The sequence below is a fragment of the Mesorhizobium sp. M0293 genome (assembly GCF_040321735.1).
Taxonomy (GTDB): domain Bacteria; phylum Pseudomonadota; class Alphaproteobacteria; order Rhizobiales; family Rhizobiaceae; genus Mesorhizobium.
On the sequence record NZ_JAMYSA010000058.1, the window covers coordinates 1 to 41,270 of the forward strand.

General features: G+C 62.2%; 41 protein-coding genes and 1 tRNA gene. 17 read left to right on the forward strand and 25 right to left on the reverse strand.

Features of this window, described 5'->3' with window-relative positions; translation table 11 throughout:
* Window positions 1-147 precede the first annotated feature (147 nt).
* Window positions 148-1,041: a sugar phosphate isomerase/epimerase family protein gene (locus NKJ06_RS21240; protein ID WP_352635163.1), complete on the forward strand. Its 894-nt coding sequence runs from the start codon at window positions 148-150 to the stop codon at window positions 1,039-1,041.
* 390 nt (window positions 1,042-1,431) lie between these two features.
* Window positions 1,432-1,785, forward strand: a complete 354-nt coding sequence (locus NKJ06_RS21245; protein ID WP_352635161.1) for a cupin domain-containing protein — start codon at window positions 1,432-1,434, stop codon at window positions 1,783-1,785.
* 78 nt (window positions 1,786-1,863) lie between these two features.
* Here the strand turns inward: NKJ06_RS21245 and NKJ06_RS21250 are convergent, their stop codons facing one another.
* The 4 genes from NKJ06_RS21250 to NKJ06_RS21265 form a co-directional block, all read right to left on the reverse strand.
* Complete coding sequence (locus tag NKJ06_RS21250; RefSeq protein WP_352810535.1) at window positions 1,864-2,103, reverse strand: hypothetical protein; 240 nt, start codon at window positions 2,101-2,103, stop codon at window positions 1,864-1,866.
* Window positions 2,096-2,545, reverse strand: coding sequence for a hypothetical protein (locus NKJ06_RS21255; RefSeq protein WP_352810536.1), 450 nt, complete (start codon window positions 2,543-2,545; stop codon window positions 2,096-2,098). The genes NKJ06_RS21250 and NKJ06_RS21255 overlap by 8 nt, the downstream gene beginning before the upstream one ends.
* 109 nt (window positions 2,546-2,654) lie before the next feature.
* Entirely contained in the window at window positions 2,655-3,089 is a 435-nt protein-coding gene (locus tag NKJ06_RS21260) for a hypothetical protein (protein ID WP_352810537.1), read from the reverse strand.
* A gap of 30 nt (window positions 3,090-3,119) precedes the next feature.
* On the reverse strand, window positions 3,120-3,509 hold the full coding sequence (locus tag NKJ06_RS21265) for a hypothetical protein (protein WP_352810538.1): 390 nt from the start codon (window positions 3,507-3,509) through the stop codon (window positions 3,120-3,122).
* 848 nt (window positions 3,510-4,357) lie between these two features.
* On the opposite strand from NKJ06_RS21265, the gene NKJ06_RS21270 reads away from it, so the two are divergent.
* From NKJ06_RS21270 to gspG, 4 genes are all read left to right on the forward strand, one after another.
* Window positions 4,358-5,350, forward strand: a complete 993-nt coding sequence (locus NKJ06_RS21270) for a transporter substrate-binding domain-containing protein (RefSeq protein ID WP_352810539.1) — start codon at window positions 4,358-4,360, stop codon at window positions 5,348-5,350.
* A gap of 390 nt (window positions 5,351-5,740) precedes the next feature.
* Window positions 5,741-7,864 (forward strand): type II secretion system secretin GspD, encoded by a 2,124-nt coding sequence (gene gspD / locus NKJ06_RS21275; protein WP_352810540.1) that lies wholly within the window; start codon window positions 5,741-5,743, stop codon window positions 7,862-7,864.
* 2 nt (window positions 7,865-7,866) lie between these two features.
* Window positions 7,867-8,358 carry a prepilin peptidase gene (locus NKJ06_RS21280; protein ID WP_352810541.1) on the forward strand — a complete coding sequence of 164 codons (492 nt, stop codon included), beginning with the start codon at window positions 7,867-7,869 and terminating at the stop codon, window positions 8,356-8,358.
* A complete protein-coding gene (gene gspG, locus NKJ06_RS21285; RefSeq protein WP_352810542.1) occupies window positions 8,358-8,810 on the forward strand; it encodes a type II secretion system major pseudopilin GspG in 453 nt (150 codons plus the stop codon). Before NKJ06_RS21280 ends, gspG begins: the two co-directional genes overlap by 1 nt.
* Window positions 8,811-8,820: 10 nt before the next feature.
* Here gspG and NKJ06_RS21290 read toward each other — a convergent pair whose 3' ends face one another.
* The 12 genes from NKJ06_RS21290 to NKJ06_RS21345 all read right to left on the reverse strand — a co-directional run bounded on the left by NKJ06_RS21290 (window position 8,821) and on the right by NKJ06_RS21345 (window position 18,752).
* Window positions 8,821-9,570, reverse strand: coding sequence for a type II secretion system protein GspJ (locus NKJ06_RS21290; RefSeq protein ID WP_352810544.1), 750 nt, complete (start codon window positions 9,568-9,570; stop codon window positions 8,821-8,823).
* Window positions 9,567-9,926, reverse strand: coding sequence for a PulJ/GspJ family protein (locus tag NKJ06_RS21295; protein ID WP_352810545.1), 360 nt, complete (start codon window positions 9,924-9,926; stop codon window positions 9,567-9,569). The genes NKJ06_RS21290 and NKJ06_RS21295 overlap by 4 nt, the downstream gene beginning before the upstream one ends.
* Window positions 9,923-10,396, reverse strand: coding sequence for a GspH/FimT family pseudopilin (locus tag NKJ06_RS21300; RefSeq protein ID WP_352810546.1), 474 nt, complete (start codon window positions 10,394-10,396; stop codon window positions 9,923-9,925). The genes NKJ06_RS21295 and NKJ06_RS21300 overlap by 4 nt, the downstream gene beginning before the upstream one ends.
* Complete coding sequence (locus NKJ06_RS21305) at window positions 10,393-11,610, reverse strand: type II secretion system F family protein (protein WP_352810547.1); 1,218 nt, start codon at window positions 11,608-11,610, stop codon at window positions 10,393-10,395. Before NKJ06_RS21305 ends, NKJ06_RS21300 begins: the two co-directional genes overlap by 4 nt.
* On the reverse strand, window positions 11,610-13,253 hold the full coding sequence (locus NKJ06_RS21310; RefSeq protein ID WP_352810548.1) for a GspE/PulE family protein: 1,644 nt from the start codon (window positions 13,251-13,253) through the stop codon (window positions 11,610-11,612). Before NKJ06_RS21310 ends, NKJ06_RS21305 begins: the two co-directional genes overlap by 1 nt.
* The gene (locus tag NKJ06_RS21315; RefSeq protein WP_352635133.1) at window positions 13,250-14,170 is read right to left on the reverse strand and encodes a hypothetical protein; all 921 of its coding nucleotides are present in this window, start codon (window positions 14,168-14,170) and stop codon (window positions 13,250-13,252) included. The genes NKJ06_RS21310 and NKJ06_RS21315 overlap by 4 nt, the downstream gene beginning before the upstream one ends.
* Window positions 14,167-14,733, reverse strand: a complete 567-nt coding sequence (locus NKJ06_RS21320) for a hypothetical protein (RefSeq protein ID WP_352810549.1) — start codon at window positions 14,731-14,733, stop codon at window positions 14,167-14,169. The genes NKJ06_RS21315 and NKJ06_RS21320 overlap by 4 nt, the downstream gene beginning before the upstream one ends.
* The gene (gene gspM, locus NKJ06_RS21325) at window positions 14,730-15,329 is read right to left on the reverse strand and encodes a type II secretion system protein GspM (RefSeq protein WP_352810550.1); all 600 of its coding nucleotides are present in this window, start codon (window positions 15,327-15,329) and stop codon (window positions 14,730-14,732) included. The genes NKJ06_RS21320 and gspM overlap by 4 nt, the downstream gene beginning before the upstream one ends.
* A 2-nt stretch (window positions 15,330-15,331) precedes the next feature.
* Window positions 15,332-16,381 carry a PilN domain-containing protein gene (locus NKJ06_RS21330; RefSeq protein ID WP_352810551.1) on the reverse strand — a complete coding sequence of 350 codons (1,050 nt, stop codon included), beginning with the start codon at window positions 16,379-16,381 and terminating at the stop codon, window positions 15,332-15,334.
* 319 nt (window positions 16,382-16,700) lie between these two features.
* The gene (locus NKJ06_RS21335) at window positions 16,701-17,342 is read right to left on the reverse strand and encodes a cytochrome b (RefSeq protein ID WP_352810552.1); all 642 of its coding nucleotides are present in this window, start codon (window positions 17,340-17,342) and stop codon (window positions 16,701-16,703) included.
* A gap of 83 nt (window positions 17,343-17,425) precedes the next feature.
* Window positions 17,426-17,502, reverse strand: a tRNA-Arg gene (locus NKJ06_RS21340).
* An 86-nt stretch (window positions 17,503-17,588) separates the two neighbouring features.
* Window positions 17,589-18,752, reverse strand: coding sequence for a M20 aminoacylase family protein (locus NKJ06_RS21345; RefSeq protein ID WP_352810553.1), 1,164 nt, complete (start codon window positions 18,750-18,752; stop codon window positions 17,589-17,591).
* Window positions 18,753-18,968: 216 nt separating this feature from the next.
* Here NKJ06_RS21345 and NKJ06_RS21350 point away from each other — a divergent pair, with 216 nt between their 5' ends.
* Entirely contained in the window at window positions 18,969-20,132 is a 1,164-nt protein-coding gene (locus tag NKJ06_RS21350; RefSeq protein WP_352810554.1) for a D-alanyl-D-alanine carboxypeptidase family protein, read from the forward strand.
* Window positions 20,133-20,200: 68 nt separating this feature from the next.
* Entirely contained in the window at window positions 20,201-21,325 is a 1,125-nt protein-coding gene (locus tag NKJ06_RS21355; protein ID WP_352635119.1) for a CobW family GTP-binding protein, read from the forward strand.
* Between the two features lie 3 nt (window positions 21,326-21,328).
* Here NKJ06_RS21355 and NKJ06_RS21360 read toward each other — a convergent pair whose 3' ends face one another.
* The 5 genes from NKJ06_RS21360 to NKJ06_RS21380 all read right to left on the reverse strand — a co-directional run bounded on the left by NKJ06_RS21360 (window position 21,329) and on the right by NKJ06_RS21380 (window position 25,216).
* Window positions 21,329-21,571 (reverse strand): sulfurtransferase TusA family protein, encoded by a 243-nt coding sequence (locus tag NKJ06_RS21360; RefSeq protein ID WP_352635117.1) that lies wholly within the window; start codon window positions 21,569-21,571, stop codon window positions 21,329-21,331.
* Window positions 21,572-21,580: 9 nt separating this feature from the next.
* Window positions 21,581-22,879 (reverse strand): L,D-transpeptidase family protein, encoded by a 1,299-nt coding sequence (locus NKJ06_RS21365; protein WP_352635115.1) that lies wholly within the window; start codon window positions 22,877-22,879, stop codon window positions 21,581-21,583.
* A 216-nt stretch (window positions 22,880-23,095) separates the two neighbouring features.
* Window positions 23,096-24,046 (reverse strand): acetyl-CoA carboxylase carboxyltransferase subunit alpha, encoded by a 951-nt coding sequence (locus tag NKJ06_RS21370; RefSeq protein WP_352635110.1) that lies wholly within the window; start codon window positions 24,044-24,046, stop codon window positions 23,096-23,098.
* Window positions 24,047-24,145: 99 nt separating this feature from the next.
* Complete coding sequence (locus NKJ06_RS21375) at window positions 24,146-25,063, reverse strand: site-specific tyrosine recombinase XerD (protein ID WP_352635108.1); 918 nt, start codon at window positions 25,061-25,063, stop codon at window positions 24,146-24,148.
* Window positions 25,064-25,216, reverse strand: a complete 153-nt coding sequence (locus NKJ06_RS21380; RefSeq protein ID WP_352635165.1) for a histidine kinase — start codon at window positions 25,214-25,216, stop codon at window positions 25,064-25,066.
* Window positions 25,217-25,426: 210 nt separating this feature from the next.
* Between NKJ06_RS21380 and NKJ06_RS21385 the strand changes: the two genes are divergently transcribed.
* Genes NKJ06_RS21385 through NKJ06_RS21395 form a run of 3 tightly spaced genes read left to right on the forward strand, consistent with a single transcriptional unit; the run spans window position 25,427 to window position 28,091 of the window.
* Window positions 25,427-26,038, forward strand: a complete 612-nt coding sequence (locus NKJ06_RS21385; RefSeq protein WP_352635106.1) for a shikimate kinase — start codon at window positions 25,427-25,429, stop codon at window positions 26,036-26,038.
* Window positions 26,035-27,198: a 3-dehydroquinate synthase gene (gene aroB / locus NKJ06_RS21390; protein ID WP_352635104.1), complete on the forward strand. Its 1,164-nt coding sequence runs from the start codon at window positions 26,035-26,037 to the stop codon at window positions 27,196-27,198. The genes NKJ06_RS21385 and aroB overlap by 4 nt, the downstream gene beginning before the upstream one ends.
* Window positions 27,195-28,091 carry an HlyC/CorC family transporter gene (locus NKJ06_RS21395; RefSeq protein ID WP_352635101.1) on the forward strand — a complete coding sequence of 299 codons (897 nt, stop codon included), beginning with the start codon at window positions 27,195-27,197 and terminating at the stop codon, window positions 28,089-28,091. The genes aroB and NKJ06_RS21395 overlap by 4 nt, the downstream gene beginning before the upstream one ends.
* Window positions 28,092-28,139: 48 nt before the next feature.
* Here the strand turns inward: NKJ06_RS21395 and NKJ06_RS21400 are convergent, their stop codons facing one another.
* From NKJ06_RS21400 to NKJ06_RS21410, 3 genes are read right to left on the reverse strand one after another with little or no spacing between them, the layout of a single operon-like run.
* Window positions 28,140-29,684, reverse strand: a complete 1,545-nt coding sequence (locus tag NKJ06_RS21400; protein ID WP_352635099.1) for a SpoVR family protein — start codon at window positions 29,682-29,684, stop codon at window positions 28,140-28,142.
* Between the two features lie 8 nt (window positions 29,685-29,692).
* Window positions 29,693-31,000, reverse strand: a complete 1,308-nt coding sequence (locus tag NKJ06_RS21405) for a YeaH/YhbH family protein (RefSeq protein ID WP_352635097.1) — start codon at window positions 30,998-31,000, stop codon at window positions 29,693-29,695.
* A gap of 18 nt (window positions 31,001-31,018) precedes the next feature.
* Complete coding sequence (locus NKJ06_RS21410; RefSeq protein ID WP_352635095.1) at window positions 31,019-32,968, reverse strand: PrkA family serine protein kinase; 1,950 nt, start codon at window positions 32,966-32,968, stop codon at window positions 31,019-31,021.
* A gap of 393 nt (window positions 32,969-33,361) precedes the next feature.
* Between NKJ06_RS21410 and NKJ06_RS21415 the strand changes: the two genes are divergently transcribed.
* Both NKJ06_RS21415 and NKJ06_RS21420 read left to right on the forward strand, forming a co-directional pair.
* Window positions 33,362-34,168: an alpha/beta hydrolase gene (locus NKJ06_RS21415; RefSeq protein ID WP_352635093.1), complete on the forward strand. Its 807-nt coding sequence runs from the start codon at window positions 33,362-33,364 to the stop codon at window positions 34,166-34,168.
* A gap of 196 nt (window positions 34,169-34,364) precedes the next feature.
* Window positions 34,365-35,918 carry an acetolactate synthase large subunit gene (locus NKJ06_RS21420; RefSeq protein WP_352810556.1) on the forward strand — a complete coding sequence of 518 codons (1,554 nt, stop codon included), beginning with the start codon at window positions 34,365-34,367 and terminating at the stop codon, window positions 35,916-35,918.
* A 16-nt stretch (window positions 35,919-35,934) separates the two neighbouring features.
* Here NKJ06_RS21420 and NKJ06_RS21425 read toward each other — a convergent pair whose 3' ends face one another.
* Complete coding sequence (locus NKJ06_RS21425; protein ID WP_352635089.1) at window positions 35,935-36,237, reverse strand: BolA family protein; 303 nt, start codon at window positions 36,235-36,237, stop codon at window positions 35,935-35,937.
* A gap of 181 nt (window positions 36,238-36,418) precedes the next feature.
* Here NKJ06_RS21425 and NKJ06_RS21430 point away from each other — a divergent pair, with 181 nt between their 5' ends.
* The 4 genes from NKJ06_RS21430 to NKJ06_RS21445 all read left to right on the forward strand — a co-directional run bounded on the left by NKJ06_RS21430 (window position 36,419) and on the right by NKJ06_RS21445 (window position 41,093).
* Entirely contained in the window at window positions 36,419-37,048 is a 630-nt protein-coding gene (locus NKJ06_RS21430) for a J domain-containing protein (protein ID WP_352635087.1), read from the forward strand.
* A gap of 123 nt (window positions 37,049-37,171) precedes the next feature.
* On the forward strand, window positions 37,172-38,158 hold the full coding sequence (gene cobS, locus NKJ06_RS21435) for a cobaltochelatase subunit CobS (protein ID WP_352635085.1): 987 nt from the start codon (window positions 37,172-37,174) through the stop codon (window positions 38,156-38,158).
* An 11-nt stretch (window positions 38,159-38,169) separates the two neighbouring features.
* Window positions 38,170-40,068, forward strand: a complete 1,899-nt coding sequence (gene cobT, locus NKJ06_RS21440; RefSeq protein WP_352635083.1) for a cobaltochelatase subunit CobT — start codon at window positions 38,170-38,172, stop codon at window positions 40,066-40,068.
* Window positions 40,065-41,093 carry an esterase-like activity of phytase family protein gene (locus tag NKJ06_RS21445; RefSeq protein WP_352635081.1) on the forward strand — a complete coding sequence of 343 codons (1,029 nt, stop codon included), beginning with the start codon at window positions 40,065-40,067 and terminating at the stop codon, window positions 41,091-41,093. Before cobT ends, NKJ06_RS21445 begins: the two co-directional genes overlap by 4 nt.
* Window positions 41,094-41,270 lie beyond the last annotated feature (177 nt).

Consider the following 41,270-nt stretch of genomic DNA (forward strand, 5'->3'; position numbering starts at 1 on the left):
CGTGATAACAACCGCACCCACCCCCCGGCGGGCCCCCCCCCCGCCAACCGCCCCTCCCCGCGGGGCCGGCGTGCAGCCCCCGCCCCCACGTCTTGTCCAGGCATCGGCTCCGCCTCTGGGTCCGATGCGCAGAAGCCGGAGACGATGATGTCGCGTATTGGAATCCATTCTTTCGTCTGGTCGGCGAGTTCGGCACAGGCCGATCTCGAACGGACGCTGGCCAACACCAGGGAGGCCGGCTTCGACCTTATCGAATTCTCCTATCTCGACCCCGCCAATGTCGACATCGGCGGGCTCGCCAGACGCATTGCTGATCTTGGCCTCGGCGTGGCGATCAGCATCGGATTGCCGGTTGATGGCGATATTTCGAGCGCCGACAAGGCGATTGCGGCGCGCGGCGTCGAAATCCTCAACGACACCATCGCGCTGACGCGCGACCTCGGCGGCCGGAAGGTCGCCGGCATTCTCTCGACCAGCCACGGATTGCAGACGCTAGCGCCGACGCGCGATCAATGGCAGCGCAGTGCCGGCACGCTGGCCAAGGTTGCCGAGGCAGCGAAGGCCGCCGGCGTCACGCTCAACCTCGAGATCGTCAACCGCTTCGAAAGCAATCTGCTCAACACCGCCGCGCAAGGGCTGGCCTTCATCGAGGACACCGGCTCGGACAACATCTTCCTGCATCTCGACACCTTCCACATGAACATCGAGGAGGCCGATGTCGGGCTGGCCATCCGTCAAGCCGCGGATAAGATCGGCTATGTCCATATCGGCGAAAGCCATCGCGGCTTCCTCGGCACCGGCAATATCGACTTCGCCGCGATCTTCGATGCGCTCACGGCCATCGGCTACAGCGACGACCTCAGCTTCGAATCCTTCTCTTCGGAAATCGTCGATGAGAACCTGTCGAAGAAGACCGCGATCTGGCGCAATCTGTGGACGGACAACATGGCGCTGGCCAAGCACGCGCGCGCCTTCATCGGGCTCGGGCTGGAGACGGCAAGGCGCAAGGCCGAGCTGGTTTCGGCACGGCACAAACCCTAACCCGCCCGTCGAGAGCCGAAGGACGCAGGCGTGTCGTGCGCCGCATGGCAGGGCTCCGAGCTCAGATTAACAAAAGGCCTCGTGGAAGCCAGTGTTGGCAGCTTTTGTGACGCTGGTTTTTTCGCGATAGGAATTTTTTCTTGACTCCGTGCCCTCAGCTATGGTACATATTCGTCCATGGTGCTGATTTGCGCCGGTAACCCGCCGCACAGGCGGGTTTTTCGTTTGATGCTCCGTCAGCCAACGCGCCGGCGAAAGGCGCCGAAGGAACCCGTTAATGAGTTCGTTGCCCTGCTCCGTATGGCGCCGGCATTGCTCGCGGCAGGTGCATCGGTTATCTGACCGGCCAGGCAAACAACGCCACGCAATGCACCAAACGGAGGCCAGCACATGACACGCAGCACGATCCTCAAATTCGGCGCCGTCGAGAACGCGGAAGCCGGCGACCTGGCTGGCTGGGTCGTCGTCGAGGGCCAGCCGACCATGCAGACCGCCGTCCAGCACACGACTGAGGACGGCAAGGTGTTGTCGGGCACCTGGCGCGCGACGCCCGGCACTTATCACGCCACCTATACCGACTATGAGTTCGTGCACATGATCGCCGGCCGCATCATCATCACGCCGGACGGCGGCACGTCGGTCGAGGTCGGCCCCGGCGATGCCTTCGTGGTGGAAGCGGATTTCAAGGGAACCTGGAAGATTATCGAGCCGGTGACGAAGCATTTTGTCGTCAGGGTCGGCTGAAGCGGGCTAATCGCAGTTGCATCGTGAAAAACCCGTCATGGTTCGCCATGGCGGGTTTTCCATATTGGCGATGGCGTCTTAAGTATTTGATCTTACACGGCGATTCCGACAGGAATCGGTGGCCCCGTTGCTATCCCTGAGGTGCTCCAGGGGAATCACGGCTGGATCATCAGCCAGGGTATCCTCGGTCGAGCCGAGTCCGGCGCGAGCAACGCCACTGGCAAAATCGCTGTCGACACTGCCGTCGTGGCCGTCAGGCTTGATTCTGCTACGGGAGATCAATACCGACTTTCCTTCCTCGATCGCGACATCAGTCATTAATGGCGGTAATCCTGACGGTCTGCTGCTTGCAGGAATTGTCGCTGCAGATGCCGCTGAACCAGACCTCACCGTCGCCAATCATCACGCCCTGCGAATTCGCGAAGAGAGTGCCATAGGTCTGCTTCACGACGGCGGCCTTGACCTTGCCCGTTATGATCTGATCGTAGTCGGCAACGAACTGCTTGGCGTCCCTGATCTTCAGCGCCTTGCCCTTGATGCGGGCCTGGAACGGATAGTCGAACATTGTGGCAACGGTCGCCTTGGCGTCGGAACCGACCGCTTTTTTTAGCTGGTCAAAGAAGGTCTGGTACTGAGCATGATTTCCGAACAGGGTGTCCAGGTTGCTGTTCACGTCCGCGACTGATTGCGCGAGTGCCGATCCGGCACCGATTGCGGAGATGAGCCCCAGTGCAAGGAGAAAAGCGTGTCTTCTGGCCATTGTTCGTATCTCCTGCGCTATTGTGTGAACCCTTGGCGGTCCAGGCAGTCCTTGAACAGTTTCCGCCGATCCATGCCTGAAAGTCATTCGCGACAATCTCCAGCAACCGTCACCGTCTTTCCGTAACTGTCTCGGCAAAACACTTTGCCAGATCTTGCGGCGCTCCGAGCTTCTTAGCCCAGGATACCAGTTCAGGTTTTTCCGATGGAGTGGCATAGCCGCCCCATACTTCACGAAACTGCCTTTTTCCATTGACTGTCTGGAAGAACATCATGCCGTCTTCGGCCACCGGCGTGGAAACATAAACGGCACTCCAGTTCCCACTTTCCAGAATCGCCTGGAATTTCACCTGGGCGGGTTTGACCTTGTCGGTCATCGCCGACGCAACGAGAGGACCAAACTCCTGTTTGCGCGCCGCCGTCACGTCGACCTTTACGCCGTGGCAGTCGCTATTCGCGGCGAAAGCGGACGTCAGCGTCATTCCGAGCCCCGCGAGGCCGATCACAACGATCCTGGCATGTCGATGGCTGTCGAATTCAGACATTATTGGCCTCCTTGTTGGCCGCGAGGCCTATCAATTGGAATCGTCATCGGTCGACGAACTGTCATCGGCCGGCGTATCGACCTCGCAGCCGATGCCGTGGCATCCTTGGTAATTGCCCTGCGTATCGAAATTCGGATTGCCTTGCTTATCGTACTGCGGCCTGTCGTCGATGCTTTGATCGCCATCATCAGGGTCGTCGACCTGGCATCCCAGCCCATGGCAGCCGATGTAGCGGCCACGCGTATCGAAGTTCGAATTGCCGTTCCTGTCGTATTGCGGCCGGTCATCGATCTTCCGATTTTTTTGCTGAGGCCGATCGACCAGGCAGCCATTTCCGCGACAGCCATCGTAGTCATCGGTGGTGCATCCGGCGACCGCCACCAAGGCAGTGGCGATGATCGCGTACACTGTGAATTTCATGGTTCATTCCTCGACTGGCTGGCGGCTGCGGATTGTCCGTCAAATGTGTAGCTCGACGACCAAGGGCAGCCTGGGATGGGAGATGGTCCGCAGCCTCAAAAGAAGAGCGGGCAGGATCGAGCTCACGGGAGGCCGCATCAGCGGATGTCGATTTCCCTTTCCATGCTTAGTGCCCGTCCGCCCAAGCATGCAGCAATCCCGCGGACGCGGATGCTGTTGCCAAAAAGCTGCATCCCAAGTCGGCCTGAAGCAAGGAAAAAGTAGCATAGCGCGGGTCGAATTTTGCAAATGCTTAATAATATGGAAAATAGTCTGGAGTTCTCGATGATGCCTTAGCGGTCACTGAAATGCTGCCTGCGGCAAGTTTTGGCAATACACAAATATAATTTATTTCCGCAACCCGTTTCGCTCTGCAAATATATAACTCCGTTGTTTCAAATTAATACCCGAATGGAAAAGGCGTATCCCTGAATGACTTCTTTTTGGATAGATTATGGCCTGATGTGTTGTAAGGCTTATTTTCGTTCTTTGCCAAGCCGTTGCATGCATCCGAAAGAAAAGCTGCCGGCACGACAGGTTGTTTTCCGAGCTGCCGCATGCCGCAAAACAGCCGATCGGATCGTCCTGCGCCCGGCAACACGGCGCGAGGGCCGGTCGCCGCTCTTCCATGGACGCGCCAGGCTTTCCGGTTTCTGGCGAAACTCCCTTGCCGTCCTCGACCGGGTTGAGATGCCAATAAGGAAAGGATCGCCATGCGGACTTGGTGCAGGCTAGCTGGCTCCTTCATTCTGCTCCTCATGTTGCTGTGGCCGCAAGTTGCAGCCCAGGCGCAACAGCCTTCCGAGCCCTTGAACGTCGGCCTTTTCGTCAACCCTCCCTTCGTCATGAAAGACAAGGGGCAGTTCACCGGCATGGCGGTCGATCTTTGGGAGGGCCTTGCGGCTAAACTCGGCCACCAGTATCGCTACATCCAGTTCGACACCATGCACGATCTGGTTCTGGCGGCCGCTTCCGGCAAAGTCGACGTAGCGGTGACCAATCTGACGATCAATCAATCCCGGGCCGAACTGCTCGACTTCACCCAGCCCTGGTTCGACGGCGGCATGCGGATCATGACCAGCACGGAGCAGGGAAAGGGTTTCGGCAATCTGATCGCGGGTCTTGGCGATGCCGGCTTCCTAAAAGCCTATGCCTGGATAGCCCTGATCATTGTCGCTGCCACGGTCCTGCTCACCTTCTTCGATCGCCAGTTCGACGAGGCTTTCCCCAAGCGGTGGCGCGACGGCTTTGCCGAGAGCTTCTATTCAGTGATGTCGGTCGCGACATCCGGCAAGTCGCCTTCGCGAAAGAACCTGTTCGGCTGGGTCGGCCGTATCTGGCAGGGGCTGTGGCTGGTTTGTGGCATCGCCGTCCTCGCCTATGTCACCTCGTCGGTGACGAGCGTGATGACGACCCTTTCCCTCACAAACAAGATCAATGGCCTCGCCGATCTGACCGACAAGCCGGTCGGTGTGCTGACGGGCACCGTCGAGGAGGATTTTGCCCGGCAACAGGGGCTTCAAACCCTCACCTACGCTGGGCTCGATCGCGCCGTCGACGGTCTCGTGAATGGCGACGTCGCTGCAATCATCGCCGATGCCCCCGTTCTCGAATATCACGCCTACACCCATCCCGATCTACCGGTGAAGGTGGTCGGGCCGCTGTTCGAACCTGACAAGTACGGCTTCGCGCTTCCGCGACAGAGCCTCCTGACTCGCCCACTAACGATAGAATTGCTTGGTGCTCATGATACGGGCGAGATCGATGATCTGCGGACCAAGTATTTTGGGTCGGATAAATGATGTTGGGAGGCAATCGGCAGTAAGCGTTGCCCCCCCCCCCATTTTTGCATGCCGAAACACAGCTGAGCGACGCGCCGCTGTTTCAGTATCGCGAGCATCAGCCCAGAATCTGCCGGAACCTGGTTGGGAATCACCGACAGAATTACGCAAATTACGGTGACAGTGCAATTTTTCCGTGAAACTGCAGCGACCCTGCCCTTTGCCACGTTCGGGCGGTTGCCGTTTTATACGCCGTACGCGCCTAACCGTCCGAATCGCACCCCCTCATCTCCTGCTCCGACCACCTGCCGCCCTCCGCCGCCAACCCTGTGGATAGACCCCCAATACCCCCATCATTCCCGACATCTGCTTGCAAGAAGCCCTAGACTTGGTCTCAGGGGAATCAAGTGTATGGCAATCGGGTCCGGTCATCGCGTCGTGTTGTGCACGTTGCTGGCGATTGCCGGCTGCACCTCCGCGCCGGGCAAGGACTTCTTCACCGAGACAATCGACAGCCTGCATGCCAAGAACTCGCCCTTGCGGGCGGGCTATACCGGTCCTGGCGCCATCACCTCGGCCGCCGGCCAGGCGCAGCGCTTCAATGGCACGCAGTATCAGGGCTCGGGCCAGTTCGTCTCCTCCGGCGCGCCCGTCACCAAGGTGACGACAGACGGTTCGGGCCAGTTCGAGCTCAACCTGATCAATGCGCCGATCACCGAGGCGGCCAAAGCGGTTCTGGGCGATGCGCTGCACCTCAACTACATCGTCGACCCGCGCGTGCAGGGCACAGTGACGCTGCAGACCTCGCAGCCGGTGTCGAAAGACGCGCTTGTCGACATCCTGCAATCGGCGCTCGCGGTGAATTCCGCCGGGATCACCAACCGCGCCGGCACCTATCAGATCGTGCCGCTTTCCGAGATCATGTCCAGCACACCGCCGGTCAGTGTGCCTTCGGTTTCGCCGTCCGGCCCCGGTGTCAAGGTACAGGTGCTGCAGCTGCAGTTCATCGCGGCCGATGAGATGAAGACCATTCTCGAACCGATCACCCGACAGGGGTCGGTGCTGCGGGTCGATTCCGTTCGCAACCTGATCACGGTCGCCGGCAACGACAGCGACCTCAATGCTATCAGAGAAGCTGTCTCGGTGTTCGACGTCGACTGGATGCGCGGCATGTCGGTGGCGCTGCATCCGCTCAAGACCTCCAAGCCGGAGGCGGTTGCCGCCGAACTCGATTCCATCTTCGGCACCAAGGAAGGTCCCGGCGCCAAGCTCATCCAGTTCATCCCCAATGACAGGCTGAATTCGGTGCTGGTGATCACGTCGCGCCCGGCCTATCTCGCCCGTGCCGCGACCTGGATCAACAAGCTCGATCGGCTGGCCGAGACGAACGAAGATCAGCTTTTCGTCTACCAGATCCAGAACCGTCCGGCCAAGGAACTGGCTGCGGTGTTGAGCTCCGTGCTTGGCACCACGGTCAAGACCGAGGGAGATACAGGCGGCTCGAATGTGTCGCCCGACCAGACGCCGATCGCCATGCAATCGGATGGCGTCACGCCGGTGCCACTAACCGGGCCGTCGCCTTCGATGCCGATGCAGGATGGACAGGCGCCCGCCCACGCCACTGTCGTCGCCGATGTCGAAAACAATGCGCTGCTGATCCAGACCACAGCGCGCGACTACGAACGCATCGAGCAGATACTGGCCAAGGTAGACGTGCTGCCGACGCAAGTCATGCTGGAGGCTGTCATCGCCGAAGTGACGCTCAACGACGATTTGAAATACGGACTGCGCTGGTTCTTCGAGAATGGCGGCATGGACATCTCGGTGACCGACGTGGCAAAGGGCGTTGCCGCAGCGGCACTGCCTGGCTTCAACTGGAGCTACGCCACCGACAACATCCAGGTGACGCTGAATGCACTTTCCAGCATCACCGACGTCAATGTCATTTCGGCGCCGACCATCATGGCGCTGAACAACCAGAAGGCGATCTTGCAGGTCGGCGACCAGGTGCCGATCGCCACAAGGCAAGTGGTGGACCAGACGCTCGGCAGTTCGCCGGTCGTCTCGGTCGAGATGAAGGACACCGGCGTCATCCTGACGGTGACGCCACGCATCAACAATGCCGGCAGGGTCATGCTCGATATCCAGCAGGAGGTCAGCAACGTCACCAAGACGACCAGCTCCGGCATCGATTCGCCGACCATCCAGCAGCGCAAGATTCAGACCCGCGTCCTGGTCAATGACGGCGAGAGCCTGGCGCTGGGCGGTCTCATCCAGTCGCGCAACAATGTCGACCGCACGCAAGTGCCCATCCTCGGCGACATCCCGATCATCGGCAATGCGTTCAAGCAGAAGACGGACAGCATCGGACGCACCGAACTGATCATCTTCATCAGGCCGCATGTCGTGCGCGACATCAACGAAGCCCGCGAGGTGACGGACGAATTCCGCGGCAAGATCAGCCTGCAGACGCCGATCCAGAAGCGACGCGGCGGCACCAAGCTGCAACAGGACCTGAAGAGGCTGGCGTATTGACGATGCACTCATCCCTCGCGCTGGCGGCTGCCACGATCGCCCTGGCGGCGGTTCTTGCCGCCATTGCGATCGCCGATTTCCGCCGGCAGATCATCCCGGATGGGCTCAACCTGGCGCTGGCCGGCATTGGCCTTGCCTATCAGACGGCGACGGACGCGGAAGGCCTGCCGGTGCGGCTGCTGTTCGCGGTCGTGACCTTTGCCGCGGCCTGGCTGATCCGGCGCGGTCATTTCCTGATGACCGGCAGGATTGGTCTCGGCCTCGGCGACGTCAAGATGCTGGCCGCCGCTGCATGCTGGATCAGCCCGCTGCTGTTGCCGGTGCTGCTGTTCGTCGCCAGCGCCAGCGCTTTGCTGTTCGTCGGCGGGCTGGTGGTCGCGACAGGGCCGGCGGCGGCCAAAGCCCGTGTCGCCTTCGGTCCGTTTATCGCCATCGGCCTCGGCTGCAGCTGGGCACTGGAGCAATTTGCAGGTTTGGACATGGGACTGCTCTGATGATCACTCCACGCTTTACCGCTGAAAAATCCCGCCGAGAACGCGACGATCGCGAAAGCGGCTTCACCCTGGTCGAGCTTCTGGTCGTGCTCGCCATCATCGCGCTGATTGCCACGCTCGCAGCACCTCAGGTGCTGCGCTATCTCGGCTCGGCCAGGACCAACGCGGCCAAGGCGCAAGTTCGCAACATCGAAAGCGCGCTCGAACTCTACTACGTCGACAATGCGAAATATCCGACCGCGGAGGAGGGGCTCTCGGCCCTGGTCGCGGCGCCCACAGGCGAAGCGCGTTGGAACGGCCCTTACCTCAAGGGAACGACCGGTCTCAAGGATCCGTGGGGGAGGCCTTATTCCTACGAAGTGAAGGCCGATGCGAGCGGCGTGGTCATCCGCAGCCTTGGAAAAGACGGCAAGCCCGATGGAACCGGCGAAGACCAGGATATCAGCAACTGATTTTTCTGTTCTATGGGCGCTGTGTTTCGGAGCGCTGTGTTTCGTTCGTGCCTGGCAGCTGCCGGGCATTGGCCAGGTCGAGGCGGGCAAAACCGCTCGTCGAATAGGCAGCACCATCGCGCAGAACCGAAACGGTGAAGCGCACGGCGGCGGGCAGGCGCCGCGGCGCATTCCAGCTCGGCAACCACGATGAACCAGTCACCGAACCGTCGAGATATTCGAATCTTATGGCGTTCACACCGCCGAGCAGCCGCACCGGCTGGCTCTGCGTCGACGCGCCGGGTCCGCTGCCGCGCCGTGTTTTCTGGACAATGGCCAATGCACTTCCGCCAAGCGAAACGGCAATTTCGCGCAGCGCGGAAGATTTGAAGCCGATCGCCTGAACGGCGTTGAACTCGATCCGGGAACCATCGCCGTCGAGATAAAGCACCTGGTCCGGCGATGACTTCGACAAGGGCAAGGGCTCGGCATGGCTGATCGCCGTTTCCAGAAACCGCGATGCGGCATCGACCTCCATCTGGAATTCCGTTGCTTTTTCGATGCGCAGCATGGTTCGAGCCTGGCTGAGGAAGACCATCATTAGCGATGTGATCACGCCGATCAGGGCCAGACCGACCAACACGTCGATCAGCGCAAATCCCTCGACTGATGCCGATGATCCCCTCGATGATCTGGCGTCGGGCAGGAGGATGCCTGAACGACGCTCCGGCAGGCAGACGGCGCGGATTTTCGAGTGAGTGAGGGAAAACAGGCCGCTCATTGAGCACCGGGCTCCTGCACCGGCACGAAGGTTAGAAACGGCTTGCCTGGAAACGCTCCGCCCGTCTTTTCTATGAGCACAGCCGTCACCTTGGCCTTCGACATTTTTATCGTGTGCGTCTTCAGGGTCCAGCCGTTTGGCGCCGTGGTTTGGGCTTGGGCTTCGTAGTCGGCCAGCATCACACGCACGGTCCTGGCGGCCTCGACCTGGCGCTTGGCCGCAGCGATGCTGCGGCTCGCCAGAACGATCGACTGGCTGGCGATGCCAAGCACAAGCGCCAGGATGGTCATGGCGACAATCATCTCCAGGATCGAAAATCCGTCTTCGGAGGCCGGTTGAGACGATGGCGCCGTCATGGCAGCGCGCGCCAGGTTGAAAGTCCTGTCAGCCAGTTGACGGCGATGCGCGCGGTCCGCCCTTTTCGCTGCAGGGAGATATCCATGCCGGAAGCGCTGCCATCGGGAAGGAAGGTCAAGACTGTCTGCCGGTCGGCGATGACGGTCTCCTGGCCAGTGGTCACGGTCATTTTGACATCGTCCGGCAGCGTGAGCGTGTCCCGCTCGCCAAAACGGAAGGCGCGGGCGCCGAGATCGACGAGAACCTGCTTGGGCCTGGCAGTGGCGATCGCCGATGTACGCGACAGGCGCAGCCGCATGGTGATCTCGCCGGCCAGTGTCTCCAGGTTCTTGGTGCGATAATTGCTGACCAGCCCTGGCGCGGCGATGGCCGCGACGAGGGCCATGATCGCCAGCACGACCAGCATCTCGACCAGGGTAAATCCGGCCGTTGCATGTGCCGGCGCGCCGGCTCTCGACGCAGCTGTCATTGCAGCGCCAGATCGTTGATGCTGAGGATTGTGGTCATCACCGAAATGACCAGGCTTCCGACGAGGAAACCGAGCGAAATCGTCAAAGCCGGGGTCAGCAGCTTCAGCACAGTGTCGATCCGTCGCGTCAGCGTCAGCTGCAGCATTTTCGCCGCCCGATCCAGGACCACCGGAAGGGCGTTGGCCTCTTCGCCGAGCGAGACCAGCGACATCGTCGCATTGTCGAAAATCCCTGCCTTGACGATCGCGCCATGCAGGCGGGCGCCGTTGGCGACGGTTTCTTCGATCGCCGCAAAGCTTGCCGCCAGTGAACTCTGCCTGGAAACATTGGCGGCCAGGCCGAGCGCCTCGGTCATCGCCACGCCATTGCCGAGCAGCAGCGCAAGCGTTTCCAGATAGCGCGCGATCACGGCATCCCTGACCAGCGCGCCGATCAGCGGGATCTTCAATAGCCAATGCGAGAGGCGTTTTCTCGCACCGGTGGATCGGGACAGAAAAAGCCAGGTAAGCAGGCCGAGGACCGCCGCCAGCGGGAAGACGAACGGATAGTCGCGGAACACCGTGCCGAATGCAGAAAGCATGGTCATGGTGAACGGCTTGGGGGCAGATGAGCCTTCGAAAATCGGTTCCAGCGCCGGTACCAGGACCGTCGCCAGAATGACCAGCGCCCCACTCATCACCAGCAGCAGGAAGGCAGGATAGGCCAGAGCCTCGATAATTGCCGAACGGCGTTTGGCCGTTGCCTCATACGTGTCCGCCAGCCGCTGGCATATATAGGCCATCTTGCCGCTGCGCTCGCCGCTGGCGAGCAGGGCGGCAACGTCGGAGGTGATACCCGGCAGCCCGGCAAAGGCCTCGGCGATCGGCCGGCCGCCGGTCGTGAGATCGAGCACCGATTGCAGCTGTTGACGCCGCTGGCCGTTGGCCTCGCCCGAAATGACCGCGCCCAAGGCGCCGTCGACGGTGAAACCGGCATTCAGAAGCACCGAAAGCTCGGAAAACAGACGGCTGAGATCGACCTTGCGGGTCAACGTCAGTGCGCTGCGCCCCGGCAGGCGAAGCTGCTGCTTGTCCCCGCTCACAGGCGCAAGATGGTAGGAACGGCGGCCCTGCTGCGCCAGTTTGCGCGCCGCATCTTGTTTGGTCGACGCATCGAGAACGCCGGTCTCGGTGCTGCCGTCGACGAGATAGGCGCGATAGGCAAAGGCCGGCATCAGCCCCCTCCCGCGAGATCGATGACACGCCGGACTTCGTCCATGGTGGTGACCTGCGATCGGGCAAGTGCGGTTGCGTGCACCGACATCGGTACGAGGTCGTCCTCGGCGGCAATTTTCCCGATCTCTATCTCGCCGGCACCCTGATCGATAAGCTCGGCGATGCGCGGCGACACCTGCAGCATCTCGTAAGTCACCGTGCGCCCGCTGTAGCCGGAGCCGTTGCAGGTGCGGCAGGCCGGGCCGGTTTGTTCGGCGCCATGGCAAGTCGGGCAGATACGGCGCAACAGCCTCTGTGCGATGACGCCCCGGATCGTCGCGCCGAGCAGATAGCCGTCGATGCCCATGTCGCGAAGCCGCGTCAGGGCGCCGGCGGCACTGTTGGTGTGAAGTGTCGAAAACACCAGATGGCCGGTCAGGGCTGCCTGGACCGCGACCTGCGCCGTCTCGCGATCGCGAATTTCACCGAGCAGGATGATATCGGGATCCTGGCGCAGGATCGAACGCAGCGCGGCCGCGAAATCAAGGTCGATCGCCGGATTGACCTGCAGCTGGGTGATGCCCGCCATGCGATATTCGACCGGATCCTCGACGGTGAAGATCTTGACGTCCGGACGTGACCGCTCGGCGAGAATGGAATAGAGCGTCGTCGTCTTGCCGCTGCCGGTCGGCCCGGTGATCAGCACGATGCCGTTGGCGGCTTGCGACATGGAGCGGATCTTGGCTTGAGCGGCACCATCGAAACCGAGTTTCTCCAACTTCAATTCGACGCCGGCGCGGTCGAGAATTCGAAGCACAATGGCTTCGCCGTGAATCGACGGAATGACCGAGACGCGCAGGTCGACGTCGCGGCCGCGCACGGCAATGCGCATGCGTCCATCCTGCGGCAGGCGCCGTTCGGCAATGTTGAGCCGCGACAGGATCTTGATGCGGGTGGAAATGCCGGACAGCATCGCAATCGAGGCGGTGTCGACCGTCGACAGCATGCCGTCATGCCTGAAGCGGATGCGGACGTGATCTTCGAGCGGCTCGATGTGGATGTCGGTGGCCCTTGCATCGACCGCCTTGTGGATGGTCTCGGCGACGAAGCGGACGATCGGCGCCTCACGGGCAAAATCCTTCAATCGTTCGAGGTCGTCGGGGCCGAAATCCAGGAATTCGCCACCGCCGCCGCCATTTGAAACGGCCGCCAGAGCCGATTGCTCGATGCGATCGATGCATTCGGTGATCGTGCGCCTAGGCAGGATGCGCAGTGCCACTGTCCGCTCATAGTGGAAGGCGAGGGCGTCCATGGTTGCCGACGAGAAGGGATCGGCGACGGCGACAACCAGCCGCTCGGCATCCATCTGCAGCGGCAGGATTGCGTTTTCACGCAGGTAGACCAGCGGCACGCTTGCCAGCATTTCGGGGCCGACCTGTTCGGGAATCTCGACCGGCGTCGGTACCTGGAGGTAGCGGCTGAGGCTGTTGGCAAGCTCCTGCTCGCCGATCAGCCCGAGCTCGGTCATCACCGTATCGAACGGGTGTCCTGAGGTTCGCGATGCTCCCAAGGCGCGCTGGGCCGCGTGCGCGGTCAGCACCTTCTCGCCTTCGAGAAACGCCAGAAACGCTTCGATCCCCTGGGGCTGGACGGGAGCATTCATGAGCTCCACCCCTGCAGGAGCTGTGCGGCCTCGGTGCCGAAAAGCACCTCGCAGCCGGCACTGCCGGCGTCTGCCGGCAATGTGCCGGCGTCACGCGCCGGGCTTCGCGAGACGCGCCGGAACGCCGTGTCGCTCACCGGAGATTTCTCGATGATGAACCCGGCCTGACCCGTGATGCCGGATCCGTCGCGTGTGACGGCCACGTCGACCGTGTAGGCCGAAGCCTCGGCAGCCTGAACAAGCGCCGCGCTGGAACCAGTGGCAAGGGCCGCCCGAAGACGGTTCGGTGCACGATCGGCGCTGATCGTGCCGCGCTTCGAGTTGACCGTGAAGGCGGTATGGAGGGCCTGCAGGGGCACTGACGCAAGGGCAGCGAACTCCTGCAGTTCGGACACCGATTCGAACGGCGCCTGCTTGTCTTGCGGCGGCCCGACGGCGCTTCTGGGCCCGGGCTGGCCGGCAAACAGCTTGGCGTTGTCACGAAACCGGAGCGCGGCCTTGGCCAGCGCTTGCGACGCCTGCTGCTCGAAGCCAAGCGATGCGAAACCAAGCGCCAGCAAATAGTCGTCGGCGGCATTGAGATCGATCAGCCCGCCGTGATCCTGGACGCGCACATCGAAACTGAGCGCACCCGACCGGCACGCTGCCGGTGTGGAATCCAGCGGGAATGTCTTCGTTCCCGAGCCGCCGGTCAATTCACTCGCAATAAGATTGCCCAGGCCCTCGGCAAGCAGCGACAGGCGCTCCTGTTCTACCTCGTTGTTGGCGATCATCAGCCGCGTTTTGGCCGTCACGGCGAAGGGCACGACGATTGCCGAGACGATCAGCATGAACACCAGCACGGCGACCAGCGAAAAGCCGCTATTTGGGCTTTCGTTGCCTGCGCTTGCGCCGTCGTGAGGTGTGCGGCCGCTCATAATTCCGGGACCGGGGGTGGCGGAGGGGGCGGTGGTGGTGGCGGGAAGTTCTCCCATGGCGGATAAAGCAGGATGTGCGCCACCTTGCCGTCCCGCTCGAGCACGGCCTGATCTTTGTCGATCGCCGACACCTTCCAGCCATCGACGGTCTCGCCATTGCCATACCAGACAGCAGCATCGCTGCCCGCGACGCGCAGCAGCGCCTTTGCCGCTCCGCCGTTTCTGCTGATGCCCAGCAGCGATGGCGCAACGGCCGGTGCGGCTTCGAGCAGTGACGCCGGCTGCTCGGCCGGTGCGACGGCAATTTCCATCGGCTGCGGCGGGACTGGCGGCGGCACGATTTTCCGGCGCGTCGGTGTGAACAGCGGACGCCGGAATGTCTCGCTGAAATCGCCGGCCTCGGGAAACTGCAGCGATCCCGCCGCTGATGCCAACGCGCCGTCATGCCCTCTCCCGGAGGCGACCGGCGTGATGTCGACCGGCGTGCCGTAGAGCGCGACATTGACCAGGATGAGGCCTGTGATCATGGCCGCAATCGCCAGGCCGGTGACTTTCAGGGTCATGGCTTGGCCCCACTGGCCGCCGATGCGTCTTGCGTTTGCAGCGGGCCGTAAAACAGGATCTCGGCAAAGATCTCGGGGTCGCCGCTGCGCCCGGCGGCCGGTCCGACATCGGTCGTACGCACGGTGGCCTCGCGAATGAACAGCACCGGAAGCGACGTTTCGATGGCGAGGACGGCGTTGTGAATGCCCTCGAGCGGCCCCGAAAGGTTGGCCCGCAGCCCGATGAAATCGACGCCGGCTTCGCTGAGCACCGGTGCATTGCCGGCCGACAGCACGTTCACGCCATTGGCGGCGGCGATCGCGTTCAGGCGGGTCTGCAGCCCGCCGCGAATGATCGCTTCGCTCTCGCCGGTGAGAAATTCGGGATTTGCTGCCACTGCCGGACTGGCGGCGCTATCGAGGCGCATGGCCAGTGCCGCCACGCTCTGCAACTGGCCGAGAAGCTCGCGCTTCTCCTCGATCCCGGCTTGTGCCGAGGCGACACTGTCGAGCGCCGCGAACATCACCCAGGCGAGGACGCCAGCCGATACCGCCGCGATGGCCAGCGCGATCAGCCGGCGAACCAGCGGGCTGGTGTTGAGGATGGCGGAGAGCATCGTCAGAGCGCTCCGATCTTTGCCGTAATGGTGAAGTGTTCGCCCTCCTGGCCGGGAACCTTGACCACGGGCGAGGCGAATTCGGGCGCCGAAAACAACGGCGAGGCGTCGAGCGGCTGGATCAGCTCGGCGGCGGAGGCCGAAAAGCCTGTGATGGTCAGGTCGTCGCCCTTGGCCGAAAGATCGGTCAGCCAGGTCGTGTCGGGAAGCAGGTGCGTCAGCTCGGCCCAGACGCGGACCAGCGACGCTGTGGTCTTCTTTTCTTGACGGATATTTTCGATCTGCTCAATGCCGGCCTGGCGCTTCTGCAGCGAGGTGCGTGCCGCCTTAGCCAGCACCTGCGCATCGGCGATCTGCGCGTCCAGTTCGGCACCCGCCTCCCAGCTGCGCCAATGTGCGTGAGCGAATGTGAAGAGCACGGCTCCGGCCAGCATCGAACAGGCCGCCATCCCTACGGTCCTGCCGCGCCGGTCGCGCGCGGTCAGCGGCCAGATGGCGGCGAGGCTGAGCGGATCGGCCTGCAGCATGCGGTCCGGCTGCGACAGCGACAGGCAGCGGACCGATCCGCCGGCCCGGCGGACAGCTTCCAACACCGCAGCCAGCGTCTTCGCCTTGATGACATGGTAGAAGCAGTCCCGCTCAATTTGCCTGACGAAGACGACATGCACCTGCGCCGGATCGATCGGCGTCGAGGCCAGAAGGTCGAGTTCGGCCATGTCCCGGGCCTGGCGAAGCGGCAGCCGCCGCGCCGCCAATTGCCTGGATAGGAACAGCCCGGGCTCGATGCGGATATCGAAGGTCGGCCGCTTGCGCCGAGGCCCGCCCTGGAGAAGTGCCAGAACCTCGTCGGAAGAAGCTGTGAGCGCCAACGGGATCGATTGAAATTCCGGCGCATTGGCCTCGCGGGCGCGAATGCCGTCATCCGCCAGGCTGACAATCCAGTCGGAGGTGGAAGCTTGCTTTTGCCTGGGAACAATCCGCGTCCAGACCCCTCGCAGCTCATCGAGCCACCAGTCTAGGAAATCCAGAACCTGCGCGTTGAGTGTCGCCACAACCAGCCGCCCGCCACCCCGGCTGATTCTCGGCCGAAGTTTTCAGACGTAAGACTACTACAAAAGCCGATGGCGCAGGCGCGGGAGGCTGACTAGCCACAACTTTTGCTAATTACGGCGAGAGTGCACTATTTTCCGGACTGCCTCGCTGCCCACCGGCCGGTCGATGCTCTCGGCCTTGTGCGTCGAATGTGACGGTCGGGCGACCAAGGTAAAAAGTGCATTGTCACTATGATTCTTCGTCGTCCATCGGTCTAGCGAGCCCACGGCAGGTAGGAAGCCGCCGGCGGCGCGATACGCGGCTGTCATTGCGGGAGGATTATGGGCGATTGCGTGAGCCGCCGGCGTCATCGTCGACAGCAAGCTGCGCTTTCTCTTTGCGCGAAGCGATGTCCGGCCGTCCAAAGAGCATGGTGTACATGATATCATCGCGAAGCAGCGCGAAATGCACAAACGCAGCCAGGATGTGAACGCCGACGAATCCAAGCAGTATCCAGACCAGCTTTGCGTGGATGGACGCGAAAGCCCTTGTCGCGCCGACGGATGGCGCCAACGGGACAGGCAAGTTTCCGAAAAGCCGTGCGGGAGGCATGAAAGGCATTGGCCGGTAGCCCAGCCATCCCGTTATCAGGACGGCGAGAATCGTGACGTAGAGAAGCACATGGAAGAATGAAGTCGCAAACCGCATAAACCGTGAGGTTTGCCTGACAGGGGCCCGGATGAAGATGCGCCAGCAAAGCCTGAGGATGATGACGGCAAGGATCGTCACGCCGATCGACATGTGAAGCGGAAGCCAGCTCATCGTCGCCATACCCGGCCCGTCCATCGGTCCGAAGGCAATGGCGATTTGCGCCGCGAGCGCGATCACGGTTAGCCAATGCAGCAGACGAATGCCGAAATGCCAGCGCAAGCGAGGTTTCTCTCTCACATCTGAGACCCGACGATTGTCAAATGCGCGCATGAGAGCGTGATGGTTTTGCCCTCTCCAACAGACCCAATTTCGCGAAAAAGTACGACGGCTCTTCACTAAGCCATTGAAAAGCATGGTGATCCCGACAGGAATCGAACCTGTGACCTACAGATTAGGAATCTGCCGCTCTATCCTACTGAGCTACGGGACCACGCGGCCCGACACATAGCCGCTTCGGATCGTTTCGCCAAGAGGCTGGCCGAACGCAATTCGGTCAGCCTCTTGGCGTTGAAGGTATCAGGCGGCCAGCGCGGTTTCCGCCAGTTTCACCCAGTAGCTCATGCCGTGCGGGATGACCTCGTCGTTGAAGTCGTAGGCCGGGTTGTGGAGACCGGCGGTGTCGCCATTGCCGATGAAGATGAAGGCGCCGGGGCGGGCTTCGAGCATATAGGAGAAATCCTCGCCGCCCATCACCGGCTGGATGCCGCGGTGGACATGGGCGTCGCCGGCGACACCGATCGCGATATCGCTGGCAAACACCGTTTCTTCCGCGTGGTTGAAGGTCACGGGGTAGTTTGCCTGGTAGTCGACCTCGATCTTGGCGCCGAACGCGATCGCCAGTCCTTCACAGATCGTGCGGATGCGCTCTTCGGACTTCTTGGCGATTTCCTTGCGCAAGGTGCGCACGGTGCCGGCGATTTCCGCCGTTTCCGGAATGATGTTGTAGGCATCACCGGCGTGGAACTTGGTCACCGACACCACCACGGCCTCGACCGGGTCGGTGCTGCGCGAGGCGATCGTCTGCAAGGCGCCGACCAGCTGGCTGGTGATGACGATCGGGTCGATCGTTCCGTGCGGCATAGCCGCATGGCCGCCCTTGCCGCGCACGGTGATGGTGAACTCGGCCGTCGCCGCCATGATCGGACCCGGGCGGATGGCGAACTGCCCGACAGGCAGGCCCGGCATGTTGTGCATGCCGAACACTTTGGAAATGTCGAAACGCTCCATCATGCCGTCCTTGACCATCTCGTTGCCGCCGCCACCGCCTTCCTCGGCCGGCTGGAAGATCACCGCCACCGAGCCGGTGAAGTTGCGCGTCTCGGCGAGATATTTCGCGGCGCCCAGAAGCATCGCCGTGTGGCCGTCATGGCCGCAGGCATGCATCTTGCCGGGAATGGTCGAGGCATAGGGCTTGCCTGATATCTCGTTGAGCGGCAGCGCGTCCATGTCGGCGCGCAGGCCGATGGTGGGGCCTTGGCCCTGGCGGCCGCGGATGATGCCAACCACGCCGGTCTTGCCGAGGCCGGTCACCACGTCGTCGCAACCGAAGGCTTTCAGCTTCTCGGTGACGAAGGCGGCGGTTTTGAAGACGTCGAAGTTGAGTTCTGGCGTCTGGTGCAGATGCTGGCGCCAGCCGGCAACTTCGTCCTGCATTTCGGCGGCACGGTTCAGGATTGGCATGATGGTTCCATCTCGCTGTTGGGACAGGCGGGTATCGGCCGCTGCCTTGCAATTGTGATCGCCAGGCACTTTGCCATCTTGGCGTCACATAGGGTAAATAGCACCGCATCGATGCGGTCCGGTTTTTGAGGGTCGGACCTATCATGCTGGCGATCGCGTAACGAAATCTTACGGAGCCAGGGGCGACTACGGCAAGAGGCGATTTCGGATTTGATCATGCGGCACAGGCATTTCCTCAAACTATTCTCGGCTGGCACAATCGCGCTGTCGGTCCTGGCCGGGCCGGCGCTGGCCAATCCGGTGGTCGTGTTCGACCTCGGCAGCGGCAAGATCCTGCAGCATCAGGATGCATTCAAGCGCTGGTATCCGGCGTCGTTGAGCAAGCTGATGACCGCTTATGTGACCTTTCGAGCGATCGCCGCCGGCGAGGTCCAGCTTGATTCGCCGATCAAGGTGACGAAACACTCCGCTTCCGAGCCGCCAAGCAAGATGGGTTTCAAGCCGGGCTCGGTGATGCGGCTCGACAATGCGCTGAAGATGATGCTGGTCAAATCGGCCAACGACATCGCCATGGCCGTCGGCGAGAATGTCGGCGGTTCGCAGGCAGCCTTCGCCGAACGGATGAATGCCGAAGCGATCCGGCTCGGCATGAACGGCACGCATTTCGTCAATCCGAACGGGCTCTATTCGCCGGACCAGTACACGACGGCGCGCGACCTCGCCGTTCTGGTGATGGCGATCCGCCGTGAATTTCCGCAATATGCGTCGTGGTTTTCGATCGAAGGCCTTGCCGTCGGCAAGAAGGCTATTCCCAACTACAATCTGCTGATCGGCCGCTATCCCGGCGCCGACGGCATGAAGACCGGCTTTGTCTGCCCCTCCGGCTTCAACATGATCGGTTCGGCGACCCGCAACGGGCGCACGCTTGTCGCGGTGGTGCTTGGCGAGAAGTCGGCGGTCACCCGTGCCGAGACGGCCGCGAAACTGCTCGATCAGGGTTTCGACACGCCTGCCGCCGGCTCGGCCACCGTCACTACGCTGGCGCCCTATGGCGACACGGTCTCGCCCAACGACATGCATGACGAGGTCTGCAAGAAGAAGGCGCCGCAGGAACAGTCCGAAGCGCCGCCGGTTGTTGCCAAGGACGTGCCGAAATCGCCCTATCAGAAAAAGCTCGACCATGTGCCGACGCTGGTTGCCGTCGGCCTTGGCGGCGCCACCGGTCCGGCGCCGAAGGCCGTCCTCGACCAAGGCGGACAGGACTATGCCGACGTGCCGATCCCGAGCTGGCGGCCCGATAGGCCGGCACCGGCCGGGACGGGTCCGAAGATTGCCGGCTCCGCCGCGCAGGGCGACCAGCCGGCCAAGGTTGCGAACTAGAGCATGATCCCGAAAAGTGGAGACCGGTTTTCGGAAAAGATCATGCTCGAACAGACAGATAGAACTCAATGAGCGGCTTCCCGATCCCCGTCTCGGTGCTGACCGGTTTCCTCGGCGCCGGCAAGACGACGCTGCTCAACCGGCTGTTGAAGGATCCGGCGCTGGCCGATACGGCGGTCATCATCAACGAGTTCGGCGAGGTGGCGATCGACCATTTGCTGGTCGAGCAGTCCTCCGACGGCATCATCCAGCTTTCCGACGGCTGCCTGTGCTGCACGGTGCGCGGCGAACTGGTCGACACGTTGGCCGACCTGGTCGACCGGCTGCAGACCGGCCGCATCGCCCGGCTCTCCCGTGTCATCGTCGAAACCACGGGGCTGGCCGATCCGGCGCCGGTGCTGCAGTCGATCATGGCGCATCCCGCACTCGTCCAGGCATTCCGGCTCGACGGCGTCATTACTTTGGTCGACGCCGTCAACGGGGAGGCGACGCTCGATGCCCATGTCGAGGCGGTCAAGCAGGTTGCCGTCGCCGACCGTATCGTGCTCAGCAAGGCAGACCTGGTCACCGACCCCAGCGAACTGGAAACGCTGCGGGCGCGACTGCGGCAGATCAATCCGGGCGCCGAGCTGCTCGATGCCGCCGATACCGGGACAGGCGTGGCGGCGCTGTTCGACTGCGGCCTTTACAATCCCGCCACCAAATCCGCTGATGTGCGGCGCTGGCTTGGCGAGGAAGCAGCGCACGATCACGACCACCATCGTGATCACGATCATCAAGATGGGCATGATCACGAACATGGCCATGACCACGGCCATCGCCACGATTCGCGGGTGCGCTCCTATTCGCTGGTGCATGACGGCCCGGTGCCGTTTTCGGCCATCGAGATGTTTCTCGACCTGTTGCGTTCGACGCATGGCGAGCGCCTGCTGCGCATGAAGGGCATCATCGAACTCAGGGAAGACCCGTCGCGGCCGCTGGTGATCCATGGCGTGCAGAAAATCCTGCATCCGCCGGTGCAATTGCCGGCCTGGCCCGATGGCCAGCGTGGCACACGGCTGGTTCTGATCACGCTCGACATGCCGGAAGACTATATCCGCCGGCTGTTCGCCGCCTTCACCAACCGGCCGTCGATCGATACGCCCGACCGCGCGGCGCTGGAAAACAATCCGCTGGCGATTGCCGGACGGTAAGCTCTACGATCGCTGTTCGCCGCGCTCGACCAGGAAGCGATGGCCGCCGACGACAGCCGCCGTTTCGATGAGATTGTGGCCGCTGTCGGAGCAGAATGCCGGAATGTCGATGACGGCGAGCGGATCGGTGGTTTCAAGCCAGAGCCGGCTGCCCGGTTGCATGCCGGCAAGGCGCTTCTTGGCCTTGAGCACGGGCAAGGGGCAGTTCAGTCCCTTGAGGTCATAGACAGCGACGCGATCAGTCACGGGTGAAAATCAGCCGCCGAACATGCCGAGCAGCTTGTTCTTCAGCTTTGTCACCCGGCTCTCGTCGGCACTCGCGGCTTGCGTTTCTGCCACTGGCGCGGCTTCGGAAGGGGCTGCGATGGTCGCGGTGGCGACAGGGGCTTCCTTGGCAGCCTTCTCGGCCTCTTTTTCAGCCAGAGCCTGAGCCTTGGCGGCTTCCTTGGCCTGCTTGGCCGCCTCTATGGCAGCCAGTCTCTGCTCTTCGGCCTTCTGCTTGGCGGCCTTTTCGGCGTCGAGGGCGGCCATCTTGCGGCCGGCAGGCGAATCGATGCGGCCCATGCGCGCCGTCTCGGTGACCGAGCCGTCGTTGTTGAGCGACGGCGGATCGATCGGTACGCGCTCACCGCGGGCGCGGCGCTTGGACCAGTCCGAGACGATGCTGGCTTCCTTGATGCCAGCAATGGTCGGCTTGGGCGCCGGCACGCTGGCCTTGACCGCGCCGTTGAACGCCGCGTCGTAGGTGCTCATATAGGAGTTGTAGGCGCTTTTCAGCGAATCAGGTTGCGTCGTCGCCGGGCAGGCGCCGGTCGGATCGAACGTTTCGCCGTCGGCGGCAGCCTGGTTGAAAACATAGCGCTTTTCGCAGACGTCGACCTTCGGCGGCACTTTGGTGATCTCGAAATTGTCGTAGCCGACCTTCAGCATCTTCCAGAAGTCGTAGTTCGGGTCGTTGCGGTAGCGCGCCATGTTGGCGGCGGTCATGCGGAACGGAAACGCCTGGATCTGGAACTCGGTCTGGCCGCCCTGGAAGGCATCGCGGCCAAAGGCATAGATCTGCTCGATCTGCGCGTCGGTCATCGAATAGCAGCCCGATGACGAACAGGCGCCATGCACCATCAAATTGGAGCCTGTGCGGCCATTGGCGCGATCATAGGCGTTGGGATAGCCGATGTTGAAGGACAGATGGTAGTTCGAGCGCGGATTCATCTGCGCCGGACGCACCGTATAGAAGCCTTCCGGCGCCTGGCGGTCGCCTTCGGTGTATTTAGGCCCGAGTTTGCCCGACCATTTGCAGATGTCGTAGCTGGCGACCATGTCGTAGCGGCCGTTGGTCTTGGCCTTCCAGATTTCGAGCTTGCCCTCTTCCTTGAAGATGCGGGCCATCACCGACGAGGTGCGGACCATGCCCTTGGCCCTCATGTCGGCGAGGATCTTGTCGGGCAGCGGCTTGTTGGCTTCCGGGGCAAAATCCTTCATCGACGAATTGTTGCAGCCGGCCACACCGAGCGCGGCTATCAGCATTCCGGTACGGGCAAGCTTGGCGAACATGGCTACGGATATCGTCTTTTCTCTGGCGCCAGGGCGTTCGCGCCCCGGCTACTGCACTGCACATCGACAGACCCTAAGCCCGTTAACCCTAACAAATTCCTTACCGCAAGTGTCGATGCGTCCCCTGACGGCAGTCCCATTGAGCTGAAAGCAGCGGCATTTTTGTGGCAAAAATGCTCCGTGCCGCCACATTGTGGCGAGCAAGGCTGCCTGCGATCAGAGACTGCGGCCCATTGCCAGGTATTTCTCGCGGCGCTGCTCGCGGAAATCGGTGTTGGCGCCGGCAAAATCCTTCATCGTCCTGGCGATGAGGTCGCCGGTCGCGGCGATCACGGTTTCGGCGCCACGATGCGCGCCGCCGAGCGGCTCGGGAATGATGGCGTCGATGATCTTCAGCTCAAAAAGATCCTGGGCGGTGATCTTCATGTTGGTCGCCGCGTCTTTGGATCGTGTGGTGTCGCGCCACAGGATCGACGCCGCGCCCTCCGGCGAAATCACCGAATATATGGAGTGTTCGAGCATATAGACGCGGTTGGCGGTGGCGATGGCGATGGCGCCGCCCGAGCCGCCTTCGCCGATGACCACCGAGATCGACGGCACCTTGAGGCCAAGGCATGCGGAGGTCGAACGGGCAATGGCTTCGGCCTGGCCGCGCTCCTCGGCGCCGACACCGGGATAGGCGCCGGCGGTGTCGACCAGCGTCAGCAGCGGGATATTGAAGCGGTCGGCGAGTTCCATCAGCCGTACCGCCTTGCGGTAGCCTTCCGGCCGCACCGAGCCGAAATTGTGCTTCAGGCGGCTGGTCGTGTCGGAACCCTTTTCCTGGCCGATGATAGCAACAGGCTCGCCGCGGAAGCGGGCGAAACCGCCGACGATTGCCTGGTCCTCGCCGAAATTGCGGTCGCCGGCCAGCGGCGTGAAATCGTTGAACAGGCCCTTGATGTAATCGACGCAATGCGGCCTGTCGGGATGGCGCGCCACCTGTACCTTCTGCCACGGCGTCAGCGCCTTGTAGGCGTCGCGCAGGGCGTCGCGGGAGCGCTTCTCGAGACGGCTGATCTCGTCGCCGACATCGACCGCCTCGCCATTCTCGGCGAGCTTCTTCAGCTCGAGGATCTTGCCCTCGAGGTCCTGCACCGGCTTTTCGAAATCGAGGTAATTGTACATGCGTGAGCGGACCGATACATCGGAAGGCAATGGCTGACGGAACCCTTGAATCCAAGGCTCCGGGGGGTGAAACGTCGTCCTCACATAGCGATATGAGGCCTAGTCGGCAAGCGGATGATGATCGTTGACCAGCCGCACCAGCCGCTCTTCCAGCACATGGGTGTAAATCTGTGTCGTCGATATGTCGGCATGGCCGAGCAATTGCTGCACGGCCCTGAGATCGGCGCCGTTCTGCAGGAGATGGCTGGCGAAAGCATGGCGCAGCACATGCGGCGAGATCTTCGCCGAGGCGATGCCGGCCCTTGCCGCCAGCCCTTTCAGGTCGCGCGCGAAGACTTGGCGCGAGAGATAGCCGCTGTCCGAGGCGGCCGGAAACAGAAACGGACTGTCGGCAAAGGCTGGAACCTTGGCGCGGGCAGCAAGCCAGGTTTTCATCGCTATGCGCGCCTTGGCCGAGAGCGGCACCATGCGCTCCTTGTCGCCCTTGCCGCGCACCATGAAGAAGCGGTCGTCGCGCTGTGCCACCGTCACCGGCAGGCCGACCAGCTCGGAAACGCGCAGGCCGGTGGCATAAAGCACCTCGACCAGCGCATGCAGGCGCAGCGCCGCCAGCCACTCACCGTCGCCAAGCCCTGAATCGCCGGCCTCAAGTGCTGCGCGGTCGATCAGCCGGCCGGTGTCGGCCTCGCTCATCGTCTTGGGCAGCGGGCGGCCTTTTTTCGGGCTGTCCAACGTGCCGGTCGGATCATCGCCGCGCAGGCCTTCGGCGTAGAGGAATTTGAAGAACTGGCGGATCGCCGACAGTTTGCGCGCCTGCGACGTGGCGGCAAAGCCGCGCGCGGCGACGTCGTCGAGATAGGCGCGGATATCGGCGGCTGCCGCACCGGCGAGCCCGCCATCGATCTCGCCAGAGGCGTCTTCGAGGTCACGGCGGTAGGAGGAAAGCGTGTTTTCGGCGGCACCCCGTTCGGCGCTCATCATTTCCAGGAAGGCTTCGATGCGAGCGGCGCTGTTCATTCAACTTTTCTTGGGATTGAGCTTTTCCGGAGGGATGCGCACGCTCATTTCTCCCTTCTTGGGCTCCACGAACATCACCAGTGCGAACATCGTACCATAGGCAATGCCAGCCAGAATCGCTGCTATCACGACAAAGCGAAACAGTGTCGGCATTAATTTTCGCCCGTCTTCTTGTTCTGCGTTTCCAAACCCTGTCCCCTTATGGGACGCCAATCCGGCCAATTCAAGGAAGAAGCTGAGGCCTGTCAGCAACTTCCGGCGCAGACCTTGCCAGCCCATATCGGGCTCAAGGTGCTTGCCACGCTTGACGCAAACGGGCTTTTCATGTCGATACGCCGGCAAAGAGGGCCCTCGAAACATCCGATGAACGCGCTGCCAGCAAATCCTCCAGACGAGACCCACGCCGCGCTGCTTGGCCGGCTCGGCAGCCGTTCCATCGTTTTTGTCGGGCTGATGGGCGCCGGCAAGACGGCGATCGGCCGCAAGGTGGCGACGATGCTGGCGCTGCCTTTCATCGACAGCGACCAGGAGATCGAGAGCGTCTCGCGCATGACCGTACCGGAGCTGTTCGAGCGTTATGGCGAGACCGAATTCAGGGCGCTAGAGCAGCGCGTCATCCTGCGGGTGCTGGAAAACGGCCCACAAGTGCTGTCGACGGGCGGCGGTGCCTTCATGAACGCGCAGACGCGCGAGGCGATCGCCTCGCACGGCGTGTCGGTGTGGCTGAAGGCCGAGCTCGACCTTCTGATGGATCGCGTCTCCAAGAAGCAGAACCGGCCGCTGTTGAAAAGTGCCGATCCGCGCGCCGTGCTGGAGCGGCTGATGAGCGAGCGCTATCCGGTCTACGCGACATCTGACGTCACCGTGCCGACCCGCGACGACCGCAAGGAGGTCATCGCGACCGAGGTGGTGGATGCGCTGTGCCGGCATTTCGGCATCGATGTGACCGCTGCGACAGGCGAGGTGCGATCATGAGCGCGGATCAGCCAGTCACCGTCGAAGTTGGCCTTGGCGACCGGACCTACGACATCCTGATCGGCTCGGGGCTGCTATCACGCGCCGGTGCGGAGATTTCGCGCCGGCTGCCGGGTACCCGCGCCGCTGTGATCACCGACGCCAATGTCGCTTCAGCGCATCTCGATGCGCTGAAGGCCAGCCTTGAGACGGACGGCATACAGCCCGCCGTGATCACGCTGCCGCCCGGCGAGAAGACCAAGAGCTTTGCTCATCTCGAAGAGGTGGTCGACGGTGTGCTGGCAGCCAGGCTGGAACGCGGCGACATTGTCATCGCTTTTGGCGGCGGCGTTATCGGCGACCTTGCCGGCTTCGCCGCCGGCATCGTGCGGCGCGGCATGAATTTCGTGCAGATCCCGACCTCGCTGCTGGCGCAGGTCGATTCCTCGGTCGGCGGCAAGACCGGCATCAATAGCGCGCGCGGCAAGAACCTTGTCGGCGTCTTCCATCAGCCGAAGCTGGTGCTGGCCGACACCGGAGTGCTCGACACGCTGCCGATCCGCGAATTCCGCGCCGGCTATGCCGAGCTCGCCAAATATGGGCTTATCGACCGGCCGGGATTTTTCGCCTGGCTGGAAGAGAACTGGGGCCAGGTTTTTGCCGGTGGACCGGAGAGGGCGCAGGCCATTGCCGAAGCCTGCCGGGCCAAGGCCGACGTCGTTGCCCGCGACGAGTTCGAGACCGGCGACCGCGCGCTGCTCAATCTCGGCCACACGTTCGGTCACGCGCTGGAAGCCGCCACCCAATATGACGGAACCCGCCTTGTCCATGGCGAAGGCGTCGCTATCGGCATGGCGCTGGCGTACCGGTTCTCGTCGCGGCTCAACCTGGCCAGCCCTGACGACGCGGCGCGCGTCGAGGCGCATCTGCGCGCCGTCGGCCTGCCCTGGCGCATGGCCGATATCCCGGGCGATCTGCCGGGCGCCGAGGCGCTGCTTGCCTTCATCACCCAGGACAAGAAGGTGTCGCGCGGTGCGCTGACCTTCATCCTGACGCGCGGCATCGGCCAGGCCTTCATCGCCAAGGATGTTCCGGCATCGGAAGTGCTGTCGTTCCTGAAAGAGAACCATCCCAGCCAGCAGGAAAGCCGGCTGGGCAAGCAGAAGATGCGGCCGAAATGAACAACGAGACCGGCTGGATCGTCGTCGCTGTCCTTGCCATCCTCATCCTGCTGGTCGTTGCCGTGCGCACGCGCCTGCTTGCCGCTTTTGGTTATGAGCTGTCGCGCATCGAGCCGCAGCGCTCGACCCAGGACGAATTGCGCGGCGCGGTCGACGATTTCCGCCGCGACGGCCAGATAGTGCGCGAGGATCGCGATCGCGTCGGCGGCCTGTTCGATCTCGCCGAGCTTGAAGTCTCCGACATCATGGTCCACCGCACCAACATGCGCTCGGTCAATGCCGACAATGCGCCGGAGGCGGTGGTGCGCGAGATCCTGCAGAGCCCGCATACCCGCATGCCGCTGTGGAAGGGCTCGCTCGACAACATCGTCGGCGTGCTGCACGCCAAGGATCTGCTGCGCGCCTTGAACGAAGTCGGCAACGACTTCTCCAGGATCGACGTGATGAAGATTGCCTCGAAACCTTGGTTCGTGCCCGACACCACGACATTGCAGGAACAGCTCAACGCCTTCCTGCGCCGCAAGGCGCATTTCGCCGTCGTCGTCGACGAATATGGCGAGGTCGAAGGGCTGGTGACGCTGGAGGACATCATCGAGGAAATCGTCGGCGAGATCGCCGACGAGCATGATGTCGACATCCAGGGCGTCAAGCAGGAGGCTGACGGTTCCGTCGTCGTCGACGGCACGGTGCCGATCCGCGACCTGAACCGGGCGCTCGACTGGAACCTGCCGGATGAGGAGGCCACCACCATTGCCGGCCTCGTCATCCACGAGACGCAGTCGATCCCCGAGGAGAAGCAGGCTTTCACGTTCCACGGCAAGCGCTTCACCGTCATGAAGCGCGACAAGAACCGGATTGCCAGGCTGAGGATCAGGCCAGCCGGCGACGCTTAAAACGCTGCGCACTTTTTGGCGCCATGAGACCAGCGCAGCTAAGGAGTCTCATTCTGCGATCTGGCTCGTCGAGCGTTCGTGGATAGCCGCGCCCGTCTCAGCGTCGACGGCCGCCAGGCTGACCTCATAACCCCAAAGCCTGCGGATGTGACGAAGCGTGGCATCGCGGCTGGCATCCTCGAGAAGGATGCCATCATTGACCTTGTGCTGCAGCCTCAAATGCCGGTCGCCGAGCAGATCGACATCCATTACTTGGATGTCCGGTTGGTTCGCGCCGATCTCGTAGCTGTGGGCAAGCGCGGCGCGGATCTTGGCATAGCCGCGTTCGTTGTGGATCGAGGCGACCTGGCAATGCGGTTGTTCGGCAACGTCACCGAGCACAAAGAACCGCCATTTCCGGATCAAGGTCGGACTGAGATACTGGCGGATGAAGGACTCGTCCCGGTGATCCGCCCAGGCATCGAGCAGGACCTCAAGCCAGTTGCCGTGACCGGCGATGTCGGGAAACCATTCCCGGTCTTCCGCCGTCGGCTCGGTCGAGATGCGCTTAATGTCCTGCATCATATCGAGGCCGAGAGCGTAGGGGTTGATGCCGGAAAAGCGCGGATCGTCGTATGCCGGCTGGAAGACCACGTTGGAATGATTCCGCAGGATTTCGAGCATGGCGCCTTCGCTGATCTGGCCGCGATCGAACAGCATGTTCATCAGCGTATAGTGGACGAAAGTGGCGCAGCCCTCGTTCATCACCTGTGTTTGCCGTTGAGGGTAAAAATATTGTGCTATGACACGAACGATCCTGATCACCTCACGCTGCCAAGGCTCCAGGATCAGGCTGTTCTTTTCCAGGAAATAAAGCAGGTTTTCCTCGGGCAGGTTGAGCGATTTCTTCCGCTCCGGCTCGTCGTGTCCCTTGTCGTTGGCCGTTCGCTGCGACGGCGGCAGCGTGCGCCACAAATCATTATAGGAGTGTTCTTCGTATTCGAGGCGCTCGCGAAGCCCTTCGCGCTGCCGCTCCGACGACAGCTTCGGCGGCCGGTGATAGCGGAACACGCCCTGCGCCATCAGCGCGTGGGCGGAATCAAGAACAGCCTCGACGGCGGCGGGGCCGTGCCGCTCCTCGCAACGGACAATGTAGCCCTTGGCGAAGTCCAGGTAGCTGAGGATCGCCCCTGCGTCCGTCCACTGCTTGAACAACTGGTTGTTCTTGAAGAAATGGTTGTGCCCGAGCGCAGCATGGGCCGTCACCAGGGCCTGCAGGGCCATGGTGTTTTCCTCCATCAGATAAACGATGCAGGGATTGGAATTGATGACCAGTTCATAGGCAAGCCCTCGCCCGCCTTTGCGATAGAGCAGGTCCTGATGGAGGAAATGTTTGCCGAAAGACCAGTGACGATACATCAGTGGCATGCCGACCGATGAATAGGCGTCGAGCATCTGTTGGGAAGAGATGATCTCCATCTGCACGGGGTAGGTTTCGAGATGAAGCTCTTCGACCGCGATTGCCTCGATCGCGTCATAGGTTCGTGACAATGTCTTGAAATCCCAGTCGGACCCCGAAAAAAGCAGGCTGGATTTACTGGCTTGTCTGGCCATCGGAGCCCTCATGCACTCTTGAGGGAAGCCGGCTGTCTGCCGAAGAGTTGGCGAAAGACCGGGTAGATATCGGCGGGCGTGGCAATGCGGCTCATCTGGAAGTTCGGCCATCTCAGGTCGATTTCGCTATAGGCTCGCCATAGCGATGTCCCGTTTTCGGTCGTGCCGAAGATATGGGCTTCACGCTCGTCGATGATCTCGACATAGGCAAAATACTGGCACAGCCGCATGAGCTTGCCGTTGAGCAATGTTATGCATTGCTCGGAATCGCCGGCGAAATTGTCGCCGTCCGAGGCTTGGGCGGCGTAGATGTTCCATTCGTGGGCGGGGTAACGTTCGTCAATAATGCGGTGCATTTCCTCCAGCGCGGTGGAAACGACGGTGCCGCCGCTTTGCGTGTTGTAGAAAAATGTTTCCTCATCGACCTCCTGGGCCAGGTGCGTGTGGCGGATGAAGACGATCTCGATGCGCTCGTAGCGCCGTTTCAAGAACAGGTGCAGCAGTACGAAGAAGCGCTTCGCCAGATCCTTTTCGCGCTCACCCATCGAGCCGGATACATCCATCAGACAGAACATGACGGCATTGGCGTTCGGCACAGGCCGGGGATCGAAGCGGTTGAAGCGGATGTCGACCGGATCGACATAGGCAATCCGCCTGCGCCGCCGTTCCAGCCGGTCAAGCTCTTCGCGCAACGCCGCAATGCGCTGACGCGCCGCTGCGCTGGATGGCACCAACTCGAGCGTGGCGATTTCCTGGAGGATCGCGTCCAACTCCTCCTGCTTGGGACGTCTCAGCGCAATGCGGCGGCCATGGCTGTTGCGCATCGTGCGCACAACATTGATGTTGGTCGGTGAGCCGGTGGCGGCGAAGCCAGCCCGGCGCGACTTGAAGGCAAGGATCTCCTTGAGGTTGAGCTTGACCATATCTGGGAGTTCGAGATCCTCGAAAAAAAGATCGAGCACCTCTTCACGCGACAGCACGAAACGAAAGTCGTCTTCAGATGCCGTATTCCCCGGGGCTCCCGCGCCGCCGCCCCCGCCGGGCTTGGGGATCAGGTCCCCAGGGGAGAAATGCCTGTTGCCCGGCAGGATGTGCTGGCGCCTGCCGCTGTTGCGAGCGTTGTTGAAACTCGGCTCGCCCGTGCCTCTTTCGGGCATGGGCACAGCGTGCTCGGCGTCGGCGTCGGCGATCCTGCCGGTGCGGATCTGATCGCGTATGCTCCGCTTCAGTTCCTCGCGCGCACGCCTGAGAAAGCGCTGGCGATTGCCGAGGCTCTTGTCTTTTGGGTTCAGGCGACGGTCGATGAAGATCGGCATGGAACCATCCGGGCTCTCTCAACCCGCCCTGTTCACCCGCATGTACCAGTCCACAAGGCGACGCACCTGCCGCTGGGTGTAGCCACGCTCGACCATCCGTTGCACGAATTCATTATGCCGTTTTTCCGTCACGCTATCCTGCTTGGAGCCGAAGCTGATCACCGGCAGGAGGTCCTCGACCTGGCCGAACATGCGCTTCTCGATGACTTCGCGCAGCTTTTCGTAACTTGTCCACGCCGGGTTGCGGCCGTGATTTCTTGCACGGGCGCGCAAGGTGAACTTCACCACCTCGTTGCGGAAGTCCTTGGGATTGGCGATGCCGGCCGGCTTTTCGACCTGCGACAGCTCATTGTCCAAAACCTCGCGGTTGAGGATCTGGCCGGTGTCGGGATCCTTGTAGTCCTGATCCTCGATCCAGGCATCGGCATAAGCGATGTAGCGATCGAAAAGGTTCTGGCCATACTCGCTGTACGATTCCAGATAGGCCTTCTGGATTTCGTGGCCGATGAACTCGGCATACCGGGCCGCCAGCTCGGACTTGATGAACTCCAGATAGTCCGCTTCCGTCTCCTTCGGAAACTGTTCGCGCTTGATTGCCTCCTCCAGGATGTACATGAGATGTACAGGGTCGGCGGCCACCTCCTCGGTGTCATAGTTGAAGGTCTGCGACAGGATCTTGAAGGCAAAGCGCGTGCTGACGCCGGCCATGCCCTCGTCGACGCCGGCGGCATCGCGATATTCCTGAACCGGTTTCGCCTTGGTGTCGACGTCCTTCAGGTTCTCGCCGTCATAGGCACGCATCTTGGTGTAGAGCGGCGAATTGTCGTGCTTGGCCAAGCGGGTCGAGACGGTAAAGCGGCTGAGGATGTCCAGCACCTCAGGGGCACAGGCACTGGTGGCCAATTCGCTCTCCCGCAGCAGCTTTTCGTAGATATGTCTTTCTTCGGTTGTCCGCAGACAATACGGCACCTTGACCACTAGGATGCGATCGAGAAAAGCCTCGTTGTTCTTGTTGTTCTTGAACTGCTGCCATTCCGATTCGTTGGAATGGGCCACGATGATGCCTTGATAGGGGAAGGCGCCGAAATTCTCGGTGCCGTTGTAGCTGCCCTCCTGGGTCGCGGTCAGCAGCGGATGCAGGACCTTGATGGGCGCCTTGAACATTTCGACGAATTCGAGCAGGCCCTGTGTGGTCCGGTTCAGTCCTCCGCTGTAGGAATAGGCGTCCGGATCGGACTGGCTGAAATTTTCCAATTGCCTGATGTCGACCTTGCCGACCAGGGCCGAGACATCCTGGTTGTTCTCGTCGCCAGGCTCCGTCTTGGTGATGCCGATCTGGCGCAGCCGCGAAGGCTTCAACTCGACCACGCTGAATTTGGAAATGTCGCCGGACAATTCATCAAGCCGCTTGGCCGCCCAAGGCGAGATAAGCCCGTTGAGACGGCGCCGGGCTATCCCGTATTTGTCTTCCAGCAGGTCGCCCATGCGATCGGGATTGAAAAGGCCGAGCGGCGATTCGAAAACCGGACTGATCTGGTTGCCGGCCTTCAGCGTGTAAATCGGGCGTTCCTCCATCAGTCTCTTCAGCCGTTCGGCCAGAGAGGATTTGCCGCCGCCGACAGGGCCGAGGAGGTAGAGGATCTGCTTGCGCTCCTCGAGCCCCTGGGAGGCATAGCGGAAATATCCGGCGATGCGCTCGATCGTATCCTCCATGCCGTAGAAGTCGGAGAAAGAGGGATAGATCTTGACGGTGCGGTTCGAGAAAATGCGGCCGAGTCGCTCATCCTTGCTGGTGTCGACCAGGTTCGGCTCGCCGATTGCCTCGACCATCCGTTCAGGCGCCGAGGCATACATCGATTTGTCCTCTCGGCAGGCAAGAAGGTACTGCTGGAGGCTGATTTCTTCCTGGGCCGCGTTCGCATAAATCTCCGAAAAAAGATCGAAGACGTCGGACTGATTCTCACGCATGATATTCCGCCCTCAAAGCCGTTCTGGCTGCCGGATGGCTCTCAATCTATTCAACTACCGGGGGTGCATTGTGGTTCCCTTCACATGAAGGAGAGAACGTGCGCCTGGCATCGACCCGGGACAGCACCCCATGTGATTAGAATGCGTATCCAATAACTTAGGGGGTGATGGACAGATGAGGCCGTCAAGGACAAATATTGATTTCGTGAACTGAACCGAGAGCGTGCATTTGATGCGGTGAGAGCTGTCGCCCGATGCGGGTTCGATGGGGCAGTTCGATCGCGTTCGGATCGAGGATCGATCGCCGAACCAGATTTTTGGATATTGCCGATCCTTAACTGGACGCTCGTGGCGTGCGCGGGCACTCTTGGCCGACACGGTCGGGAGACCACGATGATCGATCGACGAAGCCTCATTCTGGCTTCCGTGGCGGCGATGCTGCCACTGGGAGCATCGGCTGCGTGGCGGCAACGCCAACCAGCGCCAAAAACTTTCGATTACGGGCCGGCCAAACTCGACATCTATGCCCCCGATGGTGCAACCGGCCTGCCGGTCGTGTTTTTCGTCCATGGCGGCACCTGGCAGTTCGGCAAACGCAGCCAGGTCAACGCCAAACCGGCCTTCCTGCTGGCCAATGGCTTCTGCTTCGTCTCCATCGATTACCGCATGTTGCCTGAGGCCGATGTCGCCACCCAGGCCGGCGACGTCGAAAAGGCCTATGGCTATATCAGGGCCAACATCGCCCGGCATGGCGGCGACCCCAACCGCATTGTGGGCATGGGCCATTCGGCCGGCTGCCATCTGATTGCGCTGACCGGCATGCGCGGTGGACTGCCCGGCGTCGCTGCCCTGCTTCTCGATGATACAAGGGCCTACGACCTTGTAGCGCTTGCCAGGAATGGCGGCATGGTGCGGGCCTATGCGCGGGTCTTTTCCGACCCTACGCAATGGGCGGCACTATCGCCCATCAGCTATGTCGACGGCCGCAAGCATCCGCCGACCTTCATCGCCTATTCGCGGGCGCCTGGCCGTGGCGAAGCCTCCAAGGCCTTTGCCAAGCGCCTGCGCGCCACCGGCACCAGGGTTACGCTGTTCGACGGCAGCGCCTATACGCACATGTCGATCAATCGCGATTTCGGCGACGACGGCGATGCGCTGACCGCTGTCGCGCTGGCATTCTTGAAATCGACGGTCGGCTGATCGAAGCTCGTGCGTTAGCTACTGGATCAGACCAAAAGCACTGGCGGGATATTGCCGTGCGGGCGCCCGCAGGTGCATTGCTCTATCTGTTTGTTTTGGCGCAATTCCCAAGGGAAAGCGCTATGCGCTTTTCCCGGGAAAACAGCTTAACACTTTTCCTGGAATTGCTCCTCGATCGTCAACAGGAGAGAATTGCATGAACGGAGCCGATGTCCTGTGTGACGTGCTTCTGGCCAATGATGTGACGGTCTGCTTCGCCAATCCCGGCACCTCAGAAATGCATTTCGTTGCAGCGCTTGACCGCAAACCGCGGATGCGTTGCGTGCTCGGCCTGTTCGAGGGTGTGGTGACCGGGGCTGCCGATGGCTATGCCCGGATGACCGATCGCCCGGCCGCGACGCTGCTGCATACCGGTCCCGGCCTGGCCAATGGTCTCGCCAACATGCACAATGCGCGGCGTGCGCTCAGCCCGATGATCAACATCGTCGGCGACCATGCCTCCTACCATTTGCCGCTCGATGCTCCGCTCACAAGCGATATCGAAGGCCTTGCTACACCGATGTCGAACTGGGTCTGCCGCATCGGCGGCCCAGACGATGTCGCGCCGGCGACCGAGGCGGCCTTGCGCGCATCGTTGACGCCTCCCAGTGTCGCGACGCTGATCCTGCCGGCTGATGCCGCCTGGGGCGAAGTTGGAGCGGTTTCGGTCGGCAAGGTGAGGCTGGCACCGCCGCCCGCCGTCGACATGGACGCGGTGCGCACGGTCGCCGCGGCGATCCGTGCGGCTCCAGGTCGGGCCGGCATGATCGTACGTGGGAAGGCCGCACGAGCCGATGGGCTTGCCGTCGCCGGGCAGATTTCCACGGGCAGCGATGTCCGTCTTTTCAGCGATGTCCTGATCGCCCGAATGCAACGCGGACGCGGACGTGTCGCGCCGACCCGCATCCCCTATCCGGTCGATGCGGCGACGGTTGTGCTCGGGAATATCGACGTTCTGATCCTGGTCGGCGCGAAGGAACCGGTTGCCTTCTTCGCCTACCCGGGAAAGCCCGGGCGGCTTGTCCGTGAGGGGTGCCAGGTGCTGACGCTGGCCGCCCATGGCAACGATCTGCATGCGGCGCTGGAGGCGCTGCGCGACGAACTCGGCATAAAGCCGGCGCAACAACAGGTGTTCGCGACCGCCTTTCCCGACGAGGCAACGCCGAACGGCAAGCTGACGGAAGATGCCATCGCATTGTCGGTGGCGCGAAAGCTTCCCGTGGATGCGATCGTCTGCGATGAAGCGATCACCTCGGCGCTGCGTTTCTTCGCGCTGTCGGCCTTTGCCGCGCCGCACGACTACATGATGGGCACAGGCGGATCGATCGGCGGAGGCATCCCGATGGCGACGGGGGCGGCGATCGCCTGTCCGGACCGCAAGGTGATCAATCTCGAAGCCGACGGCAGCGGCATGTACTCGGTGCAGGGGCTGTGGACCCAGGCCAGAGAGAATCTCGATGTGGTGACGATCGTGTTTGCCAACCGGACCTATGCGATCCTGCATGGCGAGATGAAGAATGTCGGTGTCGAGGCGATCGGCGAGAACGCCAGGCGCATGCTGGACCTCGACCATCCGCCGCTCGACTGGGTGTCGCTGGCCAAAGGCATGGGCGTGGAGGCGGCCCGCGCCGATACGTGCGAGCGGTTCGACGCGCTGCTGGACAGCGCCTTGTCACGGCGCGGGCCGTTCCTCATCGAAGCGGTGCTCTGAGCGCGGCTTAACCGACCTACCAGCGGGTCTTCTCGCCGGGAGCCGCCGGTTCGATCGCCAGCGCATGCACACCGGCCTTCAACTCGTCGGCAAGCAGTTCGTTGACGGCGCGGTGGCGGTCGATGCGGCTCATGCCGGCAAAGGCGGAAGCGACGACGCGGACGCGAAAATGCGTCTCGCCGGTGCCGTCATAGGTGCCGTGATGGTCGGAGCCGTTGTGGTGATGGCCGGCATGGAGATGGCTCTCGTTGATGATGACCAACCGGTCCGGCGAAAATGCCTTGTTGAGCTTGTCTTCCATGGTCTTCTGTATGGACATCGCCGTCTCCCTTCACCACATATGGCTGGCACATCAGCCTTGAAACCGAAAATCGGTCTTCGAAAAAGCCGCTGCCGCGCAACAAAATCCGCCATTCGCCTGCTTTATGCCGCGATTCAGCGGTTAGGGCGATCATCGCGAAAATGTCAATTCTTGTTTCGCATCTGCGAACGCCCCATAAATGGGTGAAATGAAGCCGTACCCCAAATATTTCGAGAAGATTCGCGTCCGCCCCGACAAGGACGCGGAGCTGAAGTCGCACTCGCCGATCTGCCAGTGGGACGGCTGCAAGGAGGCGGGCACCCATCGCGCGCCGGTCGGGCGCATGAAGGAGGGCGAGTATTTCCGTTTCTGCTTCGACCATGTGCGCGAGTACAACAAGGGCTTCAACTATTTCTCCGGCGTGCCGGACACCGAGGTCGCGCGCTTCCAGAAGGAAGCGATGACCGGCCATCGGCCGACCTGGAAGATGGGCGCCACCGGCCCCTCGACGCGATCGTCGCCCGATATGGCCCAGATGCGCTCCGGCCGTGCCGGCTACTACAACCGCATGCGCGACCCGTTCGACCTGTTCAAAGGGCCAAAGGATCCGCGCGAGGCGCGCGAGCGCAAGGCCAAGCCGCTTGAGGCCAAGGCGCTGGAAACGCTTGGCCTTGATACAAAGGCGACTGGCAAGGAGATCAAGGCGCGCTATAAGGAACTGGTGAAACTCCACCATCCGGATGCGAATGGTGGCGACAGAGGTTCGGAAGACCGGTTCCGCGATGTGCTGCAGGCCTATCGCGTGCTCAAACAGGCGGGCCTGTGCTGAGCGACCTTTCGGTCGGGGCATTTTTCCAACTTTCATAAGATTGGAAAAGGCTCTAAGACCGCCCCCGAACAAAATCGATTGCCGGCGAAATCAGGCTTTTCGCCCGTGGAGACGTTGAGAGATATGAACAAGGTCGATCGCGACATCGCCAACCTGCCCGACACGACGGTGTCGGTGAAGGAGAAATTCGGTTTCGACTCCAAGATGGTGGTGCCGGCCTATTCGGTAACATCAGAGCATGTGCCCGACATCGATCCGGACTATCTGTTCGACAAGAACACGACGATGGCGATCCTGGCAGGCTTTGCCTACAACCGCCGCGTCATGGTGTCGGGCTATCACGGCACCGGCAAATCGACCCATATCGAACAGGTTGCCGCCCGCCTCAATTGGCCCTGTGTGCGCGTCAACCTCGACAGCCATGTCAGCCGTATCGATCTCGTCGGCAAGGATGCGATCGTCGTCAAGGACGGCTTGCAGATCACCGAATTTCGCGACGGCATCCTGCCCTGGGCCTACCAGCACAATGTCGCGCTGTGCTTCGACGAGTATGATGCCGGCCGTCCGGACGTGATGTTCGTCATCCAGCGCGTGCTGGAATCGTCGGGCCGGCTGACGCTGCTCGACCAGAGCCGTGTCATTCGCCCGCATCCGGCGTTCCGGCTGTTCTCGACCGCCAACACGGTTGGCTTGGGTGATACCACCGGTCTCTATCACGGCACGCAGCAGATCAACCAGGCGCAGATGGACCGTTGGTCGATCGTCACCACGCTGAACTACCTGCCGCACGACAACGAAGTCGCCATCGTGCTGGCCAAGGCCAAGCACTATCGCGACGCCAAGGGCAAAGAGATCGTCAACAAGATGGTGCGTGTCGCCGACATGACGCGTTCGGCCTTCATCAATGGCGATTTGTCGACCGTGATGAGCCCGCGCACTGTCATCACCTGGGCCGAGAATGCCGAGATCTTCGGCAATATAGGCATGGCGTTCCGGCTGACCTTCCTCAACAAATGCGACGAGCTCGAGCGCTCGCTGGTGGCCGAGTTCTACCAGCGCGCCTTCGGCGAGGATCTGCCCGAGAGCGCCGCCAACGTGGTGCTGGGGTAAGCAGAGCCTCGATGGCGGGTCCGGGCGACAACACGCGCAACAAGTCGAAGACGGGGTCTGAAGCCGACAGCTTCAAGCGCGCCGTCACCGTCTGCATGCGCGCCATCGCCGGCGACAAGGAACTCGAGGTCGGTTTCGTCAAAGATAGGCCCGCACTTGCGGGCAGCCGCGCGCGCTTGCCCGAACTGCCGAAGAAGGCGTCGAAGACCGACATTGCCATCACCCGCGGGCTTGGCGATTCCATGGCGCTGAAGCGCGCCTGCCACGACGTGCGCATCCACACCAAGCTGGCACCGGAGGGCAAGGCGGCCCGCGCCATCTATGACGCGGTCGAGCAGGCCCGCGTCGAGGCGATCGGCTCACGCGCCATGCAAGGCGTCGCCGACAATATCGGCTCGATGCTTGAGGACAAATACGCCAAGGCCAACCTCGTCGACGTCAAGGACAAGGCCGACGCGCCGATCGAGGAAGCTCTTGCCCTGATGGTGCGCGAGAAGCTGACCGGCCGGCCGATCCCGAAAAGCGGCGAGCGGCTGGTCGAACTCTGGCGGCCCTGGGTCGAGGAAAAGGCCAAGGCCGACCTCGACGGATTGTCGGCAAAGCTCGGTGACCAGCAGGCCTTCGCCCGCGTCGTGCGCGAGATGCTCGCCTCCATGGAAATGGCCGAGGAACTCGGCGATGACCAGGAGACGGAAGACTCCGAGGACAATGACGAAAACCAGCCGCAAGGCGAGGAGCAGAGCGAGGAGGGCGGCGAAGAGGATTCCGGTTCCGAGCAGTCGCAATCCGAAGATGCCGAGGCGTCGGCCGATGACGAGCAGTCGGCCGAGACCGAAGCCTCCGACGCCACAGCCGACGACCTGTCCGACGATGACGATGCGGACGCCGAGACACCCGGCGAGGCGCGCCGCAACGACAATCCCTTCACCAATCTGCCGAAGGAAATCGACTACAAGGTCTTCACCACCGCCTTCGACGAGACGGTCGGCGCCGAGGAGCTTTGCGAAGAGGAAGAACTCGACCGGCTGCGCGCCTTCCTCGACAAGCAGCTTGCCAATCTGTCCGGCGTCGTCGGCCGCCTGGCCAACCGACTGCAGCGCCGGCTGATGGCGCAGCAGAACCGCTCCTGGGATTTCGACCTGGAAGAGGGTTACCTCGACCCGGCACGGCTGGTGCGCGTCGTCATCGATCCGATGCAGCCGCTGTCGTTCAAGCAGGAGCGCGACACCAAATTCCGCGACACGGTGGTGACGCTGGTGCTCGACAATTCGGGCTCGATGCGCGGCCGGCCGATCACGGTCGCCGCCACCTGCGCCGACATATTGGCGCGCACGCTGGAGCGTTGCGGCGTCTCGGTCGAGATCCTCGGCTTCACCACGCGGGCGTGGAAGGGCGGGCAGGCGCGCGAGAAGTGGCTGAAGGACGGCAAGCCGCCGAATCCCGGCCGGCTCAACGATCTGCGCCACATCATCTACAAATCGGCCGACCACCCATGGCGGCGGGCACGGCGCAATCTCGGCCTGATGATGCGCGAAGGCCTGCTCAAGGAAAACATCGACGGCGAGGCGTTGCTATGGGCGCACAACCGGCTGATTGCCCGGCCCGAACAGCGCAAGATCCTGATGATGATCTCGGACGGCGCGCCGGTCGACGATTCGACGCTGTCGGTCAATCCTGGCAACTATCTCGAGCGTCATCTGCGCGCGGTCATCGAACTGATCGAGACGCGCTCGCCGGTGGAGCTGCTGGCCATCGGCATCGGCCATGACGTCACGCGCTACTACCGCCGTGCCGTCACCATCGTCGATGCCGAGGAACTGGCCGGCGCGATGACCGAGCAGCTGGCTTCGCTGTTCGCCGAGGAGAGCGCGAAGGATACGCGGCGCGGCGGTATGCGGCGCGCCGGATGATCTTTTCGCGCCGCGGCTTTCAGCAGACGCTTTTCGCCGCCATCGCCCTGTTCGCCGGCGCGGCTTCAGCTGCAGCTGGTTCGGCTGATTCCACCTCGGTCGAACCGGTCGAAGTCTCGGCCCGCCCGATTGCCGAATTTCAGATTGGCCATGCCGACAAGCAGTTCGGTACGCTCGAATTCGTCGGCGGGCTGGAGATGACCTCACCAACGCGCGATTTCGGCGCGCTGTCGGCGTTCCGGTTCCTGAAAGCCGGCGGCGAGTTCATCGGCGTTGCCGATACCGGGTTCTGGTTCTTCGGCACGGTGGTTCGCGACGCTGACAAGCGGCCGTCCGGCATTCAGAATTTTCGCATGCAGCAGATGGTCGACGAGACCGGTCGGCCGATCGACAAGAAATGGGAGGTCGATGCGGAAGGTCTCGCGGTCAAAGACGGTGTTGCCACCGTCGGCTTCGAGCGCAACCACCGCGTCGCCCAGTTCAGGATCGACCCCACCGGCATGAAGGCGCCGTTCAGCCAGCTGGATTTCGTGGTTCCGGCCCAGGAATTGCGCCAGAATCGCGGCTTCGAGACCGTCACCCATGCCAATGCCAACGGCCAGCATGAGGGCGGGCTGGTCGTGGTCTCCGAGAAGAGCCTCGACAAGGCCGGCAACATCTATGCCGCCATCATCGAAGGGCCGCGCAAGGGCGTCTTCACCGTCAAGCGCAACGGCGATTTCGACATCACCGACGGTGCCTTCCTGCCGGATGGCGACCTGCTGCTTCTGGAACGCAGTTTTTCGATGGCCAGAGGCGTCAAGATGCGGCTGCGGCGCATCTATGGCGAGAGCGTCGAGAAGGGCGCCGTCGCCGACGGGCCGGTGCTGCTGGAAGCCGACATGGGCTACCAGATCGATAACATGGAAGGGCTCGACGTCTGGACCCGCGACGACGGTGCGCTGATGGTGTCGCTGATTTCCGACGACAACCACTCGATGCTGCAGCGTAACCTCTATCTGGAATTTATTCTGCACCAGGATTGAGTGGTACTCCAGTGCGAACGTGAAGTTGAAGGTCTCAACGGCAGGTTCGATTTGGCGCGGGTTCGATTTGGCCGGACGCCTTCCCCCACACCGACGCGGGGCCAGCCCGGGCCGCCGGGGGGGGCCCGGTGGTCCACGCGGGGTTGTGGGGCGCCCCCCCGACAAGGGGCCCCCGCC

Coding starts and splice junctions, on each gene's coding strand:
- NKJ06_RS21240 (WP_352635163.1), top strand. CDS start 148: ATGTCGCGTATTGGAATCCATTCTTTCGTCTGGTCGGCGAGTTCGGCA.
- NKJ06_RS21245 (WP_352635161.1), top strand. CDS start 1,432: ATGACACGCAGCACGATCCTCAAATTCGGCGCCGTCGAGAACGCGGAA.
- NKJ06_RS21250 (WP_352810535.1), bottom strand. CDS start 2,103: ATGACTGATGTCGCGATCGAGGAAGGAAAGTCGGTATTGATCTCCCGT.
- NKJ06_RS21255 (WP_352810536.1), bottom strand. CDS start 2,545: ATGGCCAGAAGACACGCTTTTCTCCTTGCACTGGGGCTCATCTCCGCA.
- NKJ06_RS21260 (WP_352810537.1), bottom strand. CDS start 3,089: ATGTCTGAATTCGACAGCCATCGACATGCCAGGATCGTTGTGATCGGC.
- NKJ06_RS21265 (WP_352810538.1), bottom strand. CDS start 3,509: ATGAAATTCACAGTGTACGCGATCATCGCCACTGCCTTGGTGGCGGTC.
- gspD (WP_352810540.1), top strand. CDS start 5,741: ATGGCAATCGGGTCCGGTCATCGCGTCGTGTTGTGCACGTTGCTGGCG.
- NKJ06_RS21280 (WP_352810541.1), top strand. CDS start 7,867: ATGCACTCATCCCTCGCGCTGGCGGCTGCCACGATCGCCCTGGCGGCG.
- gspG (WP_352810542.1), top strand. CDS start 8,358: ATGATCACTCCACGCTTTACCGCTGAAAAATCCCGCCGAGAACGCGAC.
- NKJ06_RS21290 (WP_352810544.1), bottom strand. CDS start 9,570: ATGAGCGGCCTGTTTTCCCTCACTCACTCGAAAATCCGCGCCGTCTGC.
- NKJ06_RS21295 (WP_352810545.1), bottom strand. CDS start 9,926: ATGACGGCGCCATCGTCTCAACCGGCCTCCGAAGACGGATTTTCGATC.
- NKJ06_RS21300 (WP_352810546.1), bottom strand. CDS start 10,396: ATGACAGCTGCGTCGAGAGCCGGCGCGCCGGCACATGCAACGGCCGGA.
- NKJ06_RS21305 (WP_352810547.1), bottom strand. CDS start 11,610: ATGCCGGCCTTTGCCTATCGCGCCTATCTCGTCGACGGCAGCACCGAG.
- NKJ06_RS21310 (WP_352810548.1), bottom strand. CDS start 13,253: ATGAATGCTCCCGTCCAGCCCCAGGGGATCGAAGCGTTTCTGGCGTTT.
- NKJ06_RS21315 (WP_352635133.1), bottom strand. CDS start 14,170: ATGAGCGGCCGCACACCTCACGACGGCGCAAGCGCAGGCAACGAAAGC.
- NKJ06_RS21320 (WP_352810549.1), bottom strand. CDS start 14,733: ATGACCCTGAAAGTCACCGGCCTGGCGATTGCGGCCATGATCACAGGC.
- gspM (WP_352810550.1), bottom strand. CDS start 15,329: ATGCTCTCCGCCATCCTCAACACCAGCCCGCTGGTTCGCCGGCTGATC.
- NKJ06_RS21335 (WP_352810552.1), bottom strand. CDS start 17,342: ATGCGCGCATTTGACAATCGTCGGGTCTCAGATGTGAGAGAGAAACCT.
- NKJ06_RS21345 (WP_352810553.1), bottom strand. CDS start 18,752: ATGCCAATCCTGAACCGTGCCGCCGAAATGCAGGACGAAGTTGCCGGC.
- NKJ06_RS21350 (WP_352810554.1), top strand. CDS start 18,969: ATGCGGCACAGGCATTTCCTCAAACTATTCTCGGCTGGCACAATCGCG.
- NKJ06_RS21355 (WP_352635119.1), top strand. CDS start 20,201: ATGAGCGGCTTCCCGATCCCCGTCTCGGTGCTGACCGGTTTCCTCGGC.
- NKJ06_RS21365 (WP_352635115.1), bottom strand. CDS start 22,879: ATGTTCGCCAAGCTTGCCCGTACCGGAATGCTGATAGCCGCGCTCGGT.
- NKJ06_RS21370 (WP_352635110.1), bottom strand. CDS start 24,046: ATGTACAATTACCTCGATTTCGAAAAGCCGGTGCAGGACCTCGAGGGC.
- NKJ06_RS21375 (WP_352635108.1), bottom strand. CDS start 25,063: ATGAACAGCGCCGCTCGCATCGAAGCCTTCCTGGAAATGATGAGCGCC.
- NKJ06_RS21380 (WP_352635165.1), bottom strand. CDS start 25,216: ATGCCGACACTGTTTCGCTTTGTCGTGATAGCAGCGATTCTGGCTGGC.
- NKJ06_RS21385 (WP_352635106.1), top strand. CDS start 25,427: ATGAACGCGCTGCCAGCAAATCCTCCAGACGAGACCCACGCCGCGCTG.
- aroB (WP_352635104.1), top strand. CDS start 26,035: ATGAGCGCGGATCAGCCAGTCACCGTCGAAGTTGGCCTTGGCGACCGG.
- NKJ06_RS21395 (WP_352635101.1), top strand. CDS start 27,195: ATGAACAACGAGACCGGCTGGATCGTCGTCGCTGTCCTTGCCATCCTC.
- NKJ06_RS21400 (WP_352635099.1), bottom strand. CDS start 29,684: ATGGCCAGACAAGCCAGTAAATCCAGCCTGCTTTTTTCGGGGTCCGAC.
- NKJ06_RS21405 (WP_352635097.1), bottom strand. CDS start 31,000: ATGCCGATCTTCATCGACCGTCGCCTGAACCCAAAAGACAAGAGCCTC.
- NKJ06_RS21410 (WP_352635095.1), bottom strand. CDS start 32,968: ATGCGTGAGAATCAGTCCGACGTCTTCGATCTTTTTTCGGAGATTTAT.
- NKJ06_RS21415 (WP_352635093.1), top strand. CDS start 33,362: ATGATCGATCGACGAAGCCTCATTCTGGCTTCCGTGGCGGCGATGCTG.
- NKJ06_RS21420 (WP_352810556.1), top strand. CDS start 34,365: ATGAACGGAGCCGATGTCCTGTGTGACGTGCTTCTGGCCAATGATGTG.
- NKJ06_RS21425 (WP_352635089.1), bottom strand. CDS start 36,237: ATGTCCATACAGAAGACCATGGAAGACAAGCTCAACAAGGCATTTTCG.
- NKJ06_RS21430 (WP_352635087.1), top strand. CDS start 36,419: ATGGGTGAAATGAAGCCGTACCCCAAATATTTCGAGAAGATTCGCGTC.
- cobS (WP_352635085.1), top strand. CDS start 37,172: ATGAACAAGGTCGATCGCGACATCGCCAACCTGCCCGACACGACGGTG.
- cobT (WP_352635083.1), top strand. CDS start 38,170: ATGGCGGGTCCGGGCGACAACACGCGCAACAAGTCGAAGACGGGGTCT.
- NKJ06_RS21445 (WP_352635081.1), top strand. CDS start 40,065: ATGATCTTTTCGCGCCGCGGCTTTCAGCAGACGCTTTTCGCCGCCATC.